We start from the raw sequence: 57,671 nt of genomic DNA, 5'->3' as shown, positions 1-57,671 counted from the left end.
GCCAAACACCACAGCGCCCAGCATCTGATCTTCGCTCAGCAGATCAGCTTCGGATTCCACCATCAGAACCGCACCTTCCGTACCTGCAACCACTAGATCCAGACGGCTTTCTTTGAGCTCATCCATCGTTGGGTTCAGAACATACTGGTCGTTCAGATAACCAACGCGCGCAGCGCCGATAGGGCCGCTGAATGGAATACCAGACAGGCTCAACGCCGCAGAAGCACCAATCATGGCAACGATATCAGGGCTAACCTGTGGGTTAACAGAAACGACGGTCGCAATCACCTGAACTTCATTCAGGAAACCTTCTGGGAACAGAGGGCGGATTGGGCGGTCAATCAAGCGAGAAATCAGCGTTTCGCCTTCGCTTGGACGACCTTCACGACGGAAAAAACCACCAGGGAAACGCCCAGCAGCGTAAGTACGCTCCTGATAGTTAACCGTTAATGGGAAGAAACTTTGACCAGGTTTGGCACTTTTAGCGCCTACAACGGTAACGAATACCGCGGTGTCATCCATGCTTACCATCACAGCGGCGGTAGCCTGGCGTGCCATCATACCGGTCTCTAACGTGACGGTATGCTGACCATATTGGAACTTACGGACGATCGGATTCAGCAAAATAATATCCTTAGCTGGGGCGCGCTACACGTATTCAAGATAAACGCGCCAGTGAACTCCCGACCTTTACACTACATCCTCACGACTAATGACAACCCTTATCTTGCTTATGCAGATAAAGCCTCTCATTAGCCGCGCGAACCTCTGTAATGAAAGATCATATTAACAACAATACACTACTCTGTTTTGCTAACGCTTCCTAGAAGAAAGGGGCCAAAAGAGGCCCCTTCCCACTGAAACTCAGAAGACTTAGCGACGCAGACCCAGACGCTCGATCAGGCTGGTGTAACGTGCTACATCTTTACGCTTCAGGTAGTCCAGCAGCTTACGACGCTGAGAAACCATGCGCAGCAGACCACGACGGCTGTGGTGATCTTTTTTGTGCTCAGAAAAGTGGCCTTGCAGATGGTTGATCTGCGCAGTCAGCAAAGCAACCTGAACTTCAGTAGAACCACTATCGTTTGTGCCACGACCGAAGTCTGCTACGATTTTAGCTTTAGCTTCAACACTTAGAGACATTGTAATACTCCAAACATTATAGATAAAAAAACAGGCGCCGATCTCTAATTCAGCCACCCAACAGTCAAGCCGCGCTATTCTACCCTCAGCGTTCCGCGATAGCAAGGCAGCAACAGGCGGGTTTACACCGGAAACTCAACAACCAGACGACGTGGCGCAACGCGGCCATCACTATCGATTTCGCCCATTCCGATAAATTTGTGTTCGTCACCTTCGGTGATTCTCACCATGCCGTTCGAGGGCGCATTCGCTGCCTGAACCGCTTGCCCCAGCTTCAAATAACCCGCAACGACCGGCGTCAAATTCACCTCAGGAAAATCAATGACTGGGCTTTCCATCGGCATAAGCAGCGGATCGAGACTCTGCGAAAGTGGAATCGCTTGTGTTTGGGCCTGCTCGGACAAAACCGCTAGCTGCTCCAGCGTCACCATTCTTTCGGTAGGATAGGTGGCAACCTGTAAACGACGCAGATAAATCACATGCGCGCCACAGCCCAACTTTTCGCCCAGATCGTCAATAATGGTACGGATGTACGTGCCTTTCGAACAGTGAATCTCCAGCTCTAGCTCATCACCTTCCCAGCGAATGAACTGCAGTTCGTACACGGTGATTTCACGCGCTTCACGTGGAACCGTCAGCCCCTGACGCGCATACTCATACAGCTTACGCCCCTGATACTTCAGCGCCGAATACATGGACGGCACTTGCTGCGTGGTACCACGAAAGCCTTCCAGCGCCTGCTCCAGATCGGTAGCAGAAAAACCAATCGCACGCTCTTCAATCACGTTGCCATCGGCATCGGAGGTGTCAGTCCGTTGCCCAAGTCGAGCAATGACACGGTAGCGTTTATCAGAATCCAACAAGTATTGGGAAAACTTCGTCGCTTCCCCAAGGCAAATCGGCAGCATACCGGTGGCTAATGGATCCAACGCCCCCGTATGGCCCGCTCTATTGGCGTTAAAAATCCGTTTTACCTTCTGCAAAACATCATTAGACGACACGCCCTGCGGCTTATCTAATAGCAATACGCCGTGTATATCACGGCCACGGCGACGAGGACGACTCATTAATCCTCCTGATCTTCGCCCGTAACAGAACGACGTTCCGTATCGTTTCTGACTACATTGGTCACCAGATTGGACATTCTCATCCCTTCAACCAATGAGTTGTCATAGGAGAATGTTAATTCTGGAACAACACGCAGACGCATTGCCTTACCGATCATCATACGGATAAAACCGGACGCATCTTGCAGTGCTTTCACCGCTATTTTAACTTGCTCTGGCTCGTTATCATTCAGGAAGGTCACAAAAACCTTGGCATACGCCAGATCGCGAGACACTTCCACACCGGATACGGTCGCCATGCCGATACGCGGATCTTTCACTTCACGCTGAATGATAATGGCGATTTCTTTTTGCATTTCCTGCGCAACGCGCTGGGTGCGGCTGAATTCTTTTGCCATGATAAATTCTCCAGTAAAAATCGGGGGGCACTAGGCCCCCCTTACGAATCACTTACATCGTCGCTGAAAACGGATTACGCGATCGTACGTTTGATCTCAATCGTTTCAAAGACTTCGATCATATCGCCAGGACGAACGTCGTTGTAGTTCTTCACGGCGATACCACATTCCATACCGTTACGGACTTCGCCAACGTCATCTTTGAAGCGGCGCAGAGATTCCAGCTCGCCTTCATAGATCACCACGTTGTCACGCAGTACACGAATCTTGTTGTGGCGCTTAACGATACCTTCGGTCACCATACAACCCGCAACAGCACCAAATTTCGGTGATTTAAAGACGTCACGTACTTCAGCAAGACCGATGATCTCTTGCTTATATTCCGGCGCCAGCATACCGCTCATCGCCTGTTTCACTTCGTCGATCAGATCATAGATCACGGAGTAATAACGCAGATCCAGACTTTCCGCTTCAACGACGCGGCGCGCTGATGCATCTGCACGAACGTTAAAGCCAAGGATAATCGCATTCGATGCTGCTGCCAGCGTAGCGTCCGTTTCTGTGATACCGCCCACACCGGAACCGACGATCTTCACTTTCACTTCATCAGTAGACAGTTTCTGCAGTGAATCGGAAATCGCTTCACAAGAACCCTGAACGTCAGATTTTAGAACAATGTTCAGCTCAGAAACTTCACCTTCTGTCATGTTGGCAAACATGTTTTCCAGTTTAGATTTCTGCTGACGAGCCAGTTTAACTTCACGGAATTTACCCTGACGATACAAGGCTACTTCACGTGCTTTCTTCTCGTCACGAACCACCGTCGCTTCGTCACCTGCGGCAGGTACACCGGAAAGACCGAGAATTTCTACTGGAATAGAAGGACCCGCAGACGTGATTTCACGACCTAATTCATCACGCATCGCACGAACACGGCCATATTCGAAGCCGCACAGAACGATATCGCCTTTATTCAGCGTACCTTCACGTACCAGTACGGTTGCAACCGGGCCACGGCCTTTATCTAGGAAGGATTCGATCACGACACCGTTCGCCATACCGCTACGGACCGCTTTCAGTTCCAGAACTTCGGCCTGCAACAGAATCGCATCCAGCAGTTCGTCGATACCGGTACCGGCTTTAGCGGATACATGGACAAACTGAGATTCACCGCCCCATTCTTCCGGCATAATGCCGTACTGAGACAGTTCCGTTTTCACACGATCGGGATCGGCATCAGGTTTATCGATTTTGTTGACTGCGACAACAACCGGAACCTGAGCCGCTTTCGCGTGCTGGATCGCTTCGATGGTCTGAGGCATCACACCATCATCCGCCGCCACAACCAGTACCACGATATCCGTAGCCTGAGCACCACGAGCACGCATTGCAGTAAACGCAGCGTGTCCCGGTGTATCTAGGAACGTAATCATACCGTTGTCAGTTTCAACGTGGTAAGCACCGATGTGCTGAGTAATACCACCCGCTTCACCTGCTGCAACCTTGGTTGAACGGATATAGTCGAGCAGAGAGGTTTTACCGTGGTCAACGTGGCCCATAATTGTCACGACTGGCGCGCGGGATTCTGCCGCAACCCCCATATCACGGTCACTCATTACCGCTTCTTCCAGCTCGTTTTCACGACGCAGGATGACTTTATGGCCCATCTCTTCCGCGACGAGTTGCGCGGTTTCCTGGTCGATGACCTGGTTGATGGTTGCCATTGCGCCCAGTTTCATCATCGTTTTGATGACCTGAGAGCCTTTAACCGCCATTTTGTTAGCCAGTTCAGCAACGGTAACCGTTTCGCCGATGACAACATCGCGGTTCACTGCCTGAGCGGGCTTATTGAAGCTCTGCTGCAGTGTACTTGGCTTACGTTTACCTTTACCACCACGGGTAACAGCACGCGCTTCTTCACGGTCAGCCTTGGACTCAGACTGGCGATTACCTTTCTTCTGCTTGGTGACTTTGGCTGCGCGAGTACGGGTACGGCGCTCACCTTCAACCTGACGGTCGTTTTCATCTTCCGCTTCGCGGGCATGATGAGACGTCGTCACATGATAATCGGCAGATTCTTCAGGCTTAGCGCTTTCCGCTTCCCAGCGCCCTGCATTTTCTTCAGCCATACGGCGAGCTTCTTCAGCAATACGACGTGCTTCTTCTTCAACTTTAAGACGTGCAGTTTCTTCTGCTTTGCGCTTAAGTTCGGCAGCTTCCGCTTCGCGTTTCGCTTTCTCAGACTGAGCCGGCTTGGTCATATTTTCGTTTTGTTGGTTCGTCACTTTTTCTTTTTCCGCTACATCACGCTTAGCTTTTTCAGCGGCCTCACGTTTGGCTTGCTCGTCGGCAGCACGCTTCGCTTTCTCAGCAGCTTCGCGCAGATCGGCCTCGCGTTTAGCCTGCTCTTCAGCGGCACGTTGTGCCTGTTCTTCCGCTTCACGCCGTGCCTGCTCTTCCTCTTCTGCCTGTTTGGCATCAATCGGATCGCGTTTTACATAAGTGCGTGTCTTGCGGACTTCGATCTGCACCGACTTACTTTTTCCGCCGGTGCTAGGGACATTTAACGTGCTGCGCGTTTTGCGTTGCAACGTCAATTTACTTGGCGCATTACCGCGATCGCGGTTCAGATGCGCCAATAATGTTTCTTTTTCATGCTGGGTCACAGAGTCCGATGCAGATTTGGTCATTCCCGCATCAGCAAACTGCTGTATCAGGCGGTCAACCGGAGTTTGAATCTCTGCGGCCAGCGATTTTACGGTTACATCTGTCATGCTGTTCCTTTCCTGCTACAGTTCGTTATTCGTTGTCGTCGCCAAACCAACAGATATTACGTGCGGCCATAATCAATTCGCCCGCTTGCTCATCATTGAGCTCTTCAATATCTGTCAGGTCGTCAACACCCTGTTCAGCAAGATCTTCCAGCGTACAAACACCGATCGCAGCAAGCTTGAATGCCAACTCACGCGACAGCCCAGGCAAGCCAAGCAAGTCTTCAGCAGGTTGACCGTCACCTAGGCTTTCTTCATGCGCCAGTGCCAGCGTTGTTAATGCGGCTTTCGCACGCTCACGCAATGCTTCAACGGTTTCTTCATCAAGGCCTTCGATGGCCAACAGTTCCTTGATTGGCACGTAAGCCAGTTCTTCAAGTGAGGAGAAACCTTCTTCAACCAGCACGGTGGCAAACTCTTCATCAATATCAAGGTGCTTGGTAAAGACGTCGATTGCAGCATGTGCTTCAGCCTGATGCTTGGCTTGAAGATCTTCCACGGTCATCACGTTCAGTTCCCAACGATCGTCTGAACGATGCTGTTTCAACAGTTGGGAAGCCAAACGTACGTTCTGCCCGTTTCGACCAATCGCCTGAGCCAGATTGCTCGACTCAACAGCGATATCCATCGTGCAGGTATCTTCATCAACCACGATCGATACCACATCGGCAGGTGCCATGGCATTGATGACAAACTGCGCAGGATTATCATCCCACAGAATGATATCAATACGCTCGCCGCCCAGCTCGCTGGAAACAGCCTGCACACGTGCACCGCGCATACCGACACAAGCACCGACGGGATCGATACGTTTGTCATTCGTCTTCACTGCAATTTTTGCACGTGAACCCGGATCGCGGGCCGCTGCCTTAATCTCGATAACTTCTTCACCGATTTCTGGCACTTCAATGCGGAAGAGTTCAACCAGCATTTCCGGACGGGAACGGCTAACGAACAGTTGAGCACCGCGAGCTTCAGGACGAACAGAGTACAGCACGCCACGAATACGGTCGCCAGGGCGGAAATTTTCACGAGGCAGCATATCTTCACGGCCAATTACCGCTTCTGCACTGGTGTTAGAGCCATCGATTGGTCTGACTTCAAGCGAAATATTATCACGGTTCACCTTCTTCACGACACCGGTGATAATCTCGCCTTCTTGCTCACGGAACTGATCAACAACCATCGCACGTTCTGCTTCACGAACTTTCTGTACGATAACCTGTTTTGCCGTTTGCGTCGTAATGCGGTCAAACGTTACGGATTCGATTTGATCTTCAACATAGCCGCCAACATCAAGAGCAGGATCTTCAAACTGCGCCGCTTCAAGCGTAATTTCACGGGTTGGTTGAGTGACTTCATTCACCACTAACCAACGACGGAAGGTATCAAAATCGCCCGTTTTGCGATCGATACTGACGCGAACATCAATTTCCTGCTCATATTTTTTCTTGGTCGCTGTCGACAGTGCGGTTTCCAACGCTTCAAAAATCTTCTCGCGCGGAAGGGCTTTCTCATTGGAAACTGCTTCAACAACAGCCAGAATCTCTTTGTTCATCCTAGTTGCCTCATCCAAACTTTAAAAGTGGGGTACAAGATTCGCTTTCTGAATGTTGCTCAGCGCGAATACTTCATCTTTGCCTTCCACTGTTATGGTGATCATTTCGCCGTCAACAGCTTTGATCACACCCAACCATTTACGGCGATTCTGGACTGCCATACGCAGCACCACTGTGACCTCTTCACCAACGAAATGCAGATAATGTGCTGCCGTGAATAAGGGACGCTCAAGCCCTGGAGACGACACCTCCAAGTTATAGGCAACAGTGATGGGATCTTCTACATCCAATACCGCACTGACCTGGTGGCTGACATCAGCACAATCATCAACAGTGATCCCATCTTCACTATCAATATAGATACGCAGCGTCGATTGGCGACTACGGATGAACTCAATCCCAACCAATTCGTAGCCTAAAGCGGCAACGGGTGCTGAAATCATCTCTGTTAATTTTTGCTCTAATGTGGACAAGTCCACCCCCAAGACATAAAAAAAGGGCCTAATAGCCCAGTTGTTTGTTGCCAAATAACAAAAAACCCCGAAAAATCGGGGCTTTATGCAACTGGACCCTAATACCGCTAACCAGCGCGGCATAACTTTCGGTGAAGGATTTTTTCAAAAATCACTGCAAAAAGAGAGAAAAATTGAGTGAAGAACGTATTTGAAAAAACACTTTACTGGAAGTTAAGTGGTTGCGGGGGCCGGATTCGAACCGACGACCTTCGGGTTATGAGCCCGACGAGCTACCAGGCTGCTCCACCCCGCGTCCGAAATCGTGGCAAATACTACGCTGACAACCGCATAAATGCAAGTCATCCATAGGATTGGTTCGAAGGCGATTTTTATACGTGTAATACGCTTTTTTGTCAAGCATCATAAAGGACGTAGAAGCGACCATCGCAATGATGGACATTCCACTGTAGGAAGCAAATCTTGTGTCGTCACGTTAGCTGCAAAGCGGGCCAACCGTTGCAAAAAGGCACGGACGCTAGAAATAGCGGAAAGAGGCGACGCCGTGGGGGATTCCCTGATGCTTAAAAATCAAACAATAACTGAATAATATAATAGGATAGAACTTATCTTCGTTCTTCTTCTAATAGTACGATCGCAGCCTGTGTTCTGTTACGCACATTAAGCCGCCTGAAAATCGACTCCAGATGTGACTTCACGGTGCCTGCACTGATGTTTAATGTTCGACTGATTTGTTTATTAGAAGCCCCTGACGCAATCAGTTGCAGAACTTCGTGCTGCCTTTCACTGAGTTTGCCTTTTACACTGTTATCAACACTCCACCCCTCATAGATCACCCCATCATCTGGCAAACAGACCATGCCCATCGACACCGTTTTTAATGCCTGAGCAATAGAATCAACCGGCGATGTTTTAAGAATGACGCCCATCACATGGTGTTTCAGATAGTTGTTCAAAATATGTCTTTCAATCGTATCAACCATAATAATCACACTGACGTTAATATATTTCTCATGCAGTGCTTCCAGGAAAGAATTGTACTCGCCACTTTCTTTATTACAATTGAGTAAAATAAAAGCGTTGTTCATCTCCTCAAGGAAAGGCCATACATCGTCAATGTCCTTTACGCCAACAATATTGGCATTGTGCATAAAATCATTCAGCCCAACAGATAACCCCTGAATAAAAATAGGGGACTTGTCAATAATAACAACATTCACTGTGCAATCTCCATTTACCTTAAAAATGCCCTCTAAGAAGTTTTAGCCTATATTGAAAATTATGATGTCACGCCATTTGGCATATGCCGTTTACCTTATAGACATGTCTATATTTATTCGAACATACTGACATGATAATTTCAGTCAAAAAACCTCAAAGAGAAATATCATTAGCAATGAAAGATTAACTCAAAACAACATCTAATAGCGTAATGATTTCATAAACACACAAAATATTTATTACCAATTTAAAACAGGAAAGATAAAAGAGAGGGAAATGGGCTATGTCATATTACATTATATCTCTAACATAATGACTGATACGCCCCCCCTTATTAGCTGTTAACGTTTTCTCAAATCATCATTTATTTAAAACCAAGTTATTTATGTCTATTGCCTGAAAAATCAGATAAGGAAAATGTATGTCGTTTAAGAACTGGATAACGGGGGGAAATAAAAAAACAGACCAGGGTGATAATGCCCAAGGGAAAAATCCCCATGTCACACAGAACGATAGTATGACGTCATCAAAGACAATGACGCTAGCAGACATGGCTCGCGGTATGCAGCATGCTGCCACCGCCGCCAATCAATTTATCGCTCATCAATATCAACAGACTCTCGAACCTTTTTTTGAACGTGACGCTGATGGCGTGTTAACCCCAAAGACGGTTGCGATTCAACTCGATCCCCGACACCACGTCGAACTGCCACTGGTTGCGCTTTCTACGCCAAGGGGGTTGATGCTGGAAAAAATGAAAGTGCAAATGACAGTGAGAACCGATGCGGTCAGCCAGGACAAAATCACCTCATCTTTAGACGATCATAACATCACTAATTTTCACGTCAGCTTGTCGCCTTCAGGAAAAAACAAAAAAGGCAGAAATAGCCAGCACGTCGATATAGAAATGCAATTCACTGCGCTGGATCCTCCAGAAAGCATTATGCGGTTAATTGATGAATACACCAATCTCGTTCTCCCACGAATAACGCAAGAGGAAAAAAACAATGGCTAATATTCCAGACACGATCAATGAAGCGGGTCTCTCGCTGATTAAAAGCTTTGAAGGTCTGAAATTAACAAAATATCGTGACACAGCGGGTAAATGGACGATTGGATATGGACATTTAATACTGCCGAATGAAAACTTTGATAATGGAATTACCCCCCAAGAAGCAGATTTATTGTTACGGCAGGACTTAAAAACGGCAGAAACGGGTGTTCAGCATTATGTGAACGTTGATCTCAACGGAAATCAATTTGGTGCATTAACATCATTTACCTACAATCTGGGAGTCAATAGCCTGAAGACGTCGACATTATTACGCCTGCTTAACCAAGGTGACTATGCGGGTGCAGCCGATCAATTTCCACGCTGGGACAAAGATGGTGAGCACGTCGTGGAAGGACTGCTTCGCCGTAGAGAAGCAGAGAAAGCACTTTTCCTACAGTCTGTCGTACTAAACTAATATTCAGCAACGTATAAGCCCCCCTTTTTTATAGAAAACATGCTTACGGACATATTATGGACCTTTCAACATCACCGATTATCTACGAAATTCTGATCAGCGATATTATCGCTTCCATTGCAGGATTATTCGGTGGCCTCAGTATCTCTTTTTTTTGGCGACCGCAGAAACTGAATAACTATGACAAATTTGTCGCTATATTAATTATCATCACCATCAGTATTTCAGCGGCTTTCTCATTGGTCGGTATTATTGCCGAATTACTGCACATAAACATCAATAAAGTGGAGAACGCAATAGGATTAGGCTATCTGGTTGGCGCTATTAGCGTAGGGCTGGTTACGCTGCTGGCAAATTTCTTCAGCTATCGAGAGAATAACGATATTCTGGATGTCGCAGCGGAAATAAAACAGGCCAGGAAAGGCGTTCATTTGATTAATGAGGCCCAGAAAAAAACGCCCGATGACAAAACCCCACCAGCCCCTTAAGAGATTGTTATTAAAGATCAATACTCTTGAGAGCAAACGTTCTTGAGAGTGAGCATTCTTGAAGGCAAACGTTCTTAAGAATAAGGGCTGTCAACCGCACATCGCCCGTATGGCAGAAAGGCACCTCGTTGCCTTTCTGCTACTGCCTTCCCTTTCCTGACATGTTCATCCCCCCAGTCAATGCCCAGCCAATAAAGCCAATCCCTATATGCGGGGTTCCTCAACGAAGGTGTCTCAATTCGGGACACCCTCGTTAGCGTTATCTACAGATTACTACACAAGAGAGCCGTATTTGGCTGTACGATATCCAGCAGAATTTGATGGTACTGATGGGACAGCGCAGCAATCTCTGCCGCGTTAAAAGCCGCCTGCTGATAATTAAAACACAGCGCCAGAGCCTCATCGTCATAAACAGAGAGCGTTAAATCCAGCCGAGCCTGATGATTAGCAATATCCGTAATCTGATAGGCAGTTTCATTGATCTGTACGGCTGGCGGCATGGCCGTCAGATAGTTAAAACTCACAGGAAAACGCAGCTTATCAGACCATCCTTTAGCCCGAACATCGGCCATTAACACATCATAAGGCAGCGTCTGATTGTCCAAAATCGCATGGATCTTATTCTGGCTGCGGGCCAAAAGCGTGCTGAAAGATTCCTGAGCCGGCGCATCATCGTAGTAAGCCACCATGTTAACGAAACAGCCTATTGTGGTGGCATTTTCAGTCAACATACGGTTCGACACCGGAATACCGATGGGAACATGGCGATAGTTTGTCGTTTTGAGCAGTTGGGTAAAAGCGGTCAGCATGCAAACAAACGGCGTCGTGCGATGCTGTTGGGCATAGTGCTTTATCGCCTGCGTCAGCGTATCTGACAAAATGCACCAATAATTTTCTCCGTCCAGGCTGTCACTGAACGGGAATGCCATCGCATCGGCTCCTGCTGCCAGGTAATCCTCCATCTTATCCAGCCAGAACTGGCGCTCTCTCAGATAGCATTGATCTTTGGTGCGCCGTTGTTGCTGCCGATAGCGCAGATAGCGTTCTTCACTGCCTATTCGATAGCTGCGATCGCCGGCGCTGTAAGCTCGGACGTAATCAACAAACTGATGGAAGAACAACCCAATAGCATCATGATCGAATACCGTATGGTGTACACGTCCCAGCAGAATATGCCGTTGCGTTGTCAGCGAAATCAGATGAAAACAGATGAGCGGCGAGTGCTCTACATCCATTTCCGGCGTACTGATCAGCTCCAGCAGCCGTCGGTCGCTCAGCGTATTCTTTTCCCCATCGGGAGAGAATGCCGTCAGCCGTTCAATCGGGATTGCCTCGATCGGATAATCCCCTTCAAGGCACTGTAGCCGATCCAGATCGAAGCGGGTTCGCAGCACCGGATTACCTTCCAGAATACGCCGAATACCCCACTCCACGGCAGACTCATCCAGTGGACCCTTTATCGTCAGACGGAAAGCCAATTGATAGGCCGACGGCTCCGGACTGAGCTGGTCCAGCGTCAGAAAATAGCGCTGCTGCGATGAGGGGGCGAGTGCCTCGATATCCGCGTTGTTCTCGTTAAACGCAGGCTCGTCATCGTTCACATAGTAAGGGACGATGAAAGCCAGCAGATGGGGCGTCGCGTTATTGAAAAATAACGGGTAATCAATTTCACTAAACAGCCTTTTTCTAATCAGTAGCCGGGCTTTCATCGCCTGAAGCGAGTCGCCCCCTAAATCGAAAAAGTTATCGTTGGCGCCGAGTTCACGGAAGCCAAGCACTTCTTGCCAGATATCGATCAGCTCCTGTTCCAGCTCATTACCTGCGGTTTTAACCGGATATCCCAACTCAGGGCGCTGCGGACAAGGCTCAGGGAGCCGGTTCACATCCAATTTCCCGTTAGGCAATTTGGGCAGGGTTTCCAGCATAATAAAGTGGGACGGATGCATCGCTCGCGGCAGTTTATCCTGCAAGAAGCGGCGCAGATCGTTCGTGGCAAGCGACGGGTTACGGCTCACCAGATAGGCGACCAGACGCTGACGCCCGTTTTCCTGAATCGGCCGCACCAGCGCCTTGTCGATATCACCATGCTGACGTAACACAATTTCGACGTCTTCAGGCTCGATACGAATGCCATTAATCTTAATCTGGCGATCGATACGTCCCAGATACAAGATCTCCCCTTCTGGCGTCATTTTCCCTAGATCGCCGGTACGGTGCCCCCAGGAGCGTTTATCGGCTCGAACATGGGTGAAGAAACGCTGCTGCGTTAATTCATCGCGGTTAATATAGCCACGGGCGACACCTTCACCGAATGCGCAAATTTCCCCTTCTTCCCCTTCAGCCACGGGACGTAGACTCTCATCCACGATCATAATTTCGCTGCCACGCAGTGCCTTACCAAGCGTCACATTTTTCCCCGGCCTTAATTCAGCAAATGAGCAGTTGGCCGTCGTTTCCGTCGGGCCATACAGATTAAAGAGCCTGACATCAGGAATCTGCTGGAACGTACGCTCTTTTAAATCAAAAGAGACAGGCTCGCCGGAGAGAAAAACCGTTTTAGGTAATGCCCACGCGTGCGAAGAAGATGCCTGATAGCGCAGTAGCTCATCCCAAACGGTCGGCACGCAATAAATGGCACCATCGGGATGTTGCTGATGCCAGCGTAATAAAACCTCCGGCTCATTCAAGCTGTCGGCAGGCAAAATAAACAGGGTGTCCCCGCGTAATAAAGGCGCATAAAGCTGTGTCACGGCAGCGGCAAAGCTGAGTGTCGATGTCAGAGGGAGCGTCGCACGGGTCTCTGGCCACACATCCTCATTAAACCAGTTCAGGTAATAACTCAGGTTCCGATGCTCAATAGCCACCCCTTTTGGTTTCCCTGTAGAACCGGAGGTATAGAGAATATAAGCAAGATCGTTTTCGCAAATGGGTGGCAGCGTCGTCACTGGCGACGCAGGATAATGGATATCCTCTACTACCAGCGTAGAGGGAAAAACCTTATCGATAGCCGTTTTATTTAACATCGCTCGCGTGGAAATAAGTAAAAATGTCGAAGAATCATCAAGGATCTGCATAATTCTTTCTGACGGATGAAAATGCGAGAGCGGAATATAGGTATGTCCTGCTTTCAAAATAGCCAGCAAGACCACGGGCATCATCACACCAGGTTCCAGATAAACGGCGATTCTATCCCGTTTATTATCTGGATAATGTGATAACAAATAATCTGCCAAACGGCACGACTGAGATTCTAGTTGTTGATAATTCAGCCTGTCGCCATTAAATTCCACCGCCGTTTTATCGGGACTTTTCAGTGACCATTCAGAGATAATTTCAAAGACCGTTTTTCTATTCTTCATCATTTTCCTTCCATATTGTAAAAGGATGCTTTTTTCTGGAATGGTTATAACGCGACTTCCGGTATCTCACGCGGTGAAAAATTAATGCTGTAAAAATAAGAACACGTAATGATGGGGTCGTCATGCTAATACCAGGAAAGACACATGAAATAACGCGCATGCCTGAGTATGGATTTAACAAATAAAAGACCGTATTGCCTATATCCCAAAAGGACTATGCCAGAATGCGAAAGTCCCCCCGTACCCTGACGGGTATTATTTTTCATTCCCTTTGCTATTTTTATTGACAGTTCATCACACCCTATCCGCAGATAATTGGAGGCTCCGATGGATTCACAATTTATCGGTTCTGTTATTAATGCGCTACCGCTGGAAAATATGATTAGCGGGCCATTACAAGCAATGATTAACGCACAGGTCCAAGCCAGCAAAGCCTATACGGATTTTTTATTATCCGTATGCATTCAGAATAATAAAGCGGTCGCCATCCAATTCGACTACGACGAAACGCTTATTGATGAAAGCGGAGTCGCAAAAGGTGCCGTGACAAAAACGATGCGCATACCGCTCATTGCCGCGATTACCCATCCGATTATTTCTATTGAAGAAGGGACGATCGATTTCGAGCTTGAAGTCACACAGAGTGAATCTTCATCCGATGATACCGGAGAAGACGGCAATCTGGCGGCGTCACTGGGATGGGGGCCATTCAACGTCAAAATGGCCGGTCGGGTATCACACAAGTCAGCGCAGACCCGAGCGACGGACACGCGTGCCAAGTACAGCATTCACACGCAGGTAAAACGTCAGCCCGCGCCCGAAGCGCTTATGCGCGTCATCGATTTTCTGACCGACGCCGCAATCAGGCCCAGTGTTCCCGAAGGGAAAAGCGCACCGCAGATAGCGGAAAACGCCGCGCCACCCGCACCTGCGGAGCAACAAGAAGCGTCATCATAATCAAAGCACATTGTTCAGCCGCAATATTACTCAGCGGCAATTACTCAGCGGCATAGTGCATGTGTGCCGTACCTGCATAACGCGTAAAAGGATGCCCGGCGTGACCCCTGGCATCACCAGAGGATCAGACCATGGCATCGGCAAGAGTGCTCCACACCTTATTTGAACAGCAGCGGCATCAAACGCCGGACGCCATCGCCCTGAGAAGCGATACAGAAACGTTGACCTACCGGCAATTGGATCAGCGGGCAAACGCAATGGCGAGCGATCTATTGCAGCGGGGCGTAAAGCCGAAGGATGTTGTCGGTATTTATTTGAATAAAAGCCCGAACCTGATCGTCAGCCTGCTCGGCGTATTGAAAATCGGTGCCTGCTATTTACCGCTTGATCCTTACTATCCGCACGAGCGCCTGGATTACATGGTCAATCATGCCGATGCGCGTCTGGTCATTACCGACAATGCCCACGCGCTTACGCTGGCACCAAGCCATCGTGAGATCGTTGACATCAATCAGATCAATCTGAGCGTTCAGGCTACTCACACGCTTCCCGCAGTCAGTGAAGAACAGCTTTGTTATGTGATGTACACCTCCGGCTCAACCGGAACGCCAAAGGGCGTCATGGTCAGCCACAGGACGGTGGTCAATTATCTGGCGTGGATGCAAAGCGCCTTCGTGCTACAGCACGACGATGTGGTCCTGAACCAGTCCACGTTCAGCTTTGATGTCTCAGTGTGGGAAATTTTCTGGCCGCTGATCGCCGGCGCAAGCTGTGCGGTTATTACCGAGGATGCCAAGTACGATCCGCAGCTGCTGGCTGAATTTATGCACCGTCATCAGGTCACGGTCGCGCAGTTCGTACCGACAGCACTGCGCGTCATTGTGGATGCGGAGGTGCTATCCCGCTGCACCTCTCTATGTCATATTTTTTCTGGCGGCGAAGCGCTCGATCAAACGCTGGTCAACGATCTTTCCCTGCAATATCCGGGAAAGATCCACAACCTCTACGGCCCGACCGAGGCAACAATATTTGCCTGTCATTGGCTCTGCCGGCCGGGAGCAGAAGAAAAAATTGCCCCGATTGGCAAACCCATCCCTCATGCCGCCGCCTATGTATTAGATGAGACGCAACAGCCTGTCGATGTGGGGGAAAGCGGTGAGCTTTATCTGGCAGGGGATATTCTGGCAAAAGGCTATCTGCATGCGGAAAAGCTGACGCAGGAGCGATTTGTTGATGACCCGTTTAGCCATCAGACCGGGCAGAAAATGTATAAAACCGGCGACTGGGTTAAGCAGCGCGTCGATGGCGTGCTGGAGTTCATTGGCCGAATAGACAGCCAGGTTAAATTGCGCGGACACCGTATTGAGCTGGCGGAAATAGAAACGCACATACAGGCGCTACCGCAAATTAACCATGCTGCCGTGATTCTCGAAAAGCGCTCGGAAAACGCGGCGCCATCACTCTCAGCCTTTTATGTATTACGGCATCAAAAGCACATCGATATTCAGGAGATAAAAGCGCACCTTGCCAAGACGCTGCCTTTTTTCATGGTGCCCTCTCATTTCGTTGCGTTGGAAAAAATGCCAACGCACCCCAATGGAAAAATTGATAAATCCAAGCTGTGTTCCTGCGTAAATAACTAATGGTGAAAAAATGTCAAACGACAAAGCAATATTACCTTCCGAGATAGAAAAAAATATTATTTCTATCTGGCGGACCGTACTCAACAATCCGAAAGTCTCTATCCAAGAGAACTTCTTTGATGCAGGCGGAAATTCCCTGCTGATGTCCAAGGTTTATCGCGAAATAAAAAACAAAATGGAGTCACCTATCTCTATTGTTGATTTATTCCAATACCCAACGGTACAGATGCTAAGCAAGCGTATTAGCGAAATACACGCTGGGAAATCAAGCAGCAAGAAGTAATTACGCCAAAAAGCGTATTTATCCTCCAGGGGAATAACCGCCCTGTAATGGGCAATGTGTTTCATCATCCTTATTTCACTGATAATAGGTGGTAATACCATGTCTGCAACTCAATTGAACGCTGCCTCGGCAGTCAAAGCAAAAGTGGATTCGGCAATTAAATTTGTTCTGAGTCACCCAAATTCATCCAAGCCCGCTCACTACTATGCGATTGGCCAGAAAATTCTTCCTAACACCAAGAAGTACTGGCGTGCGAAGTCTATTCCAGCCATTCCTGTTTCAATCAAAGCAGCATTGCAACACCCGTCGGCCTCTAACCTGCAAAGCCTTATCAGCCGGGTTACTGCTGGCTTTGCAGGTAGCAAAAAGTAATTAACTTTTAATGTAGCTGTCCCTTCTATATTCACGGCGTAGGACGTCGACCTTTCTTCCTCTGGATAATATTCGGAGAAAGAAGGTTAGCGGCCTGCGCCGTGAAAAGGAGGCGAATATATTCACGGTGAGGTAATGAAATGAAACAGCAAGAACAGTTCCGCGATAAGGATATTGCCATTGTAGGAATGTCGGCTCGCTTTCCCGGTGCAGAAGATACCGCAATATTTTGGCAAAACCTGTTGGACGGCGTGGAGACGATCAGCACATTCAGTGAAGAAGAACTGAGGGAGTCAGGCATTGAAGAAGAGATGATCGCCTCACCCAACTATATTCGCCGCCGGGGGATTCTGGGTAACGCACAGCACTTTGACGCTAATTTTTTCGATATTACGCCCCGCGATGCCGAAATTATGGATCCACAGCATCGTGTCTTTTTGGAATGCTGCTGGCACGCGTTTGAAGATGCCGGCTACGTCCCTGCCACCTACCCTGGAAAAGTGGGCATATTCGGCGGAACGGGAACCGCCTGGCATTTGAGTAAAGTGAATGCCCATCCTGAAGTGCAGAAGTACGCCAGCGGTGCATCGGTCGTCACCAACAATGATAAAGACTACGTAACGACCCGAGTGTCTTACAAGCTCAACCTAAAAGGGCCGAGCGTTAACGTACAGACCGCCTGTTCAACCGCGATGGTCGCCGTCGTGATGGGTATGAGCAGCCTGCTGAACGGGGAAAGCGATCTGATCGTCGCGGGCGGCGTTTCCGTGGACACGCCAGAACGCCGGGGTTACCCCTACATGCAAGGCGGCATGGAATCCGCGGATGGTCGCTGCTATGCTTTCGACTCGCGAGCCAACGGCACGGTGTTCAGCCGCGGTGCTGGCGTCGTATTACTGAAACGACTGAATGACGCCGTACGCGACGGCGACCATATTTATGCCGTACTGAAAGGCGGCGCAGTGAATAACGACGGTAACCTGAAAGCTGGCTTTACTGCGCCGAGCATCGACGGGCAAATCGCCGTTGCCAAACAGGCGATCGCCAATGCGCAGCTCGATCCCGCCACGATCAACTTTGTTGAAGCTCACGGCACCGCGACGGCGCTGGGCGATCCCATCGAATTCACCTCGCTCACACAGACGTTTCAGGAATACACGGACAAAACCCAATATTGCCGTCTGGGATCGGTGAAAACCAACATCGGCCATACGGACGCGGCGTCAGGCATGGCCAGCCTCATCAAAGCCTCACTGGCGCTGGAAACCGGCAAACTGCCAGCCTCGCTCCATTTCGAATCGCCAAACCCTAACATTGAGTTTGAAACCAGCCCGTTCATCATGAACACCGAACTCAGTGAGCTGGAACCGTCAGAAACACCGCATCGCGCGCTGGTGAACTCTTTTGGCGTCGGCGGCACCAATGCCTGCGTCATTCTGGAAGCCGCACCGCCGCTAAAAGCGGGCGATATCCATGACAACAGCCTGCTGGTTTTGCCTTTCTCCGCGAAAAGCCGCACGGCGCTGGAAGACATGAAACACCGTCTGCGCGATTACCTCAGTGCGCATGACGATGCCAATCTGGCAGATATCGCCTACACCTTGCAGGTTGGGAGACAAAAGTTCTCTCACAGCACGGCTATTATCGGGAAGGATCGCGATTCACTGCTGGCAAAGCTGGATCAGCCTTCACTGGTGGTGACGCAGCAGGGAAAAAACCAAAAATCCGTCGTGTTTATGTTCCCGGGACAGGGCAATCAGTACATCAATATGGCGCGTGAGCTGTACGACACCTACGATGTTTTCCGCGCGAGCCTGGATCAATGCTGTGACTATCTGGAACCAATTCTGGACGTCAATCTGACGTCGATTATCTTTCAGGACAGCGACGACATCGCCGAGTCCCGCATTAATGAAACCCAGTTTACCCAGCCGTCCCTGTTCGTGATCGAGTACAGTCTGGCAAAATTGTGGATGTCATGGGGCATTCAGCCGGATGTCATGATCGGTCACAGCGTGGGGGAATACGTAGCAGCCTGCCTGTCCGGCGTGTTCTCACTGGAAGATGCACTGAAAGCCGTCGCGATGCGGGGCAAGATGGTACAGGCATTACCCGCGGGAGATATGCTTGCCGTCCTGCTCGATGAAGAAACCCTGAAGGCCAAACTTCACGGCAGCAAGCTGGAAATTGCGGCGGTTAACTACCCTGGATTATGCGTCATCGCCGGTGCTTCAAACGATGTCGCACGTTTCCAACAGCAGTTGGAAGACAGCAATATCTTCTGCAAACATCTGGATACCTCGCATGCTTTCCACTCACACATGATGGAACCCATGCTGCCCGCTTTCAAAAAGGTCATTGATAGCATCACGCTGCACGCGCCACAGATCCCATTTGTGTCTACCGTTAACGGCGAATGGGTGACTGAAGAACTGGCGAAAAACAGCGACTACTGGGTGCGTCACGTACGCAATCCGGTGCTGTTCTCTCACGCCTTCAAAACGCTGATGGCTGATGAGCATCACGATTTCGTGTTCCTTGAAGTCGGACCGGGACGCTCGCTGGAATCGTCTGCCAAGCAGCATTTCAGCGCAGAAGACGGCGCATTGATTTATGCCTCCCTGCCAACGGCGAAAGACGTAGCCTTATCCGGCGAACACCTCCTGTCGACGCTCGGTGCGCTTTGGGCAAGCGGCGTAAACGTTCCCTGGCATCAGCATCATCCAGAACAGCACCGTCGCCGTGTCCCGCTGCCGGGCTACCCTTTTGAGCGTAAACGCTTCGCCCTGCCAGCCCTGTCGTCAGCCAGTAATGACATGCAGAGTGAGCAATCCGTTAAGGCTAAAAAGCGGAAACAGGCGGATATCGGCGATTGGTTCTATATGCCAACCTGGAAGAAAACCATTCCGGCGAAATACATGGCGGGCAAACGCGTTGAAGCAGAGAACACCTGCTGGCTGCTCCTGACGGATACGCAGGGGATCGCCGAACGTGCGAAGCAACTGCTGGAAAAGGACGGGCATAAGGTCTTTTTCGTCAGCCCGGGAACGCAGTATCAGGAAGCGCTTTCCGAAGGCCGATACACCCTCAATGTATCCTCGCGTGCCGATTATGTCCGGCTACTGAAAAGCCTGACAGAACAAGGGTTACGTCCATCACGCATCCTGTATTTATGGAACCTGACGGTGGCGGAACAGGTCCAGCCGCTTGAGCACACCTATCTCTCTTCACCGCTGAACACGTTCTACCCTGCTCTCTATCTCCAGCAGGCGCTGGTGAACGAGAATTTGCTGGACGATCTGCATGTGACCTTCGCCACCAGCAACACATTCAGCGTGATGGGTGAGCGCATCGCTTCACCGGAGAATGCGTTACTGGTCGGGCCGTCGCGCGTGTTCTATCACGAGTATCCTGAAGTGCAGTGCCACCTGGTGGATATCGATCTTAAACAAAACGCCGAACAGCTTGATGAGTTTGCCCACAGTCTGATTGCAGAAAGCCATATCGCCACACACGGCAATCTGGTGGCTTACCGCGGAAACCAGCGCTGGGAAGAAAGTTATCAGGCCGTGCATCTGAAGCAGGACACCCTCGGTTTACCTGCGGAATTGAAAGACGACGGCGTCTACCTCATCACCGGCGGCCTGGGTGGATTGGGGATACTGCTCGCCAACTACCTGTCTGAAAACAGTAATGCGGCGATCATCCTGACTTACCGTACGGCGTTACCACCGCGTGAAGAGTGGCAAGCCTGGATCCAACAGCATCCGGTTGACGATCCTATCAGTGAAAAACTGGCGAGCGTTTTACGTCTGGAAGCCCGTGGCAACACGATACATCTGGCGCAGGTCGACGTGAATGACTATCACGGTATGCGCGAGATGTTATCCGCGTTCCCGCAGGTCGATGGCGTGTTCCATACGGCAGGCGTGGCTGGCGGCGGTATCATTGCGCTGAAGAATGACGCCGATTGCGCCAACGTGCTCGATCCCAAAGTGGCAGGATCGCTCATTCTGGATGAGCTGCTGCAGGACAAACAGCCTGATTTCTTTATTTTATTCTCTTCTATTACCTCCATCGTCGGTGACGAAGCCCGCATCGATTACTGCTCGGGTAACGCGTTTATGGATGCCTTTGCGCATTATCGCAACCAGCATCGCCGTGGGCGCACCGTCTCGCTGAACTGGGGAAAATGGGGCGATGTGGGAATGGCCGTCCGTTGGGGCAAACAGCTGCAGGAGAAGAAAAACAGCAAGCTGGCTGCCGTTGAGGAAACTAAAGGCGACCTGCTGACGCACCTGGAACGTGAAGGCACGCAGGAAAGCTATCAGGTCAATCTCACCACGCAGGACTGGGTTATCGATGAGCACCGCCTTGCGAAACAACCTTCACTGGTGGGGGCGACAATCTTATCGCTGCTGCATGAGTTCATGACAGGCTTTAAGTCTCAGGAAAGCCTTCAGGTCAAGAACCTGATGCTGACCAAGCCGGTGATCTATACCGATGCCTGGCCGCGTCAGATGAGGCTATTCATGACGCCAGAGGGGAAAGGCTATAAATTCAGCCTCAAGACGCGGGGCGTGCTTGAGCTGGCATGGCAAGAACACGCGTTCGGAAGCATAGGCCACGGCGCTCCAACGGCTGACCTCGCGCCACAATCGATTGACGCCATCAAACAGCGCTGCACCACGCAGGTTCCCTACGCGCCGTTTATCACCGAGCTGGGTAATGCCAACACGGGCGAGAATTTCCTGTCGTTTAGCCAGCGCTGGAACAACCACCGCGAGATTGTTCAGGGCGATAACGAATGGCTGATCCACAAAGTGCTGGGAAGCGAGTATACGCACGATCTTACCCGCTACCCGTACCACCCCGCAGTGATTGATGCTACGGCCATCTCCTGCCTGTCGTTGATTACACAGGAGAATTTCCTGCCTATCAGCTATGGCAAGATGACCTTCTTATCGCCACTGGGGAAAGAGTGCTACGCCCACGCCAGGCTCAAGCAGGCCTATCAGCCGCAGGATAACGCCATCGTCATGGATATCACGTTCCTGTCACCAGAGGGCATTCCGCTGCTGGTTCTGGAAAATTACACGCTGATGAAGATGACGATGGGCAATCAGCTCGCGACGTCAGAAAACGCCTCAACGGCAGCCACAGCAGCAGTAAAAGTGAATCTGGCAGATAAAGACATTCTGTTGCCAGAAGGGCTGGATGCAATAAAACGCCAGCTCGCGCATCTGGAATTTGAACAGTTAGTCGTCGTCACCAGCGATCTGGAACAGCTCATTTATGAGTCGATTCCTGAACAGGAAACGCCTGAATTCATTTTGCAGAATAGCGAAGCAACGGAAGGATATGCCCGACCGGCCCTCTCTGTGGATTATGTCGCGCCAGAAAATGACATCGAGAAGGAGATCGTCAAAGTCTGGCAGTCGATTCTGGGGATCTCGGGAATTGGGGTTAACGACAGCTTTACTGAACTGGGCGGTAACTCGCTGCTGGCAGTACAGGTCGTGTCTACCGTTTCCGGCCTATTTGAAATCGATATTCGCGTTGATCTGTTTTACCAGAACCAGACCGTGAAAGGGTTAGCAACGCTGATCCTTACCGAGCTGGAAGCCTTATTGCAGGAATAAGGGAACGGCCGCCTTCAGTATGCATCTCGAAGGCGGCCGCTAATGTAAAACCGAATGTCACAAAATGAGACTCGATAATGACGCAGCTTCCCACCGCAAAACTGACCTCGCTTAGCCTGGATGAACTCAAAAAGCTGGCAAGAGAAAAGAAGAAAACGGGCAACACAGCCTCAGGCAAGGCCATTGTTCCGCACGCGACACCCGGCAGAGTACACTTCCCCATGACCAGCGCGCAGAAGCGCATCTGGATGCTCTCCCAATACCTTGACGATAGTCAGGTCTACAATAATCCCTATGTGCTTGCCTGCCGGATCGAGCACGACATGGAGCCGCAGCGAGTACAGCAAACGCTCGACTATCTGATGCAACAACATGACATTCTGCGTACGACATTCCGGCTGGTCGATAACGACGTGTGCCAGTGCGTTGCTGACGATATGTCTTTCACGTTCAGCTTTGAAGATATCTCCGCATTCAGTGAAGAGGACATTGAAAAATATGTCTCGGAGACGGCCAAGGCGAAAGGGAATATTGTTTTTGATCTGGAGAATGGCCCCTTGGTTTATCTCCATATGGTCAAAACCCATCAGTACGACTATGTGCTGTTCCTGACCTTTCATCACATTATTTCCGACGGGTGGACGGTCAATGTGTTCTTCAAGATGCTCATGGAAAACTACTTTCATCTGCTGCTGGGCGGGACATTACCTATCGAAAAAACGCTCCAGTTCGCCGATTATGCACTGGCGGAAGATCGGTGGCATACCGAGGGCGAATACCAGACCGGGCTGGCCTACTGGGCGAAGAAGCTGGATGGCATCACAGGGCAGTTAGATCTGGCAACAGATTACCCGCGTCCGGCCAAAATGAGCACCACTGGGGGAATCGCCAGCCAGTTCTTTGATGCATCTTTCTGCCAGCGCTTGCAAACCTGTGCGACACAGCATCAGGCGACACAATTCCACGTTATCCTCACGGCATACCAACTCCTGCTGCATAAATACAGCGGGCAGCAGGAAATCATCATCGGCGCACCGTTTGCCAACCGAAATTTACCTGCCACGCAAAACATGATGGGGCTATTCATGAATACCCTGCCATTACGTTTTGATATCGATCCTAATGCCAGTGTCGCCTCCCTGATCGAGGGCGCGCGCGCCGAGTGTGAAGAAACCTTGAGATACCAGGATGTGCCGTTCAATTATATTCTGGACGAGATTACCTATGTGCGTAATCCCCAGATCAATCCCATCTTTCAGGCAATCTTGACGTATCAGGTCTTCCCCCATTTTCACAGCAGCTATGGCGGGTTCAAATATAAGCCGTTAAAAGTGGATTACGGCACCGCAAAACTGGATCTGAACTTATGGGTAGAAGAAGACAAGGATAGCGACGGCCTGCTGTTCACCATGAACTACAGTAGCGCATTATTTTCCATCAACACCATCCAGCGCATGCTGAACGACCTGCGGACGGTTCTTGAAACCTTAATCACCCAGCCGCAGTTAACCGTTCGGGATATCTCACTGTTAAGCGACGAAGAACGCCGCGCGACAATCGCACAATGCCGCCCAACCGCTAACGCGTTACCGCCTGCGGTTCATCGGCAGTTTGAACAACAGGCACAGCAACATCCCGATGCCATCGCGGTTCGTTGTGAAGGCCGTACGTTCAGCTATGCCCAGCTCAATGAACGGGCAAACCAGCTGGCTCATCAGCTCCAGAAAGACGGCATTGCTCATGGCGAGTGTGTCGCGCTGTTCATGCCGAAAAGCGAGTATTACGTCGTCGCGATTCTGGCCGTGTTAAAAGCAGGTGGATGCTATGTCCCAGTCGATATCGATCTCCCTGCTCAGCAGGTTGAGTTCATCCTGCAAAATTCCGCCGCCCGCTGTGTCATCATCGACGAACAGGCACCCGGTGACGGGCTCCCCTGCCTCTACGTAAGACAAAATCGCAGCATGATGCCGGTAAGCAACCCATCGCAGCCACAGGCTACGGATGGTCCGGCTTACATCATTTATACCTCAGGCAGTACCGGCAAACCGAAAGGCGTTCGTGTCAAACACTCGCAGCTTAGCCACTACTGTCAGGCCATTCGGCCCGTTCTCAACCTGCCGCCCGATGCTCGCTACGGCATGTTTTCATCCTTCAGCACCGATTTGGCACACACGGTACTGTTCCCCGCGCTGATCCATCAGGGTCAGTTAGACGTGATCAGCACGGAATTACTTCGCTCCCCACAGGAGCTGTTCGCTTATCTGGCGCAATACCCAGTCGATTGCATAAAGATTACGCCGTCGCATTTAGCGACGTTATTGACGTCACCGCAGGCTGAAGCGCTGTTGCCTCGCAAGTTATTGGTTATCGGCGGAGAACGTGTTCCTCTGTCACTCATCAAGCGTATACGCGAGTTCCAAGCGTCTTGCCGCCTCCTCAATCATTATGGGCCAACCGAATGCACCGTCGGCGTCACCACGTATCCGGTGCCGGACGATCTCAGCCTCCTTTCAGGCGACTATTTGCCTATCGGTAAACCTCTGTCTGATAGCCATGTTCTGCTGCTCGATCCTTATCACCAGCTCGTTCCGGCTGGATTACCAGGGGAAATTTATCTGGGCGGTTCGCATGTCGCAGAAGGGTACATCGGCCTGCCAGATCAAAATAACGCGCGCTTTATTCCTCACCCTTACCTTGAGGGCGAGCGACTTTATCGCAGCGGTGACAAAGGTCGTTTCCTGCCTGATGGCAATCTTGAATTTATGGGGCGTTTGGATCGTCAGGTTAAAGTGCGCGGCTACCGTGTTGAGCTGACGGAGATCGAACAGGCATTACAACAGGTTGCTAATGCGACCCACGTTGCTATTAAACAAAACACGCTGCCCCACGGGGAAACTGTCTTAACCGCGTACCTGTGCGGCATTGATGAACCCAGTCAGGCCACAGTAAAAACGGCGCTGCAAAAAAAGCTGCCAGACTATATGCAGCCAGAACGCTGGGTATGGCTAGACACGATGCCATTAACCGCCAGCGGTAAGATAAATTACGCCGCGTTACCCCAGCCTTCAGCAGAAAAGCGCGTAGCATTCCATGCCCCGGAAAATCAGCGTGAACACGACCTGCATGAAATTTATCGCGACATTTTACAAAGCGAGACGATTGATACGCAGGAGAGCTTCTTTACCCTTGGAGGGAATTCTCTCAGCGCATTAAAGCTCATCCTGAGCGTTAATCAGCACTTTGGGACATCCCTGTCTCTGGGGCAGTTGTTCGAAAACAGCAGCATTGCCCAGTTGGCCCGCGTGATTGAAGACAAGGGATCGCAGACTCAAGCCGCAAGGGTGACGATCAATCGTGGGCAGCCTGAATATAAACCTACGTTGCTTCTGATCCATCCCGCTGGCGGTAACGTGCTGTGTTATTCCGGGCTGGCGCGTGAACTGGGCGAGCGCTATCCGATCTATGGCATTCAGGTGCCCGATTTCAGTGTTAACCAGCCTTATAACGCCGATGTCAAAGCGCTTGCCGCTTTCTATCTCTCAGAAGCAGGCGACATCGTTCATCGCTCCCGTCTGGTACTCGGAGGATGGTCTCTCGGTGCAACTATCGCTTTTGAAATGGCGCAGCAGCTCGCGAAAAAAGGCATAACACCGACGGTGTTAGTGTTGGACCAACCTGCTCCAGAGATCAACATTGATGGCTCAGCAGACATGAACGAGGCGGAACGTCTGGCGTATTTTGCGCATAAAGTGGCTTTGTTTACCGGTACATCTTTCGATCTTTCAGAGCAGTCGCTTGCAGACATGAGCAATGCGCAACGAACGTCGCGCTTTCTGGCCGAATTTAAACGTGTGCGGCTGGTGCCTGAGTCGATTGGGCCTGGAGAATTTCAGGACTTTATCAATATCCTGCAAACCCATATCTATGCGACGGATGCTTACCGTGGCGAGCGCTACTCAGGTGATGTGCTGGTCGTCGAGGCAGAAGATATTTTACCCGGTCGTATCCGCCTGCCAGAGTCAGGACTGGGGTGGCGTCGCCTCACTTCAGGTTGCCTGACGGTACTGCCAACATCCGGCGATCATATCTCAATGATGAACGCACCGCACATTTCCCGCATAGCCGAACAGCTCAAAAAAGTATGGCAATAAGACATTCGCCGTCTGCGGTTTCAAACGCAGAACGGCGATTTTATGACGTAAGTGAGGAGAAAACATGGGCCATCCCCCGTCGTTAACCGTTTGGCGATATCTGGTATCGCGCGATGCGCTTCTGACCATCATCATACCGGTCGTTATGTATAACATCGCATTTTTACAATGGGGGGCTGGCGTCGCGCTGTTAATAACCGCGATTTATTCCGGTGTACTGCAACTCATCAGCCGTTGGCAAGGTTATCTGCCAATCATTGCTCTCATTCTGGTATCAGGGCTTAGCCACTACCTTTATCTGGAAGGCGTCATCCTGTTTGATATCCATCAAGAGAGCGTCTTTTTGTCGGTCAGCGGCGCAATTTCAACCGTGATTATTTTTACCATTTACAGCATCAAGGGGCGTCCGGTCATACAAACATTGGCGGAACAAGCCACGCCAGCGCTGAAGACACTCCCCGTTTATGGCACACCGCAGTACGTCCGCGTCTGGAACGAGGTATCACTGGTCTGGATTCTGGTTTACCTGGTGAAAGCCATCATTATCTACCTCCTTTCCCGCCAGTCTGATTTGCCGATGGATACGCTTGTCCTCATCAGCGGATGGCCTCTTACGCTACTGCTGGTGATCTTCAGTTTCCGATGGCCAAAGCATCGCTGGTCCTCACTCGCACACGATAACACTGCCTGATCAGCGCTGCAGGTAGTGCATAACATCATGAATGCTAAATATAGGGAATATTATGAACCCGTTAGAAAACAAGCTGATTGTACTGAATCGTCATCCTGATGGCCCCGCACAGTTAGAGGATTTCAGGCTCGAAGAACGCCATATCAATGCACTACAGCCCGGCGAATATTTGGTTGAAAACAAATGGCTATCCATTGACCTTTATACACGCCCACGGCTTAACAAGAACACAGCCTATGTGAGCCCAATCAAACAGGGAGAAGTGATTCAAGGTGAAACGGTAGGCTACGTCGTGGCAACGAAGAACCCACACTTTAAGGTTGGAGATTGTGTATTCACCTTTTCAGGCTGGCAGAAATACTATGTCGGCACGCCTCAGGATTTTATTACGCATCGCCTGCCGCCAACGGCTCTGTCACCCTCTATTTTTCTCGGCGCGGTAGGCACACCGGGACGTTCCGCTTATTTTGGCATGAACAAAATTGCCAAACCCAAAGCGGGAGAGACGCTGGTGGTATCCGCCGCATCAGGGGGCGTAGGTTCCGTCGTCGGTCAGTTAGGTAAACAGGCTGGATGCCGGGTTGTCGGTCTGGCTGGAAGCGAAGAGAAATGTCGCTATGTCGTTGAGACATTAGGCTTTGATGCCTGTGTTAACTATAAAGAAGATGACTTAAATCACGCCTTGCGGGCTGCCTGCCCTGACGGAATTGATATCTATTTTGAAAACGTTGGCGGCAGGGTTTCACTTTTTGTGGCCAAACTGCTTAACGAAGGCGCAAGAGTCCCCGTCTGTGGCAGTGCGGCACAATACAATCAGGATCCTGACGTTGACGCATCCAGCACGGTAGCATTTTTCTCTTCTCTACCCGACGCCCCGCTAAGCCGCTTTTTTCTTGTGACGGAATGGTTCAAAGACTATGCGGAAGCAAATATCTGGCTATTAGATGCCGTGGAGAAAGGGCAGTTAAAATATCGAGAGAACATTATTGAGGGAATAGAGAATGCGCCTCAAGCCTTTATCGACTTATTAGACAGCAAACACTTTGGCAAGCAGCTGGTGCGCCTGTAAGGCACTGGGACAGTAAATTAAAGACAAAAAAATAGACGTCAACTGACGTCTATTTTTTATGTTGGTACCGAGGACGGGACTTGAACCCGTAAGCCCAATCGGGCACTACCACCTCAAGGTAGCGTGTCTACCAATTCCACCACCACGGCATCACAATTACTGCTTTAAAACGCTTACTTCGGAATGTCACTCGCCGGCGTTGAAGGCGCAGCAGGCGTTGTCGTCTGCTCGGCTTTTTCTGGCTGGCTCAGGTTATCCCATGCACCGCCTCTTTTCTGCAGCGAACTTAAGTTGCCCAGAATTAGACTGATAATGAAGAACAGGGTCGCCAGTATCGCCGTCATGCGGGTCATGAAATTACCAGAGCCGCTCGAACCGAACAAAGTGGCAGAAGCACCTGCTCCGAACGACGCTCCCATATCAGCACCTTTACCCTGCTGCAGCATGATCAAGGCAACCAGCCCGATCGATACTAACAGGAAAATTACTAATAGAGCTTCGTACATAGTCGTACCCGTTAACCGTTTTCCCCATGATTCATGGAGATGCTATATTCTGGCGGTAAACCGCGTGTCATTCCGCGAAGCAGGATGGAGAACATCCCTTATCAAGCGGGTCTGAATACTAACCAAAGGATGTAGCGTACGCAAGGGTAATTTGGTCACCGCAGGTTGATTGCAGAAAAAAACAGCGGCTTTCGACGCAAGATCCCTATCGAAAGCCTTATCTCCCTGATTGGCGAATCAAAAACGCCCTCAGCCGGCAGCTTTTACCGCATCGGCAATACGATTCGCCAACGCGATGACCGTCTCTTCGTGCTCACCCTCAACCATAACGCGAATGAGTGGCTCAGTACCGGATTTACGCAACAATACCCGCCCGCGTCCGGCCAATTCTTTTTCCACATCCTGCGTAATCTGCTGCACGTTTTTGTCTTCCAGCGGATCGTGTTCCCCTGTAAACCGCACATTGACCAGAATCTGTGGAAACAGCTTCATACCGCTGCATAAATCATGCAGGCTCATATGGTTTTTCACTATCGCAGTAAGGACTTGTAAACCGGCAATCACACCGTCACCCGTCGTGGTTTTGTCCAGCAGGATCACATGGCCGGAGTTTTCTGCCCCGATGCGCCACCCTTTTGCCTGCATCATTTCTAATACATAGCGGTCACCCACTTTGGCACGAGCAAACGGGATACCCAGTTGCTTTAACGCCACCTCAAGCCCCATGTTACTCATCAGTGTGCCCACCGCGCCACCGCGCAGTTGCCCCTGGCGTAGACCTTCGCGGGCGATGATATACAGGATCTGATCGCCATCAACCTTGTTGCCTAAATGGTCGACCATGATGAGCCGATCGCCATCGCCGTCAAACGCCAGCCCAACGTCCGCTTTTTCAGCCAGTACGCGCGCCTGTAGCTGTCTGACGTCCGTCGCCCCGCATTCTTCATTGATGTTCATCCCATCAGGCTCACAGCCAATGGCGATGACTTTAGCGCCAAGCTCGCGCAATACGCTAGGGGCGATGTGATAGGTAGCGCCATTGGCACAATCGACGACGATCTTTAAACCGTTAAGGCTCAGTTCGCTCGGGAACGTTCCCTTACAAAATTCGATGTAGCGTCCAGCAGCGTCAACAATGCGGCTGGCTTTGCCTAATTCAGCAGACTCAACACACGTCAGCGGTTTTTCCAGCTCAGCCTCGATCGCTTCTTCTACGTCATCCGGCAGTTTAGTGCCGTCAATGGAGAAGAATTTAATACCGTTGTCGTAATACGGGTTGTGAGAAGCAGAAATCACGATACCCGCTTCAGCACGGAACGTACGGGTCAGATAAGCAACCGCAGGCGTCGGCATTGGACCGGTAAAAGAAGCCGACAAACCTGCAGCTGCCAGCCCGGCTTCCAGCGCAGACTCCAGCATATAGCCAGAAATACGGGTATCTTTGCCGATGATAATCTTACGAGAACCATGCCGCGCGAGCACTTTCCCAGCGGCCCAACCCAGTTTAAGCACAAAATCAGGGGTAATCGGCGTATCGCCAACCTTGCCACGTACGCCATCGGTACCAAAATATTTGCGGTTACTCATCTCGTTTTTATTCCTTCGCAGAAAGGGTGGCCTCAACAATGCGCATGGCATCAGCCGTTTCTTTAACATCGTGCACGCGAATAATCTGTGCTCCCTGCATCGCCGCAATCACTGCGCAGGCAATGCTGCCGTGAACCCGCTGCGCGGGCGGCACATTGAGGATCTGTCCAATCATGGATTTCCTCGACATGCCAACCAGAAGAGGCAGTTCAAAACGATGTAATTCGCTCAAACGAGCCAAAAGCGCATAGTTATGGGCAAGATTCTTACCGAATCCGAACCCAGGATCCAGCAATAGCTTACTTTTCGGAATATTGGCGCTCACACAGCGATCAATCTGCTGCTGCAAGAAATCGCCAATGTCCTGCATCAGGTCATCATAATGCGGTTTGTGCTGCATAGTTCTCGGCATACCCTGCATATGCATCAGGCATACTGGCAAACCGGTTGCCGCCGCCGCCTCCAGAGCTCCGGGCTCTTGCAAAGCGCGGATATCATTAATCAGATGTGCTCCCGCCTGCGCCGATGCTGTCATCACTTCCGGCTTTGAGGTATCGACCGAGATCCATACGTCAAAGCGTTTAGCAATGGCTTCAACCACGGGTACTACACGGTTTAGCTCCTCTTCCGTGCTCACTTCAGCCGCACCGGGACGCGTCGATTCACCGCCAATATCAATCAGGGTCGCACCAGCGTTAACCATCTCCTGAACGTGCAGTAATGCTGCATCGAGCTTGTTGTGTTTACCACCATCGGAAAAAGAGTCCGGTGTGACGTTAAGAATACCCATGATATGTGGGCAGGAAAGATCTAGCGTTGAGTCTCTGGCGACCAGTTGCATGATTTACCTCCGCAGTCTGGTGTAGTTAGCATGAAATGTGGTTCGAAGAACACTCACAGTAAAAAACCCCAGCCTGAGCTGGGGTTTCATGAGTCACAGATGTGAATCGCAGGCGGATTATTTGTCGTCCACTTGCTCAGACATCGTATTACCAGGATTAGGCGTCTGCGGCTCATCCACTGGCGTAGGGGCTTTAGGTGTACCGCCACTGTTACCAGAATCGTTGTCAGAACGAGACGATTCCCAACCTGCTGGCGGACGTACTTCTTTCTTACGTCCCATCAGGTCATCAATCTGCGGCGCATCAATGGTTTCATACTTCATCAACGCATCTTTCATTGAGTGAAGAATATCCATGTTTGCCATCAACAGTTCACGAGCACGCACATAGTTACGTTCAATCAGAGATTTTACTTCCTGATCAATAATACGCGCGGTTTCATCTGACATGTGCTTGGCTTTTGCCACAGAACGACCGAGGAATACCTCACCCTCTTCTTCCGCATAGAGCAACGGACCGAGTTTTTCAGAGAAGCCCCACTGCGTCACCATGTTACGAGCAATCGAGGTTGCTACTTTGATGTCGTTGGACGCGCCCGTAGAAACATGTTCCACGCCATAAATAATTTCTTCGGCCAGTCGACCACCGTACAGCGTAGAGATCTGGCTTTCCAGTTTCTGACGGCTGGCGCTGATCGCATCACCTTCAGGCAGGAAGAACGTCACACCCAGCGCACGACCACGCGGAATGATCGTCACTTTATGAACCGGATCGTGTTCTGGCACCAGACGACCAATGATGGCGTGCCCAGCTTCATGATATGCCGTCGATTCTTTCTGCTTCTCAGTCATTACCATGGAACGGCGCTCTGCACCCATCATGATTTTGTCTTTCGCTTTCTCGAACTCGACCATCGAAACAACGCGTTTGTTGCCACGAGCGGAGAACAATGCGGCTTCGTTAACCAGGTTAGCCAAATCTGCACCAGAGAAGCCTGGCGTACCACGTGCAATCACTGACGCATCAATATCTGGAGACAACGGTACGCGACGCATGTGAACTTTCAGAATCTGCTCACGGCCGCGAACATCTGGCAGGCCAACCACAACCTGACGGTCAAAACGACCTGGACGCAGCAACGCGGGGTCAAGAACATCAGGGCGGTTAGTTGCCGCGATGACAATAATGCCCTCGTTGCCTTCAAAGCCGTCCATCTCAACCAGCATTTGGTTCAGCGTTTGTTCACGTTCATCGTGACCACCGCCCAGACCTGCGCCACGCTGACGGCCAACGGCGTCGATTTCATCGATAAAAATGATACAAGGCGCGGCTTTCTTCGCCTGTTCAAACATGTCACGAACACGAGAAGCACCGACACCGACAAACATTTCAACGAAGTCAGAACCGGAAATCGTAAAGAAAGGCACTTTCGCTTCACCGGCAATCGCTTTTGCCAGCAACGTTTTACCGGTTCCCGGCGGGCCGACCATCAGAATGCCTTTCGGAATTTTACCGCCCAGTTTCTGGAAACGGCTAGGTTCGCGCAGGTACTCGACCAGTTCGCTAACCTCTTCCTTCGCTTCGTCACAACCCGCTACATCAGCAAACGTCGTCTTGATCTGATCTTCAGTCAGCATGCGCGCTTTGCTCTTGCCGAAGGACATAGCGCCTTTACCGCCGCCGCCTTGCATTTGACGCATGAAGAAGATCCAGACACCAATCAGTAACAGCATCGGGAACCAAGAAATAAAGATAGAAGCCAGCAAGCTCGGTTCTTCCGGCGGCTCACCAACGACTTTCACGTTCTTCGTTAGCAGGTTATCCAGTAGCTTGGGGTCATTGACAGGAATGTAAGTCGTGTATCTGTTGCTGTCTTTTTTGATAACACTGATCTCACGCCCGTTAATACGTGCTTCACGGACCTGATCCTGATTCACTTCAGTCAAGAAGGTTGAATAATCCACCCTACGGCCATTCGACTCGCTGGGCCCAAAGCTCTGGAAAACAGACATCAGCACCACTGCGATGACTAACCAGAGAATTAGGTTTTTCGCCATGTCACTCAAGGGATTAACCTCATATTACAACTGTGTTAAAAAACAGCGTTAGGGTACTACAGTTTCCGCCCTGTCGCTACAATATACACTTCACGAGACCGAGCTCGTGAGGCGTCTGGTTTACGAATTTTCACTTTCGTAAACAGGGAGCGAATTTCCCGCAGGTATTCATCAAAGCCTTCTCCCTGAAACACTTTCACCAGGAAACTTCCGCCTGGCGCTAATACATCCCGACACATACCAAGTGCTAATTCAACCAGATACATCGACTTCGGAATATCAACGGCTGGTGTACCACTCATGTTAGGGGCCATGTCAGACATCACCACCTGAACTTTGCTATCGCCAACCCTTTCGAGCAAGGCTTTGAGGACCAGTTCATCACGAAAGTCCCCTTGTAGGAAATCGACGCCAACAATCGGATCCATCGGCAAAATATCACACGCGATAATTCGACCATTTCCACCAATTTGCGTGACCACATACTGTGACCAGCCGCCCGGTGCAGCGCCTAAATCCACAACTGTCATACCGGGTTTAAATAGTTTGTCGCCCTGCTGTATTTCGTCAAGTTTAAACCAAGCACGCGAGCGCAGCCCTTTTTTCTGGGCCTGCTGCACATATTTATCGCTAAAGTGTTCCTGCAACCAGCGACTGGAACTTGCAGAACGCTTTTTATTCGCCATCGATTTTCCAACTATTCTCAGTAACACGCTCGTGGTGGGGAGAAACTTCTCACATATTACCAATCAGAACAGTCAAATTGGTTATAATCATGAGATGGCGGTAGAATGAACCGTTTTCAATCCCAACCTAAGTAAAAAAGACAATGAACCTAAGTAATAAACAAAAACAACACCTGAAAGGCTTGGCACATCCGCTAAAACCGGTTGTCATGCTGGGCAATAACGGTCTCACCGAAGGTGTTTTGGCTGAGATCGAACAAGCATTAGCGCATCACGAGCTGATCAAGATAAAAGTAGCGACAGAAGACCGCGAAACCAAAGCCTTGATTGTTGAAGCGATTGTTCGTGAAACGGGTGCCGCTAACGTTCAGGTCATCGGCCATACGTTGGTGCTCTACCGTCCTGCGAAAGAACGTAAAATTGTGTTACCACGATAACACTTTTTATTTCTGGATACTCGGTTTTAACGGAAAGGTGCCACGCCTCTCGGTTAGAGAAAAGGCCGCAAGCGGCCTTTTTCTTTTCTTTACAATTTTTGCTGTTTTAATCAACAATACGGAAAAGTTTACAGATATTCGACCTTCAGGATCTCATATTCCACGTCGCCGCCCGGCGTACGGATAACCACAACGTCATCTTGCTCTTTGCCGATCAGACCACGCGCGATGGGCGAATTTACCGAGATCAGATTCTGTTTAAAATCTGCTTCGTCATCACCAACAATCCGATAAGTTTGCTCTTCATCGTTATCCAGATTCATTACCGTCACGGTGGAACCAAAAATAACACGCCCGTTCGCCGTCATCTTCGTAACATCGATAACCTGTGCGTTAGATAATTTAGCTTCAATGTCTTGAATACGTCCTTCACAGAAGCCCTGCTGCTCGCGTGCAGCATGATATTCTGCATTCTCTTTCAGATCGCCGTGCTCACGCGCTTCGGCAATCGCCGCAATAATTTCAGGTCGACGCACAGATTTCAGGTGGTCAAGCTCTTCACGCAATTTTTCAGCGCCACGCAACGTCATCGGAAATTGTTTCATATTGTCTATACCTCTAAAAAAGTCCGTAAGACTCAAATAATCGTCATCCTGACGCGATAAAAATCAAAGGCGACGGAGTCTCTGCAACGTCCCAGTCCTCACTGGACATAAAACAAAAGCAACCAGCCCCGGAACAAAATTTCCAGGCTAGTAGCGATTTTGCATTTTGATACGTATTTTACCCCAGAGTTCAATGAGGGTCATCGTTTACTTTAGACCTTGTTGCGCCGTAGTATGACCACACGTTACCCCGTTATTAGCTGAGATTATGCGTTTTTCATCGATTGTTACCGGACTTGCCTGCGCTTTTGCTCTGCACGCCAATGCAGCTTCTGTTGAGGATCATCGCCAATATTTACCAGACGGTGCCAATTTGGCGCTATTGGTACAAAAAGTTGGCGCAACAACACCCAGTATGGCCTTCAATAGCCAGCAAATGGCACTTCCAGCCAGTACGCAAAAGGTGATAACCGCATTAGCTGCATTACTGCAATTAGGTCCAGATTATCGGTTTATCACCACGATGGAAAGCCACGGGCCTGTTACCAGCGGTATTCTGAACGGTAATCTCATCATACGGTTTAGCGGCGATCCTACACTAAAGCGCCAGCAAATACGGAATATGGTGCAGGAATTAAGAAAGCGCGGAATACAGGAAATCGCGGGGGATGTGCTGATCGACACCTCCGTGTTCGCCAGTCACGATAAAGCGCCGGGCTGGCCCTGGAACGATATGACACAGTGCTTTAGCGCACCGCCGGGTGCCGCGATTGTCGATCGCAACTGCTTCTCCGTCTCACTCTACAGTGCGCCTAAAGCGGGTGATAATGCGTTTATCCGCGTTGCATCCTATTATCCGGTGCAAATGTTCAGCGAAGTCCGCACGCTGGCTAAAGGTTCAGCCGATGCACAATACTGCGAATTGGATGTAGTCCCTGGGGAATTAAATCGCTTTACGCTTACTGGCTGTCTGGTTCAGCGCACAGAACCGCTTCCGCTGGCATTCGCGATTCAGGACGGGGCCAGTTATGCTGGCGCTATCGTTAAAGATGAGCTACAGCAGGCGGATATCCGTATAAAAGGCAGCCTTCGTCGCCAAACGCAGCCTGGTCCGGCAGGAAGCATACTGGCTCAGACACAGTCAGCGCCACTGCACGACCTGCTCACTATCATGTTGAAAAAATCAGACAACATGATTGCCGATACGGTCTTTCGTACTATTGGGCATGAGCGTTTTAGCGTGCCGGGTACGTGGCGCGCTGGTGCAGATGCCGTGCGACAAATTCTGCGTCAGAAGGCGGGTGTAGATTTAGGAAACAGTATTGTTGTCGATGGTTCAGGCCTGTCGCGCCATAACCTGATTTCACCGGAAACGATGATGCAGGTTTTGCAGTACATCGCACAGCACGATAATGAACTGAATTACATCACGATGCTTCCGCTTTCCGGCTATGACGGCACGCTGCGTTATCGTGGTGGCCTGCATGAAGCTGGCGTGGATGGCAAGGTTTCGGCTAAAACTGGGGCATTGCAGGGCGTATACAATCTGGCAGGCTTCATTACTACCGCGAGCGGCCAGCGTATGGCATTCGTCCAGTTCCTGTCTGGCTATGCCGTACCGCCAGAAGACCAGCGCGCACGTCGCGTCCCTCTGGTGAGATTTGAAAGCCGTCTCTACAAAGACATTTATCAGAGCAATTAAAAGAACAACGCGGGCTTACCCTGATGGGATAAGCCCGCGTATGTAAGACCTGACTAACAGAAGAACGAATTACTTTTGATAGATGATCTCAACACCTTCATCATCTTCATCGTCCCAGTCATCATCCCACTCTTCCTCGGCTTCTTTTTCTATTTCAGCCAACTGTTCGCGGTGATAATCATCCCACATGAACTCCACTTTTTCCGGTGCGCTTTCGGCAATCGCCGTTACTTTCGGATTGGCTTTCAGGAAGTTCATCACATCCCAGCAAAGTGGGTTGACGCCTTCACGGTTCGCTGCAGAAATCAGATAGTATTTATCATCCCAGCCAAGCGCAGCCGCAATCTCTTTGGCACGTTTTTCCGCTTCAGCCTTGTCGATCAAATCAACTTTGTTGAAAACCAGCCAACGCGGTTTTTCTGCCAAACCCGCGCCATACTGCTCTAACTCGTTGATAATGATTTTGGCATTTTCAATTGGGTCTGACTCATCAATCGGTGCTAAATCAACCAGATGCAACAGGACACGGCAGCGTTCAAGGTGTTTCAGGAAGCGAATCCCTAACCCAGCTCCTTCAGATGCGCCCTCAATCAAACCAGGGATATCCGCCACAACAAAGCTCTGTTCGCTATCCATACGGACAACACCAAGGCTCGGCACCAGCGTGGTAAACGGATAATCTGCCACTTTCGGCTTTGCTGCTGATACTGCGCGGATAAAGGTCGATTTACCGGCATTAGGCAGGCCAAGCATACCCACGTCAGCCAGCAACAGCAGTTCCAGCGTCAGCTCACGCTCTTCGCCTTTCGTACCGCTGGTTTTCTGGCGAGGAGCACGGTTGACGGACGATTTAAAACGCGTGTTACCTAAACCATGCCAGCCGCCTTTCGCCACCATCAGGCTCTGCTGATGACGCGTCATATCGCCCAGCACTTCGCCGGTTCCCTGATCCAGAACACGAGTACCAACAGGGACTTTAATCGTAATATCTTTGCCACGTTTACCCGTACAGTCACGGCTTTGCCCGTTTTGTCCGCGCTCAGCACGGAAAGATTTTTCAAAACGATAGTCGATCAGCGTGTTCAGGTTTTCGTCTGCCAGCAGATAAACGTCACCGCCATCACCGCCGTCACCACCGTCCGGACCGCCGTTGGGAATATATTTTTCACGGCGAAAGCTAACACAACCGTTACCGCCATCGCCTGCCACAACGAGAATTGTGGCTTCATCTACAAACTTCATTGATTCTCTCCGCAAAAAACCAATAGAGAATATCTACGTGTTTTAGGCTTGTTATTGGTTCTTCTTGGCGTAACTTTTTGATTTTACGGCATGTAGCGTATTTCTACTCACCATTAAAAAACTGACGCACCAGAACGCATTCCAGCAAAGGAGCGGATTGTACCTGCCTGCTCCAATAATTTCATCTGTATTAAAAATAAACAACCCATGCAGAATGTCAAAAGGCGGCCGTGACCACTGCAATAGGCTTTTTTTTCGGCTACTTCTGCACCATCAATGGCGGCACGGGCTCTTTCTTACCGGGTAAGAGGCGATGCCCGATAGCGGAAAACATAGCGCCAGCAACAACGACAAAAGCGCCCACATAGCCGACCCAATTCAGTACTGGCGCAGCAAAGAGAGTCGGCCATCCTAATACCAGTAGATCGGAAAACAGCAGCGTAAACAACGGCGTCAACGTAATGACCGCACTAACCTGTGATGCCTGCCAGCGAGCCATTGCCTCCGCCAGCGCACCATAGCCAATCAACGTATTCGCACCGCAAAATAGCAGGCAAATAAGCTGCCAGTTGCTCAGTTGAAAAATAACCTCAAGCTTGGCAAAAGGCGTGATAAAGACGACGCACAGCACATATAACAGAAACAGAATCTGCTGCGATGTCAGGCGTCGCAATAGAACTTTCTGCGCTACGCCATAGGATACCCATACTGCCGAGGCGCAAACACCCAGCAACACGCCCAGCGTGTAGTCAGTCAGCCGGGTAAAAATCTCAATCAGGCTGGTATTAAAGAACAGGATCAGTCCGCAAATCAGCATGATCGCACCAATGACCTGCGTGCCGCGCATCTTTTCCTTTAAGATAAGTACGCTGGCGAACATCATGCCTACAGGGGAAAGTTGCCCGATAACCTGAGACGCTGTCGGGCTCAGATATTGCAGAGACGAGCTAAAGAAAACAAAGTTACCCAGTAGTCCAGCCGTCGCAATCAGTAGCAGAACCCACCAACGCCGATGCCGAAAAACCCGCATTGGCGGCAGCATCTTACGGGATGACAGAATAATGCCGAGTCCAATCGACGCGATAAAAAAGCGATACCAAACAATAGTATAAGGTTCCATCACTACCAGAACCTGTTTCATGGCTATCGGTAACGCCCCCCAGCAAACAGCCGTAGTCAGCGCCAGACACAGACCGATACCCGTCTGTTGTTTAGTATTCATACTTATCCAGATGGTTTACTCAGAATCAGAATGTAAAAAGCCCCGCAAAGAATTGCGGGGCTCAAATCCGTAAGACCTAACGCGAAAAATTATTCAGCAACGATGCTGACAAATTTACGGTTTTTCGGGCCTTTAACTTCAAACTGAACTTTACCATCAGTCAAAGCAAACAGAGTATGGTCTTTCCCGCAGCCAACGTTAGTTCCTGCGTGGAATTTAGTACCACGTTGACGAACGATGATGTTGCCAGCCAGAACACTTTCGCCGCCAAAACGTTTTACGCCAAGACGTTGTGCGTTAGAGTCACGACCGTTACGGGTTGAACCGCCAGCTTTCTTGTGTGCCATTTAATCCGCTCTCCTAATCTTAAGCGCTGATGCCGGTAATTTTCACGTCAGTGAACCACTGACGGTGGCCTGCTTGCTTACGGTAGTGTTTACGGCGACGGAACTTAACGATCTTCACCTTTTCGCCACGACCATGAGCAACAACTTCAGCTTTGATTTTACCGCCATCGACGAAAGGAACGCCGATTTTGATTTCTTCACCGTTGGCAACCATCAGAACTTGGTCAAACTCAACGGCTTCACCAGTTGCGATGTCCAGCTTTTCCAAGCGAACGGTTTGACCTTCGCTTACTCGGTGTTGTTTACCACCACTTTGGAAAACTGCGTACATATAAAACTCCGCTTTCCGCGCACCCGTTAATAGGTTTCAGAGCGCGCTATAAATATTCATAATAGGGCGCGAATTCTACGCAAAAATACTGAGGATGACAAGTGCATAATCAACGGATGTGAAGAAAAAGAATACAACGTATCAACTGCCGTTTATCTCTCTCATTTTTCAAGTACAATCGGCGCAATAAGTTCCGTCTTGCCGATATGCAACAGCAATCTTACGGCAGTGTTGAAGACATACGTTGGCACAAACCATGAATCTAGAACAAATTACAGCATTGACTGCACAGGATATGGCAGCTGTTAATAACGTCATTCTTGAACAGCTGAATTCCGACGTCGTTTTGATAAACCAGCTTGGACACTACATCATTAGCGGTGGTGGGAAACGTATACGCCCGATGATTGCTGTACTTGCAGCCAGAGCCCTCGACTATAACGGTGATAAGCATGTCACTGTCGCAGCACTGATCGAATTTATCCACACCGCAACGCTGCTACATGATGATGTGGTAGACGAGTCCGACATGCGCCGGGGTAAAGCAACAGCAAATGCCGCCTTTGGCAACGCAGCGAGCGTGTTGGTTGGGGATTTCATCTATACACGCGCCTTCCAGATGATGACCAGCCTCGAATCGTTACGTGTGCTAGCGCTGATGTCAGAAGCGGTGAACGTGATTGCTGAAGGCGAAGTCTTGCAGCTAATGAATTGCAACGACCCTGATATCACGGAAGAAAGCTACATGCGCGTCATTTACAGTAAAACGGCGCGTTTATTTGAAGCCGCAGCACAATCTTCATCCATCCTTGCTGGTGCGACGCCAGAGCAAGAAAAAGCGCTTCAGGACTATGGCCGCTATTTGGGCACCGCATTCCAGTTAATTGACGATCTGCTCGACTACAGCGCAGACGGCAAAACGCTGGGTAAAAACACGGGTGATGACCTCAATGAAGGCAAGCCAACGCTGCCGTTACTGCATGCGATGCGTCATGGAAATGCAGAACAGAGTTCGCTGATTCGCAAGGCCATTGAAGAAGGAAACGGGCGTCATTTGCTGGAACCGGTTCTTTCCGCCATGCAGCAATGCGGTTCACTTGATTATACGCGGCAGCGTGCCGAAGAAGAGGCAGATAAGGCAATTAGCGCACTACAGCAACTGCCGGAAACACCATACCGTATGGCGCTCGAGGGCCTTGCCCATTTAGCCGTACAACGCGATTTCTAACGTGGTGTAAGGTTCTTATCTGATAAGATCGTTAATTCATAAGTAGCGCTGTCTTGCAGCGCTACTCGTTCGCCAGACTTAGGCAGTCTGGTCGATTGTGACATCATCCAGCCTAGACAACATCGCTATTGTCCCTTCACGCAAGATGAAATTAATCAGCCGGGTTCGTTCATCAACGGAAAGCTGATGGAAAATATGCACCCACGATGACAACAGGGTCGGCTCATTATCGATACGATAATATTCGGTTGGCGGATTCTCTTTTACGAGCAGAGAGTTCCTGACCTCATTCGGCAAACTACGAATAGAATATTCAACACCGCGCCCTTGAACCCCTTTCCGCCTGCGCTTTTCCCAACCGTCGTCTCGTGCCCGCTTATTCAACCCCTGCGGCGACTTAGGCAATCCACCTACGCCGACCAGCTCACTTGTTGCAAACCATTCTTTGTCCATACTCATCACTCCCTTGTTTGTTTTGAACAGGCATTACGTCAACTCGCCCAAAAGTTTCCATATAATAGACTATAATTACTTAAACCGCTAACTTTTACGCGTTACCGACACACCTAAGTAATAAAGAAATGATTAAATCCAGCGCGATGCTGAAACATCGCGGCCAGAAGCACTACGGTAAAGCGACAGAAAATACAGGTTCCTTTTTAGCACCAACGTCAGCACTCTACGAGTTCGCCCTCGGTAGCTCAGTCAATTTCCATTGATGAGATTGGCTCCTCATCCGATGGCGTAATACCCAACTGGCTCAGCGTGGAAGACACCCCGACCCGCAGAATATAAGCGATTAAATCATCTCTTTCTTTTTCAGATAGTTGCTGGTAAATCTGCATCCATACGGCCAGTGCCGCAGGCTGTTTCGCCGAATAGGCGGAAGGCTCGATTTCGAGTAATAGGGATTTCTTTACCGTATCCGGTAAGCTGTGAATTGAGTACTCCACTCCTCTTCCCTGGACGCCTTTACGGCGACGCTTCTCCCATCCATCCTCTCGGGCGCGCTTATTTAATCCTTGTCTTGATTTCGGAAGGCCGCCGACTCCAACCAATTCGCTGGTAGCAAACCACTCTTTTTTCATTGCCTTTCATCCTGATAGTGCCATCCCTAACAAAAACGCGCTAATTTGGAAATTAATTAAGAATTTTAAAGAAAATTAATGCTATATTATTTCCAAATAATAATGTCATGTTAGTTCGGCATATAACTAACATCCGTTACTTATACCACTAATCGACAGTCGTCTTATAGCAAATAAGGGAAGGATTATGATTTTAAGGAAACAAGACTGGCATCCCGCTGATATCATTGCTGCACTGCGCAAGAAAAACACGACGCTAGCGGCGGTATCGCGAGCGGCCGGATTAAGCTCATCGACGTTAGCTAATGCGCTCTCACGCCCTTGGCCCAAGGGGGAATGGCTGATTGCCGATGCGCTGGGTATTCACCCCTCAGAGATTTGGCCCAGCCGGTACTACAATCCAGAAACCAATGAGCTTATCGACAGAAAAAGACTCATCCGTCCCGATTAAAAAAGAAAAGCCGGAGATAGCGATCTCCGGCTTTTTATTCAACGCTACGTATTACAAGAATCTCAATGATTAATTCTTGATGAACGTCTCGCCTAGCTCGATATCCTGCTTCAGCGTATCCAGCATGCTGTTAAGCGCATTTTGCTCAAAAGCGCTTAATGTGCCGATGTCTTTACGCTCAGCGACGCCGTCTTTGCCTAACAGAATCGGTTGAGCGAAGAAGCGGGCATATTTGCCATCACTTTCAACGTATGCACATTCCACCACACCGCTTTCGCCTTGCAGCGCGCGAACCAGAGACAGACCAAAACGTGCCGCAGCCTGACCCATCGACAACGTAGCCGATCCGCCACCTGCTTTGGCTTCAACAACCTCGGTGCCCGCATTCTGGATACGCTTGGTCAGGTCAGCCACTTCCTGCTCGCTGAAGCTGATACCAGGAACCTGAGACAGCAGAGGCAGGATCGTCACACCAGAGTGTCCGCCGATAACAGGCACATTAATATCCTGCGGCTGTTTGCCTTTCAGCTCAGCAACGAACGTGTTGGAACGGATAATATCCAGCGTGGTGACGCCGAACAGTTTGTTTTTGTCGTATACGCCCGCTTTTTTCAGCACTTCGGCTGCAATGGCAACGGTTGTATTCACCGGGTTGGTGATGATACCGATACAGGCTTTCGGACAAGTAACCGCAATTTGCTCAACCAGATTACGCACAATGCCTGCATTGACGTTGAACAGATCGGAACGATCCATACCAGGTTTACGTGCCACACCTGCGGAAATCAGCACGATATCGGCACCAACAAGCGCGGGTTTAGCATCTTCACCGCTATAGCCTTTGATCTTCACTGCTGTAGGAATGTGGCTCAGATCGACGGCAACACCCGGCGTTACTGGGGCGATATCGTAAAGGGATAGTTCTGAACCTGAAGGAAGCTGGGTTTTGAGGAGGAGTGCGAGTGCCTGACCGATACCACCTGCTGCTCCGAGAACTGCAACTTTCATCCTAAACTCCTTATTATCATAAAATAAAAAAGTGCCGTGAATTCATCTAGTTATAAACAGAATATAAAAATGGGGATACGAGCAACCTACTTATCTTTCTACAAATGACATGAGAGACAAAAAATACGCTATGTCTCTAATAATAAATCAAAAACAACCATTCGTTTGAAAGGTAAGTAAAGTTAATAAGCTATTGAGCTATAACGCGGTGTTCATTCACGTGCGATTAACCTGTGCGCTACATTACACCGATCGATGGCGTCCAAACAACATCATTTTGATAACATTTGATTTACTTTTATGTGACGCAGGACGCATTTTTCGGACTACCCGAGAGTCGATTTTTTTGAAAACAGCGACTAACGCATATCTGGTGAAAGAGACTGGAATTATACGCAATTTAATTGCATAAAAATTCACACAACTGCATAATAGGAAGATTAACCATAACAATTAATCCGGTGCAGAATGCGAAATTCGACAAAACAAGAAGACCTCGTTAAAGCGTTCAAAGCGCTGTTAAAGGAAGAGAAGTTCAGTTCTCAAAGTGAAATTGTTCAGGCATTGCAAGACGACGGATTTGAAAACATCAACCAATCCAAGGTGTCACGGATGCTAACGAAATTTGGTGCCGTGCGCACACGCAATGCCAAAATGGAGATGGTGTATTGTCTCCCTGCTGAACTTGGCGTTCCGACGACGTCCAGCCCACTGAAGAACCTTGTGCTGGACGTAGATTACAATGATGCCGTTGTGGTGATTCATACCAGCCCTGGAGCCGCGCAGCTCATTGCCCGCCTGCTGGACTCACTTGGGAAGTCAGAAGGTATTCTCGGCACCATCGCGGGTGATGACACTATTTTTACCACCCCGGCAAGAGGCTTCAGCGTCAAACAACTCTACGAAGCTATTCTGGTGCTATTCGAACAAGAGCTGTAACTCGCTCGTCCGCTGCCGCTTTTTGTCATTCGTTCTTTGCTACGTATTTTTTACTACGTTTTCCGCTACGTGCAGACCCGCTACACGTAGCGACTATTGCGTTTAACGCCTCACACCGCAGGCAATTCAGCCAATGGCCAACGTGGCCGAACGGATACGCCCAGCGTCTGGCTCGCGCCATGAACCAGACGTACACTGCCCGCATAAGCAATCATCGCGCCGTTATCTGTGCAGAATTCGGGGCGGGCATAAAATACTTCACCACCGCGTTTCGCCATCACTTCACCTAAGCGCTGGCGCAGCGTCCGGTTTGCACTCACGCCCCCCGCCATGACCAGTCGTTTAAAGCCCGTCTCATCCAGCGCACGGCGACATTTTATCGCCAGCGTATCTACCACGGCATCTTCAAAGGCACGTGCAATATCGGCACGCGTTTGATCGTCATCACCGTTGCTACGAATCGTATTAGCCGCAAACGTTTTTAGCCCAGAGAAGCTGAAATCCAGCCCCGGACGATCGGTCATCGGGCGCGGAAACGTGAAGCGCTGGGAATCTCCCGCCTGCGCCATTTTCGACAGCATTGGGCCACCGGGATAATCTAATCCCAGTAATTTCGCCGTTTTATCAAACGCCTCACCCGCCGCGTCATCAATCGACTCGCCCAGCAGGCGATATTCACCAATGCCCGTCACGCTGATGAGCTGCGTATGGCCACCAGAAACCAACAGCGCCACGAAGGGAAACGCTGGCGGATTATCTTCCAACATCGGTGCCAGCAAATGCCCTTCCATATGATGCACAGGCATCGCCGGCACACCCCAAGCGAATGCCAATGACCTACCAATCGTCGCGCCCACCAATAGCGCACCGACCAAACCTGGGCCAGCGGTGTAAGCCACGCCATCGATATCATCAGCCTGTAGCCCAGCTTCGCGCAGCGCCGCCTGAATTAACGGAACCGTTTTACGCACGTGATCGCGTGAGGCGAGCTCAGGCACTACGCCACCGTAATCAGCATGTAATGTAACCTGACTGTATAACTGATTAGCGAGCAAACCGGTCTCTGTGTCATAAATGGCCACGCCGGTTTCATCACAGGATGTTTCGATACCCAATACGCGCATTGCTGTTCCTACTTTGATGGCGATACAAGCGCCCGTTGAATGCCGCTTGCTTCAAACTGTGGATAGTCTACCATAAGCGGCCTGATTTCTGCTCTGGCCGCGGTTGGGTGTTTTATGATCACCGCAATGCTTTACAAAGGCGTCACGTTTGCAGTAGAATTCCGCACCATTTTGAAAAGGCTGGCACAAGGCCAGCGGCAAACCGAATTTATTGAGGTGAGAGGCACATGCCGGTAATTAAAGTACGTGAAAACGAGCCGTTCGACGTAGCTCTGCGTCGCTTCAAACGTTCCTGTGAAAAAGCAGGCGTTCTGGCTGAAGTTCGTCGTCGTGAGTTTTATGAAAAACCAACGACCGAACGTAAGCGCGCTAAAGCTTCTGCAGTGAAACGTCACGCGAAGAAATTGGCTCGAGAAAACGCACGCCGCACTCGTCTGTATTAATTTTCAGGAGGGTTTCCCTCCAACGCGTGATTAATCCGCAGACTTAGCAGTTGCATACGTAAGGCCGTGCTTTCCGAAAGGAAGCGCGGCTTGTTGTCGTTTATAAGCTATATCCAATGTAACCACCTTACAGAAGGATATACACCAGGGGCTTATGGCTGGACGAATCCCACGCGTATTTATTAATGACCTGCTGGCTCGCACCGACATCGTCGATCTCATTGACGCGCGCGTCAAACTGAAAAAGCAGGGCAAAAACTATCATGCGTGCTGCCCGTTCCATCACGAGAAAACCCCCTCATTCACCGTAAACGGTGACAAACAGTTCTATCACTGTTTTGGCTGTGGTGCACACGGCAACGCCATAGACTTTTTGATGAATTACGATCGTCTCGAATTCGTTGAAACCATTGAAGAACTTGCCACTCAATACGGCCTCGAAGTGCCTTATGAAACCGGCACTGGCCCAACCAAGCAAGAAATTCATCAACGGCATAATCAGTACGAATTGATGGGGCAAATCAGTTCGTTTTATCAACAAGCGCTGCACCATTCCGTCGGTGTTCCTGCCTTGCAGTATTTGCAACAACGTGGTTTAAGTGCAGAAATTATTAGTCATTTTGCAATAGGCTTCGCCCCATCAGGCTGGGACAACGTTCTCAAACGGTTTGGTGAAGGTCACGATCGCACAGTATTGAACGATGCCGGTATGCTGGTGACTAACGATCAGGGCAGAACATACGACCGTTTCCGCGAACGCGTGATGTTCCCCATTCGCGATAAGCGGGGGCGAGTGATTGCCTTCGGCGGACGCGTGTTAGGTAACGATACACCGAAGTATCTGAACTCGCCGGAAACAGGCATTTTCCATAAAGGTCGTCAGTTGTACGGCCTGTATGAAGCACAGCAAAACCATAAAGATCTCAAACGGCTCTTGGTTGTTGAAGGTTATATGGATGTGGTGGCGTTGGCGCAATTTGGTATTGATTATGCGGTGGCATCCTTGGGGACTTCCACCACTGCCGAACACATTCAGTTACTATTCCGTGCCACAGACCAGGTGGTGTGTTGTTACGACGGAGACCGTGCTGGACGGGAAGCGGCATGGCGCGCCTTGGAAACTGCACTACCCTATTTGAACGATGGCCGTCAGCTACGCTTTATGTTCTTGCCGGACGGTGAAGATCCCGACACGCTGGTACGTAAAGAAGGCAAAGCTGTTTTTGAGCAGCGCATGGAACACGCTCTGCCGCTGTCACAGTTTCTGTTTGAAACGCTGCAACAGCAAGTAGATATGAGTTCTCCTGATGGTCGAACCAAACTTGGTATTCTCGCTATGCCATTGATTGGTCAAGTGCCGGGAGAAACACAACGGCTCTACTTACGCCAGCAGCTCGGCAACAAACTGGGTATTTTGGATGATAGCCAGTTGGATCGGCTGTTACCCAAAGCCACAGAACAGGATCAGCCTTATCAGACGCCGCAACTAAAAGTCACAACTATGCGTATACTTATAGGACTGTTAGTGCAAAACCCGAGGCTGGCAACTGAGGTTCCAGACCTCGCGTTAGAAGGTATTGAACAAGATAAAGTCCCCGGTCTACCGTTGTTTCAGGATTTGGTGAAAACCTGTAACGCCAGCCCGGGGATGAGCATGGCACTACTATTAGAGCAATATCGCGACAGCAAATACTATAAACAGCTTGAAACCATCGCGGTATGGAACCATATGATCGTAGAGGAAGAGCTCGAAGAGAAGTTCAGAATCAGTCTGGCAGAGCTCTACGATCAGTTATTGAACCAGCGATTAGAAATTTTGATTGCCCGTGACAGGACAAATCCGAATGGGCTCAGCGCCAAAGAAAAAAAAGAGTTTTGGTCGCTACAACTGGCATTGACCAGAAAACACTGATACAGAGGCTTAATTGCCGATAAATAGCAGGGTCGAGCCCTGCAAAGAGCCGCTACAGGGGCGCGGCGATAAGAAAAATACCCCTAATGCTATTGTTAGCGAACTACGCTGACCGACACCAACCCAAATACTCTGAAGTGTGGATACCGTCTTATGGAGCAAAACCCGCAGTCACAGCTGAAGCTGCTTGTCACCCGTGGTAAGGAGCAAGGCTACCTGACCTATGCTGAGGTCAATGACCATCTGCCGGAAGATATCATCGACTCGGATCAGATCGAAGATATCATCCAGATGATTAACGACATGGGCATCCAGGTGATGGAAGAAGCACCGGATGCAGACGATCTGTTGCTGGCCGAAAACACCAATGATGCCGATGAAGATGCGGCAGAGGCTGCTGCGCAGGTTCTATCCAGTGTTGAATCGGAAATTGGTCGCACCACCGACCCGGTTCGCATGTACATGCGTGAAATGGGTACCGTTGAACTGCTGACGCGCGAAGGCGAGATCGATATCGCCAAGCGTATTGAAGACGGTATCAACCAGGTTCAGTGCTCTGTTGCGGAGTATCCTGAAGCCATTACTTACCTGCTGGAACAGTATGATCGCGTCGAAGCGGGCGAAAGCCGCCTGTCCGACCTGATTACTGGCTTCGTTGATCCTAATGCGGAAGAGGACATTGCGCCTACCGCGACTCACGTTGGTTCTGAGCTTTCGAGCGAAGAAATTGACGATGATGACGAGGAAGAAGACGACGAGGAAGAAGAAGACGACAACAGCATCGATCCTGAGCTGGCGCGTGAGAAGTTCACCGAGCTGCGTGAACAATATGAAACGACCCGTCAGGCTATCAAAGCCCACGGTCGTAGCCATGCGCTGGCAGCACAGGAAATCCTGAACCTATCCGAAGTCTTCAAACAGTTCCGTCTGGTGCCAAAACAGTTTGATTTCCTGGTTAACAGCATGCGTTCCATGATGGATCGCGTTCGTACTCAGGAACGTTTGATCATTAAGTTGTGTGTTGAACAGTGCAAAATGCCGAAGAAAAACTTCGTCACGATGTTTACTGGCAATGAAACCAACAACACTTGGTTTGCCGCAGCAGTCGCTATGGGCAAACCATGGTCTGAAAAGCTGAATGATGTTGAAGAAGACGTCACCCGCAGCCTGCAAAAACTGCAACAGATCGAAGAAGAAACTGGCCTGACGATCGAACAGGTGAAAGACATCAACCGCCGTATGTCGATTGGTGAAGCGAAAGCGCGTCGTGCCAAGAAAGAAATGGTGGAAGCTAACCTGCGTCTGGTTATTTCTATCGCGAAGAAATACACCAACCGTGGTTTGCAGTTCCTCGACCTGATTCAGGAAGGCAACATCGGTCTGATGAAAGCGGTAGATAAGTTTGAATATCGCCGTGGTTACAAATTCTCGACCTATGCGACCTGGTGGATCCGTCAGGCGATCACCCGTTCTATCGCCGATCAGGCACGTACCATCCGTATTCCGGTACACATGATTGAGACGATCAACAAACTGAACCGTATCTCTCGTCAGATGTTGCAGGAAATGGGTCGTGAGCCGACGCCGGAAGAGCTGGCTGAGCGTATGCTGATGCCGGAAGACAAAATCCGTAAAGTGCTGAAAATCGCGAAAGAGCCGATTTCAATGGAAACCCCGATTGGTGATGATGAAGATTCACATTTGGGCGATTTCATCGAAGATACGACGCTGGAGCTGCCGCTGGATTCCGCCACGTCGGAAAGCCTGCGTTCTGCGACACACGACGTACTGGCTGGTCTGACCGCGCGTGAAGCGAAAGTCCTGCGCATGCGTTTCGGTATCGATATGAACACCGACCATACGCTGGAAGAAGTGGGCAAACAGTTTGACGTTACGCGTGAACGTATTCGTCAGATCGAAGCGAAAGCACTGCGTAAACTGCGCCACCCAAGCCGTTCCGAAGTGCTGCGTAGCTTCCTGGATGATTAATTCATTCCTCAGCTAACACACTTCAGATAACTGCATGATAAATAGCCTCGGTCCGCCGGGGTTATTTTTTGCCCGTCAAAACGCTCAGATTGGTTTCACGCCTTATTCTGCAACGCCTGATGCAGTTCCTGATACGACGCCACCAGCGACTCCAGCGTCGCACGGTTCAGCCCACTAGGGTTCGGCAGTACCCAAACCTGCGTCTCGCCAATACGCTGCTCCTGACGCCCCCACGAAACCTTCTTGATACCAAACGCCTGACTGAACGCCTGCTTCCCTAACACCGCCAGCGCACGCGGCTGATAGTGCGTCATCTTCTCGACAATCGCATTGCCACCTTGCAGCAGCTCGTCTCGCCCCAGTTCGGTGGCTTCAACCGTTGGGCGCTCCACCAGCATGGTAATGCCGCATCCGGTATCCAGCAGATGCTGTTCTTCCGTGGGTGTCAGCAAACGTTCGGTAAAGCCAGCCTGATAAATCACTTTCCAGAAGCGATTACTGGGGTTAGCGAAGTGGTAACCGTGATGGGCCGTCGACAGCCCGGGGTTGATGCCGCAGAAAACAACCTGAAGATTCATGGCCAAAATATCGGTAATCATGTCTTTCCCTACTTCCGTTGACTACAGCCATCGTAAATTCTGATAAGAATAACAACAAGCTATCTTGAGTATAAAACCACCACCCGGCAGATAGGCTATAGACCTGCCCCCGCACATTACCGTATAATCATCGCCCATTCGGCCCCTTAGCTCAGTGGTTAGAGCAGGCGACTCATAATCGCTTGGTCGCTGGTTCAAGTCCAGCAGGGGCCACCAAATTCAAGGAGTTGCGTTAATAGCGCAGCTCCTTTATTTTTGGGCGTCGGTTTATGTTTATCAGGAAGAAGCGGGATGGAATGGAAAACCAAAACGGCTGGTTGCGTTGCGGCAGCGGTCATCGCCTTAGCGGGCTACGATTATTACCTCAGACATAGTGGCCCGTCCTGCCTGGAGGTGACGTATGAGCAAGCCATCGACTATGTGAAGCACGATTTCCTGACACTCCGCATTCCACGCTGGGTTAAGTTCCAACCCGAACACCTCGGCACCGCAACACCTGTGATTGCTTTTGATAAAGCTGCCTCACCCACGTTATCCGATCCCGAGGTTTACCTCCTGGCATTCACCGTCTCCGGCCCACAGAAAACACACTCGTTGTTTGCCATGTACGAATGTAAAACAGGTTCAGTTGAGTATGCTTCGAAAAACTAACGGATGAATTAGCCCACACATTCACGTCTTAATTATCTGCGAACATACGTCGATAAACGCGCGCAATTTGGGTTGATTCCTCGCAGCTCTTGAGAAATAAAGAAAGAGGCAGTCGTTTCCCGGCGAGAGATCGAGTAACGCAGCTTCCAGCGTGCCGTTTGCCAGCTCGCGTGAAGTATGGAAAGTGGATGAGTAAATAAGCCCAACGCTCCTGACCGCGAGGCTACGCATGAGCTCGCCATCGTTCACGGTAATGGTACCGGCTGGCTCAACTCTTATAGTTTCTTTATTTTCGACAAACTCCCATCGATAAATATCCCCCTTTTCAGGGCGACGAAAGCGAATACATTCGTGATGCACCAGATCGCGCGTCGCTTTAGGCTTACCATTCGCTTTGAAATAGTCCGGCGAACCAAATACCGCCCACTTGAATGGCGGGGAAAGCCGCACTGCGATCATATCCTGTTCGATATATGAACCAATCATGATGCCAGCATCATAGCCTCCAGAGACGAAATTATCGTGACGATTACTCACCGTGATATCGATATTCAAATTCGGCCACGCCTGACGAAATGCAGGGATGAGCGGCTCGATAACATGGGGCAATGCTAAGCGTTCTACGATCAGCTTCAACGTCCCCGATGGTTTTTTTGCCGATTGAGCCACATCTTCAAAACCTGTTGCGATAACGTGTGCCGCAGGCCCGATTCTCAGCAGCAGCTCTTCCCCCGCTTCCGTCAATGCCATCTTGCGCGTCGTGCGGTGGAAAAGTAGCACGCCGAGGCGATGCTCCAGTTTCTGGAGCGATAGGCTCACCGCTCCCGGCGTCTTACCCAGATCGAGCGCGGCTTTACGAATGCTCAAACGTTTCGCTATAGCCAGAAATTCTGCCAGTCCATCAAAACTATCGGATTGCCCCATCAGGGTTCCTCATCGTCATGCAACACAGGGATCATCAAACGCATTTTACGATAATTTATCACGACAATATAAAGTGATTACATCGATTTTTTAAACAATACGTTCCGTTTTTACCGTCTGTTTTCAGCCAATTATCACGGATATAGTGGCGACCATCACCACCTGCTGAAAGGAGTTTTTTATGTCAATCATCAAGCGCTGTGCTGGTCTTATCGCCGCGATGGCTGTGTTTGCCGCAGCCTCCCCTGTTTTCGCCCAGGCCAATTTGAAAGAAGAGAAAGTATTAATCGTCGTCTCCAGTCTGGATAAAAAAACCCCCGATCTCGTTGGCGGTTTCTGGTTCCCAGAACTCACTCATCCGGTCGAGGTTTTTGACAAAGCTGGGCTGGATTACGATATTGCGAGCCCCAAAGGCGGGATGCCTCCGTTTGACGGATTCGATCTCAAAGATCGGGCAAGTCTGGATTTCTGGACTAACCCGGAACACCGCAACAAACTGGCTAATTCAATCCCGCTGGCAAAGGTTGATCCCGCGAAATATAGCGCGATCCTGCTGGTTGGAGGACATGGACCAATGTGGGATTTCGTCAACAATCCTGAGTTGATCAACATCGTGCGTACCATGTACGAGAAAAATGACATCATCAGTGCCGTTTGCCACGGTCCGGCAGGCTTGCTGAATGTGAAGCTCAGCAATGGTGAACTGTTGATTAAAGGCCGTCGCCTTACCGGTTTTACCGCGGAAGAAGAAGTGTCCCGTCATTACGACAAGATCGTTCCGTTTGAACTTGAAGCGGCACTGAAAAAGGATGGCGCAACATTTGAAGAAGCCCCAATATTTGAAAATAAAGTCGTCGTTGATGGGCGACTGATCACCGGCCAAAACCCGGCATCCGCTCAAGCACTGGGCGAAGCCGTCGTCAAGGCACTGAAAGCGAAAGCGTAATTACCGTATCAGCAGGCGTTAGGGGAAAACACCTAACGCCTGTCAGCGCGAATCATGCCAGCAGAGATGCCGTGACTCGCGTCACATAACCAGACGGGGGCATTGCCGCAGAGATTCAGGATTGTATAGTGTTCTAACAAGACGTTACCGCCAATGGCGGGCGAGACTTGGGCAGAGGTGAGTAGTGATACTCTCTTCTGCCCAAGTTTTTTTTTGCCTGTCATCCGGCGGTTCCCAGCGCGGAGCCACAGCCCGACGCAGCGTAATGATGTAGAAAACGATAAGGAGAAATACCATGAAAGCATTCCCCGACGGATTTTTATGGGGCGGTTCAGTCGCAGCAAACCAGGTTGAAGGCGCATGGAATGAAGACGGTAAAGGCGTGTCGACCTCCGATCTTCAGCTAAAAGGCGTGCATGGTCCGGTGACGGAACGCGATGAGAGCATTAGCTGCATCAAAGATCGGGCCATCGATTTTTATCATCAATACCCGCAGGATATTCAGCTGTTTGCCGAAATGGGTTTTAAGGTGTTACGCACCTCGATTGCCTGGACGCGCATTTACCCCGAAGGCGATGAAGCCGAGCCCTGTGAAGCCGGTCTGGCCTTCTACGATCGCCTGTTCGATGAAATGGCAAAACGCCAGATTCAGCCGCTGATTACGCTGTCGCACTATGAAATGCCTTACGGGCTGGTGAAAAAGCTGGGGGGCTGGGGCAACCGTGCCGTCATCGACCATTTTGAGAAGTATGCCCGTACCGTTTTCAGCCGCTATAAAGACAAAGTGAAGCACTGGCTGACCTTCAATGAAATCAATATGGCGCTGCATTCACCCTTTACGGGCATCGGGCTGGGCGGCGAACCCTCGAAGCAAGAGATTTATCAGGCTATTCACCACCAGTTGGTTGCCAGCGCACGCGCGGTAAAAGCCTGCCACGACATTATCCCGGATGCCAAAATCGGCAACATGCTATTGGGCGCGGTGCGCTACCCCATGACCTGCCATCCGAAAGATGTGCTGGAAGCACAGAGCAAGAACCGTGAATGGCTGTTCTTCGGCGATGTGCAGGTACGCGGCACCTATCCGGCCTGGATCCAGCGCTATTTCCGGGAAAATGGTGTCGAACTCACCATTACCGCGCAGGATAAAGACGATCTGAGCCACACCGTAGACTTTGTCTCCTTCAGCTATTACATGAGCGGCTGCGCAACCTTCGAGCCGGAGAAATATCAGTCCTCACGCGGCAATATCATCCGTCTGATTCCTAACCCGCACCTTGAAGCCTCCGAATGGGGCTGGCAGATCGACCCCGAAGGCCTGCGCTTCCTGCTGAACGAGCTGTATGACCGCTATCAGAAGCCGCTGTTCATCGTGGAAAACGGTCTGGGTGCACGCGACGTGGTGGAAGAGGACGGCAGCATTCACGACAGTTACCGCATTGATTACCTGCGTCGCCATCTGATTCAGGTGCGTGAAGCCATCGACGATGGTGTCGAACTGCTGGGCTACACCAGTTGGGGACCGATCGATCTGGTCAGCGCGGGGACGGCGCAGATGTCAAAACGCTACGGCTTTATTCATGTGGATCGCGATGATGATGGCAAAGGTACGCTGGAGCGTCGGCGCAAAGACAGCTTCTACTGGTATCAGGATGTGATTAACAGCAACGGCAAATCGCTGTAACGCTATAGAACATAAGATGATAGAGAAAATCAGACGGCGTATTCACACAGCGCCGTCTGATTTATTGCGTTACGCCAGCGCAATAACCGTGTCTCCTACCCTCAACTGACGTGCTGTACCCGGGCTGAATACGTGATATTCCTCTGCATTCGTAATAACCATCGGCGTCACCGTGTCGTAGCCCGCCTTCTGGATCGCGTCCAGATCGAACTCCAGCAGCAGTTGGCCTTTTGTCACTTTATCGCCTTCTGCAACGTGCATCTGATAATACTGACCTTCCAACTGTACCGTGTTGATGCCGACATGAATCAGAATCTCCACCCCCTTTTGCGAGAGAATGCCGACGGCATGGCCGCTGGCGAACGTGCTGGCAATCATGCCGTCCACCGGCGAATAGATACGACCTTCTTGCGGCAGAATGGCGACCCCCTGTCCGACGACGCCGGAAGAGAACACTTTGTCATTTACCGCTTCCAGCGAAATCAGTTCACCTTTTGCTGGCGACCCCAGCTGTTCAGCCGTTTCAGGTGCGTCTTTCAGCGCCAGAGGCACAGCATTCGCGTTCTGACGTGATACAGGCGCAGCAGGTGTCGCTGTTGAAGAGTGCGTTGGCACTGGCGCTTTTTCAGCAGGCGGTACGGGATCGTCAAACCCAACAATGATGGTCAGCACAAAACTCACCGCGAAGGCGATAGCGCAACCAATAAGGAACCCAACAAAACCTTCGCCGTAGAAAATCGGCAGCGTCAGCAAGCCGGGCATCCCCATAGAGACCGCAGAGCTTTTCGCATAGCCGACGATAGCGCCCCCGATTGCAGCGGCGATCACCGCGCAGATAAACGGTTTTTTCAGCTTCAGCGTCACGCCGTAAACTCCGGGTTCCGTGATGCCAAACAGCGAGGCGATAAACGTACTACCCGCCAGCGCTTTAAGCTTTTTATCTTTGGTACGCACCATGACGCCCAGCAGTGCGCCGGACTGGGCAAAGACCGACGGGCTGGAGGCGGCTTTAAGGTAGCTGTGTCCCATGACCGACAGGTCATTAATAAACACGGTCACGAAACCCCAGTGCACACCGAAGATCACTAAAATCTGCCACGCCGCCGCAATCAGCGCCCCAGCAATAATCGGGTTGAAGCTATAGATGCTGACAAACACCGATGCAATCAGCTTACTAGCCGAGATACCAATCGGCCCGATGGTCATCAGCGTGAGCGGCACCATCAGCGTTAATAGGAAGAACGGCGTTAAAATGTTACGCACGCTTTCGTGAATATGACGATTCAGGAAACGCTCGATATACGACATCAGCCATACGCTGAAGATAATCGGGATCACCGAGGAGGTATATTTCATCATGACGATGGGCAGACCGAAGAACGTCACGGGCTGACCGGCATCAAACAATCCTTGAATCGTCGGGTAAACCAGCGAGCCGGCAATCGACACCGCCACAAAAATGTTGGTTTCAAATTTACGGGCGGAGGTAATCGCCAGCAGCATCGGCAGGAAGTAAAAGAGGCTGTCAGACGCAGCATGCAGGATGACATAGGTACTTTCTTTGGTATTCAGCCACCCGAGCGCAATCACAATAGACAATGCGCCTTTCAGCACCCCTGCCGCCGCCATCGCCCCCAGCAAGGGGGTAAAGATTCCGGCAACCAGATCAATCAGCCGCCCCATCGCAGACGTTGATGCTTCGCTTTCTGCCGTCTGGCGTTTCCCGTCGCCATCCTCCAGCAGCCTGGAGATCGAACCAAAAGCGCGGTACACCTCCGGCACCCGATTCCCGATCACCACCTGCAATTGCCCTGAAGCATTGATGACCGTAATGACGCCATCCAGCGCCTCAAGCGCAGCCACATCCACTTTACCGTGATCCACAATCTTAAAGCGCAAGCGTGTTGCACAATGCACCAGAGTCGAAACGTTCGTCTCTCCTCCGACCAACCTCAGAATATTTTCAGCGAGCACTTTGCTATTCATAATGACTTCCCGTTTCGTCAATGGCTGCAACTGCCTGATACACGTCATCCCACTTGTTGTCCGCTGGCCAGCTGGAAAATAAGCAAAAAAAAACCTGGATAAAGCAGCGTGCTATACGCTGCTTTATCCAGGTCTCGCCCAGAAAATTCTGGTGACGTCCTTTCCTGTTTTCTAACAAGTTCACGCTGAGAAAGCTATCTCTACGTTTTATTCTGTGAAAACAGTCACTAAATTTTTACCAATCAGGCAAAGCCGCCCACTACCCAGCCTGATAAAAACAAAATGACGCCTCTCAGAAGAAGCGCCATCGGAAAATGGACTATTTGCCCTGCTTCTTCAGCCAGGCTTCCATTTGGTCGATCTCTGGCTGCTGGGCTTT

The 57,671-nt window shown here is 50.3% G+C and carries 49 protein-coding genes and 3 tRNA genes (2 of these 52 cut by a window edge); 23 read left to right on the top strand and 29 right to left on the bottom strand.

The window, feature by feature from the left end:
* The 9 genes from pnp to H0248_RS03190 form a co-directional block, all read right to left on the bottom strand.
* Positions 1-624, bottom strand: the start of a protein-coding gene (gene pnp / locus H0248_RS03230; RefSeq protein WP_180784772.1) for a polyribonucleotide nucleotidyltransferase. Its footprint begins 1,497 nt before the window's first position; 624 of the gene's 2,121 nt are visible here — the first part of the coding sequence; the start codon lies at positions 622-624; the stop codon falls past the left edge of the window.
* 249 nt (positions 625-873) lie between these two features.
* Positions 874-1,143: a 30S ribosomal protein S15 gene (gene rpsO, locus H0248_RS03225; protein ID WP_010279698.1), complete on the bottom strand. Its 270-nt coding sequence runs from the start codon at positions 1,141-1,143 to the stop codon at positions 874-876.
* Between the two features lie 122 nt (positions 1,144-1,265).
* Positions 1,266-2,210 carry a tRNA pseudouridine(55) synthase TruB gene (truB, locus tag H0248_RS03220; protein WP_180784771.1) on the bottom strand — a complete coding sequence of 315 codons (945 nt, stop codon included), beginning with the start codon at positions 2,208-2,210 and terminating at the stop codon, positions 1,266-1,268.
* Positions 2,210-2,608, bottom strand: a complete 399-nt coding sequence (gene rbfA, locus H0248_RS03215; RefSeq protein ID WP_005971529.1) for a 30S ribosome-binding factor RbfA — start codon at positions 2,606-2,608, stop codon at positions 2,210-2,212. Before rbfA ends, truB begins: the two co-directional genes overlap by 1 nt.
* 74 nt (positions 2,609-2,682) lie before the next feature.
* A complete protein-coding gene (infB, locus tag H0248_RS03210) occupies positions 2,683-5,382 on the bottom strand; it encodes a translation initiation factor IF-2 (RefSeq protein ID WP_180784770.1) in 2,700 nt (899 codons plus the stop codon).
* Between the two features lie 25 nt (positions 5,383-5,407).
* Entirely contained in the window at positions 5,408-6,937 is a 1,530-nt protein-coding gene (nusA, locus tag H0248_RS03205) for a transcription termination factor NusA (protein WP_180784769.1), read from the bottom strand.
* A gap of 21 nt (positions 6,938-6,958) precedes the next feature.
* Positions 6,959-7,411, bottom strand: a complete 453-nt coding sequence (gene rimP / locus H0248_RS03200; protein WP_010279686.1) for a ribosome maturation factor RimP — start codon at positions 7,409-7,411, stop codon at positions 6,959-6,961.
* Between the two features lie 218 nt (positions 7,412-7,629).
* Positions 7,630-7,706 (bottom strand) — tRNA-Met (locus tag H0248_RS03195).
* Between the two features lie 310 nt (positions 7,707-8,016).
* On the bottom strand, positions 8,017-8,631 hold the full coding sequence (locus H0248_RS03190; protein WP_180784768.1) for a response regulator transcription factor: 615 nt from the start codon (positions 8,629-8,631) through the stop codon (positions 8,017-8,019).
* A gap of 422 nt (positions 8,632-9,053) precedes the next feature.
* Here H0248_RS03190 and H0248_RS03185 point away from each other — a divergent pair, with 422 nt between their 5' ends.
* From H0248_RS03185 to H0248_RS03175, 3 genes are read left to right on the top strand one after another with little or no spacing between them, the layout of a single operon-like run.
* A complete protein-coding gene (locus tag H0248_RS03185; RefSeq protein WP_180784767.1) occupies positions 9,054-9,647 on the top strand; it encodes a DUF2589 domain-containing protein in 594 nt (197 codons plus the stop codon).
* Positions 9,640-10,101, top strand: a complete 462-nt coding sequence (locus H0248_RS03180) for a lysozyme (RefSeq protein ID WP_180784765.1) — start codon at positions 9,640-9,642, stop codon at positions 10,099-10,101. Before H0248_RS03185 ends, H0248_RS03180 begins: the two co-directional genes overlap by 8 nt.
* Before the next feature lie 56 nt (positions 10,102-10,157).
* Complete coding sequence (locus H0248_RS03175) at positions 10,158-10,589, top strand: hypothetical protein (protein ID WP_180784763.1); 432 nt, start codon at positions 10,158-10,160, stop codon at positions 10,587-10,589.
* Between the two features lie 263 nt (positions 10,590-10,852).
* Here H0248_RS03175 and H0248_RS03170 read toward each other — a convergent pair whose 3' ends face one another.
* The gene (locus tag H0248_RS03170) at positions 10,853-13,951 is read right to left on the bottom strand and encodes an amino acid adenylation domain-containing protein (RefSeq protein ID WP_240345929.1); all 3,099 of its coding nucleotides are present in this window, start codon (positions 13,949-13,951) and stop codon (positions 10,853-10,855) included.
* A gap of 324 nt (positions 13,952-14,275) precedes the next feature.
* Here H0248_RS03170 and H0248_RS03165 point away from each other — a divergent pair, with 324 nt between their 5' ends.
* From H0248_RS03165 to H0248_RS03130, 8 genes are all read left to right on the top strand, one after another.
* Entirely contained in the window at positions 14,276-14,905 is a 630-nt protein-coding gene (locus H0248_RS03165) for a DUF2589 domain-containing protein (RefSeq protein ID WP_180784761.1), read from the top strand.
* 131 nt (positions 14,906-15,036) lie between these two features.
* The gene (locus H0248_RS03160) at positions 15,037-16,548 is read left to right on the top strand and encodes an amino acid adenylation domain-containing protein (RefSeq protein WP_180784759.1); all 1,512 of its coding nucleotides are present in this window, start codon (positions 15,037-15,039) and stop codon (positions 16,546-16,548) included.
* 10 nt (positions 16,549-16,558) lie between these two features.
* Positions 16,559-16,831: a phosphopantetheine-binding protein gene (locus tag H0248_RS03155; RefSeq protein WP_039470710.1), complete on the top strand. Its 273-nt coding sequence runs from the start codon at positions 16,559-16,561 to the stop codon at positions 16,829-16,831.
* A 99-nt stretch (positions 16,832-16,930) separates the two neighbouring features.
* The gene (locus H0248_RS03150; RefSeq protein WP_226888929.1) at positions 16,931-17,203 is read left to right on the top strand and encodes a hypothetical protein; all 273 of its coding nucleotides are present in this window, start codon (positions 16,931-16,933) and stop codon (positions 17,201-17,203) included.
* A 140-nt stretch (positions 17,204-17,343) separates the two neighbouring features.
* On the top strand, positions 17,344-22,845 hold the full coding sequence (locus H0248_RS03145; RefSeq protein ID WP_180784755.1) for a type I polyketide synthase: 5,502 nt from the start codon (positions 17,344-17,346) through the stop codon (positions 22,843-22,845).
* Positions 22,846-22,922: 77 nt separating this feature from the next.
* Positions 22,923-26,996 carry a non-ribosomal peptide synthetase gene (locus H0248_RS03140; protein WP_180784753.1) on the top strand — a complete coding sequence of 1,358 codons (4,074 nt, stop codon included), beginning with the start codon at positions 22,923-22,925 and terminating at the stop codon, positions 26,994-26,996.
* A gap of 64 nt (positions 26,997-27,060) precedes the next feature.
* On the top strand, positions 27,061-27,687 hold the full coding sequence (locus H0248_RS03135; RefSeq protein ID WP_180784751.1) for a hypothetical protein: 627 nt from the start codon (positions 27,061-27,063) through the stop codon (positions 27,685-27,687).
* Positions 27,688-27,739: 52 nt separating this feature from the next.
* Positions 27,740-28,756 carry an NADP-dependent oxidoreductase gene (locus H0248_RS03130; protein ID WP_180784749.1) on the top strand — a complete coding sequence of 339 codons (1,017 nt, stop codon included), beginning with the start codon at positions 27,740-27,742 and terminating at the stop codon, positions 28,754-28,756.
* Positions 28,757-28,818: 62 nt separating this feature from the next.
* Here H0248_RS03130 and H0248_RS03125 read toward each other — a convergent pair.
* From H0248_RS03125 to rlmE, 6 genes are all read right to left on the bottom strand, one after another.
* Positions 28,819-28,905: transfer RNA gene (locus tag H0248_RS03125), tRNA-Leu, on the bottom strand.
* Positions 28,906-28,929: 24 nt separating this feature from the next.
* Entirely contained in the window at positions 28,930-29,262 is a 333-nt protein-coding gene (secG, locus tag H0248_RS03120) for a preprotein translocase subunit SecG (protein WP_014914113.1), read from the bottom strand.
* Between the two features lie 249 nt (positions 29,263-29,511).
* Positions 29,512-30,849, bottom strand: a complete 1,338-nt coding sequence (gene glmM, locus H0248_RS03115; protein WP_010302570.1) for a phosphoglucosamine mutase — start codon at positions 30,847-30,849, stop codon at positions 29,512-29,514.
* 7 nt (positions 30,850-30,856) lie between these two features.
* Positions 30,857-31,690, bottom strand: a complete 834-nt coding sequence (folP, locus tag H0248_RS03110; RefSeq protein WP_039282270.1) for a dihydropteroate synthase — start codon at positions 31,688-31,690, stop codon at positions 30,857-30,859.
* A gap of 117 nt (positions 31,691-31,807) precedes the next feature.
* Positions 31,808-33,748 carry an ATP-dependent zinc metalloprotease FtsH gene (gene ftsH, locus H0248_RS03105; protein ID WP_180784747.1) on the bottom strand — a complete coding sequence of 647 codons (1,941 nt, stop codon included), beginning with the start codon at positions 33,746-33,748 and terminating at the stop codon, positions 31,808-31,810.
* Positions 33,749-33,804: 56 nt separating this feature from the next.
* Complete coding sequence (rlmE, locus tag H0248_RS03100) at positions 33,805-34,434, bottom strand: 23S rRNA (uridine(2552)-2'-O)-methyltransferase RlmE (RefSeq protein WP_005971510.1); 630 nt, start codon at positions 34,432-34,434, stop codon at positions 33,805-33,807.
* A 143-nt stretch (positions 34,435-34,577) separates the two neighbouring features.
* Here rlmE and yhbY point away from each other — a divergent pair, with 143 nt between their 5' ends.
* A complete protein-coding gene (gene yhbY / locus H0248_RS03095) occupies positions 34,578-34,871 on the top strand; it encodes a ribosome assembly RNA-binding protein YhbY (RefSeq protein WP_010283039.1) in 294 nt (97 codons plus the stop codon).
* A 128-nt stretch (positions 34,872-34,999) separates the two neighbouring features.
* Here yhbY and greA read toward each other — a convergent pair whose 3' ends face one another.
* Positions 35,000-35,476, bottom strand: coding sequence for a transcription elongation factor GreA (gene greA, locus H0248_RS03090; RefSeq protein ID WP_010283037.1), 477 nt, complete (start codon positions 35,474-35,476; stop codon positions 35,000-35,002).
* Positions 35,477-35,744: 268 nt separating this feature from the next.
* Here greA and dacB point away from each other — a divergent pair, with 268 nt between their 5' ends.
* Positions 35,745-37,178, top strand: coding sequence for a serine-type D-Ala-D-Ala carboxypeptidase (dacB, locus tag H0248_RS03085; protein ID WP_180784745.1), 1,434 nt, complete (start codon positions 35,745-35,747; stop codon positions 37,176-37,178).
* A 69-nt stretch (positions 37,179-37,247) separates the two neighbouring features.
* Here dacB and cgtA read toward each other — a convergent pair whose 3' ends face one another.
* The 4 genes from cgtA to rplU all read right to left on the bottom strand — a co-directional run bounded on the left by cgtA (position 37,248) and on the right by rplU (position 40,320).
* The gene (cgtA, locus tag H0248_RS03080) at positions 37,248-38,420 is read right to left on the bottom strand and encodes an Obg family GTPase CgtA (RefSeq protein ID WP_039282291.1); all 1,173 of its coding nucleotides are present in this window, start codon (positions 38,418-38,420) and stop codon (positions 37,248-37,250) included.
* Positions 38,421-38,679: 259 nt separating this feature from the next.
* Complete coding sequence (locus H0248_RS03075; RefSeq protein ID WP_180784743.1) at positions 38,680-39,642, bottom strand: DMT family transporter; 963 nt, start codon at positions 39,640-39,642, stop codon at positions 38,680-38,682.
* Positions 39,643-39,731: 89 nt separating this feature from the next.
* On the bottom strand, positions 39,732-39,989 hold the full coding sequence (gene rpmA, locus H0248_RS03070) for a 50S ribosomal protein L27 (RefSeq protein WP_180784741.1): 258 nt from the start codon (positions 39,987-39,989) through the stop codon (positions 39,732-39,734).
* A gap of 19 nt (positions 39,990-40,008) precedes the next feature.
* Positions 40,009-40,320 (bottom strand): 50S ribosomal protein L21, encoded by a 312-nt coding sequence (rplU, locus tag H0248_RS03065; protein WP_010283026.1) that lies wholly within the window; start codon positions 40,318-40,320, stop codon positions 40,009-40,011.
* A gap of 256 nt (positions 40,321-40,576) precedes the next feature.
* On the opposite strand from rplU, the gene ispB reads away from it, so the two are divergent.
* The gene (gene ispB, locus H0248_RS03060) at positions 40,577-41,548 is read left to right on the top strand and encodes an octaprenyl diphosphate synthase (RefSeq protein WP_010283025.1); all 972 of its coding nucleotides are present in this window, start codon (positions 40,577-40,579) and stop codon (positions 41,546-41,548) included.
* 78 nt (positions 41,549-41,626) lie between these two features.
* Here ispB and H0248_RS03055 read toward each other — a convergent pair whose 3' ends face one another.
* Both H0248_RS03055 and H0248_RS03050 read right to left on the bottom strand, forming a co-directional pair.
* Positions 41,627-42,001, bottom strand: coding sequence for a DNA-binding protein (locus H0248_RS03055; protein WP_010283015.1), 375 nt, complete (start codon positions 41,999-42,001; stop codon positions 41,627-41,629).
* Positions 42,002-42,249: 248 nt separating this feature from the next.
* On the bottom strand, positions 42,250-42,636 hold the full coding sequence (locus tag H0248_RS03050; protein ID WP_039282295.1) for a DNA-binding protein: 387 nt from the start codon (positions 42,634-42,636) through the stop codon (positions 42,250-42,252).
* Between the two features lie 187 nt (positions 42,637-42,823).
* Here H0248_RS03050 and H0248_RS03045 point away from each other — a divergent pair, with 187 nt between their 5' ends.
* Complete coding sequence (locus tag H0248_RS03045) at positions 42,824-43,087, top strand: helix-turn-helix domain-containing protein (RefSeq protein ID WP_010283012.1); 264 nt, start codon at positions 42,824-42,826, stop codon at positions 43,085-43,087.
* Between the two features lie 69 nt (positions 43,088-43,156).
* Here H0248_RS03045 and mdh read toward each other — a convergent pair whose 3' ends face one another.
* Positions 43,157-44,095 carry a malate dehydrogenase gene (gene mdh / locus H0248_RS03040; RefSeq protein WP_014914106.1) on the bottom strand — a complete coding sequence of 313 codons (939 nt, stop codon included), beginning with the start codon at positions 44,093-44,095 and terminating at the stop codon, positions 43,157-43,159.
* Positions 44,096-44,563: 468 nt separating this feature from the next.
* On the opposite strand from mdh, the gene argR reads away from it, so the two are divergent.
* Complete coding sequence (gene argR / locus H0248_RS03035) at positions 44,564-45,034, top strand: transcriptional regulator ArgR (RefSeq protein WP_039274176.1); 471 nt, start codon at positions 44,564-44,566, stop codon at positions 45,032-45,034.
* A gap of 110 nt (positions 45,035-45,144) precedes the next feature.
* Here argR and tsaD read toward each other — a convergent pair whose 3' ends face one another.
* A complete protein-coding gene (gene tsaD / locus H0248_RS03030; protein WP_180784739.1) occupies positions 45,145-46,158 on the bottom strand; it encodes a tRNA (adenosine(37)-N6)-threonylcarbamoyltransferase complex transferase subunit TsaD in 1,014 nt (337 codons plus the stop codon).
* A 227-nt stretch (positions 46,159-46,385) separates the two neighbouring features.
* On the opposite strand from tsaD, the gene rpsU reads away from it, so the two are divergent.
* The 3 genes from rpsU (at position 46,386) to rpoD (ending at position 50,502) form a co-directional block, all read left to right on the top strand.
* Positions 46,386-46,601: a 30S ribosomal protein S21 gene (rpsU, locus tag H0248_RS03025; RefSeq protein ID WP_001144069.1), complete on the top strand. Its 216-nt coding sequence runs from the start codon at positions 46,386-46,388 to the stop codon at positions 46,599-46,601.
* A 154-nt stretch (positions 46,602-46,755) separates the two neighbouring features.
* Positions 46,756-48,513 (top strand): DNA primase, encoded by a 1,758-nt coding sequence (gene dnaG, locus H0248_RS03020; RefSeq protein WP_180784737.1) that lies wholly within the window; start codon positions 46,756-46,758, stop codon positions 48,511-48,513.
* Positions 48,514-48,666: 153 nt separating this feature from the next.
* Positions 48,667-50,502, top strand: coding sequence for an RNA polymerase sigma factor RpoD (rpoD, locus tag H0248_RS03015; RefSeq protein ID WP_180784735.1), 1,836 nt, complete (start codon positions 48,667-48,669; stop codon positions 50,500-50,502).
* A 95-nt stretch (positions 50,503-50,597) separates the two neighbouring features.
* Here rpoD and mug read toward each other — a convergent pair whose 3' ends face one another.
* Positions 50,598-51,101, bottom strand: coding sequence for a G/U mismatch-specific DNA glycosylase (mug, locus tag H0248_RS03010; protein WP_180784733.1), 504 nt, complete (start codon positions 51,099-51,101; stop codon positions 50,598-50,600).
* 140 nt (positions 51,102-51,241) lie between these two features.
* Between mug and H0248_RS03005 the strand changes: the two genes are divergently transcribed.
* Both H0248_RS03005 and H0248_RS03000 read left to right on the top strand, forming a co-directional pair.
* Positions 51,242-51,317, top strand: a tRNA-Ile gene (locus H0248_RS03005).
* A 75-nt stretch (positions 51,318-51,392) separates the two neighbouring features.
* On the top strand, positions 51,393-51,752 hold the full coding sequence (locus H0248_RS03000) for a YebF family protein (protein WP_180784731.1): 360 nt from the start codon (positions 51,393-51,395) through the stop codon (positions 51,750-51,752).
* A gap of 21 nt (positions 51,753-51,773) precedes the next feature.
* Here the strand turns inward: H0248_RS03000 and H0248_RS02995 are convergent, their stop codons facing one another.
* On the bottom strand, positions 51,774-52,676 hold the full coding sequence (locus H0248_RS02995; protein WP_180784729.1) for a LysR family transcriptional regulator: 903 nt from the start codon (positions 52,674-52,676) through the stop codon (positions 51,774-51,776).
* 181 nt (positions 52,677-52,857) lie between these two features.
* On the opposite strand from H0248_RS02995, the gene H0248_RS02990 reads away from it, so the two are divergent.
* Complete coding sequence (locus H0248_RS02990; RefSeq protein WP_180784726.1) at positions 52,858-53,622, top strand: type 1 glutamine amidotransferase domain-containing protein; 765 nt, start codon at positions 52,858-52,860, stop codon at positions 53,620-53,622.
* 295 nt (positions 53,623-53,917) lie between these two features.
* Positions 53,918-55,306, top strand: coding sequence for a glycoside hydrolase family 1 protein (locus H0248_RS02985; RefSeq protein WP_180784724.1), 1,389 nt, complete (start codon positions 53,918-53,920; stop codon positions 55,304-55,306).
* Between the two features lie 69 nt (positions 55,307-55,375).
* On the opposite strand, the gene H0248_RS02980 is transcribed toward H0248_RS02985, so the two are convergent.
* Entirely contained in the window at positions 55,376-57,292 is a 1,917-nt protein-coding gene (locus H0248_RS02980; protein ID WP_180784722.1) for a beta-glucoside-specific PTS transporter subunit IIABC, read from the bottom strand.
* 319 nt (positions 57,293-57,611) lie between these two features.
* Positions 57,612-57,671, bottom strand: the 3' end of a protein-coding gene (gene copM, locus H0248_RS02975; protein ID WP_180784720.1) for a CopM family metallochaperone. The gene runs 300 nt beyond the window's last position; only the last 60 of its 360 coding nucleotides appear in the window; its start codon lies off the right edge, out of view; it ends in the stop codon at positions 57,612-57,614.

The organism is Pectobacterium brasiliense, assembly GCF_013449685.1.
Lineage (GTDB): Bacteria > Pseudomonadota > Gammaproteobacteria > Enterobacterales > Enterobacteriaceae > Pectobacterium > Pectobacterium brasiliense_A.
The sequence above is the reverse complement of the archived record's forward strand: the minus strand, read 5'-3'. Positions and strand labels throughout refer to the sequence as shown.

What these genes read in the sequence shown, in the direction of transcription:
- H0248_RS02995 (WP_180784729.1), bottom strand. Translation starts at nt 52,676, where the DNA reads ATGGGGCAATCCGATAGTTTTGATGGACTGGCAGAATTTCTGGCTATA.
- nusA (WP_180784769.1), bottom strand. Translation starts at nt 6,937, where the DNA reads ATGAACAAAGAGATTCTGGCTGTTGTTGAAGCAGTTTCCAATGAGAAA.
- rpoD (WP_180784735.1), top strand. Translation starts at nt 48,667, where the DNA reads ATGGAGCAAAACCCGCAGTCACAGCTGAAGCTGCTTGTCACCCGTGGT.
- H0248_RS03165 (WP_180784761.1), top strand. Translation starts at nt 14,276, where the DNA reads ATGGATTCACAATTTATCGGTTCTGTTATTAATGCGCTACCGCTGGAA.
- rlmE (WP_005971510.1), bottom strand. Translation starts at nt 34,434, where the DNA reads ATGGCGAATAAAAAGCGTTCTGCAAGTTCCAGTCGCTGGTTGCAGGAA.
- rplU (WP_010283026.1), bottom strand. Translation starts at nt 40,320, where the DNA reads ATGTACGCAGTTTTCCAAAGTGGTGGTAAACAACACCGAGTAAGCGAA.
- greA (WP_010283037.1), bottom strand. Translation starts at nt 35,476, where the DNA reads ATGAAACAATTTCCGATGACGTTGCGTGGCGCTGAAAAATTGCGTGAA.
- H0248_RS03170 (WP_240345929.1), bottom strand. Translation starts at nt 13,951, where the DNA reads ATGATGAAGAATAGAAAAACGGTCTTTGAAATTATCTCTGAATGGTCA.
- H0248_RS03150 (WP_226888929.1), top strand. Translation starts at nt 16,931, where the DNA reads ATGTCTGCAACTCAATTGAACGCTGCCTCGGCAGTCAAAGCAAAAGTG.
- rbfA (WP_005971529.1), bottom strand. Translation starts at nt 2,608, where the DNA reads ATGGCAAAAGAATTCAGCCGCACCCAGCGCGTTGCGCAGGAAATGCAA.
- rpsO (WP_010279698.1), bottom strand. Translation starts at nt 1,143, where the DNA reads ATGTCTCTAAGTGTTGAAGCTAAAGCTAAAATCGTAGCAGACTTCGGT.
- infB (WP_180784770.1), bottom strand. Translation starts at nt 5,382, where the DNA reads ATGACAGATGTAACCGTAAAATCGCTGGCCGCAGAGATTCAAACTCCG.
- argR (WP_039274176.1), top strand. Translation starts at nt 44,564, where the DNA reads ATGCGAAATTCGACAAAACAAGAAGACCTCGTTAAAGCGTTCAAAGCG.
- cgtA (WP_039282291.1), bottom strand. Translation starts at nt 38,420, where the DNA reads ATGAAGTTTGTAGATGAAGCCACAATTCTCGTTGTGGCAGGCGATGGC.
- folP (WP_039282270.1), bottom strand. Translation starts at nt 31,690, where the DNA reads ATGCAACTGGTCGCCAGAGACTCAACGCTAGATCTTTCCTGCCCACAT.
- rpsU (WP_001144069.1), top strand. Translation starts at nt 46,386, where the DNA reads ATGCCGGTAATTAAAGTACGTGAAAACGAGCCGTTCGACGTAGCTCTG.
- H0248_RS03135 (WP_180784751.1), top strand. Translation starts at nt 27,061, where the DNA reads ATGGGCCATCCCCCGTCGTTAACCGTTTGGCGATATCTGGTATCGCGC.
- yhbY (WP_010283039.1), top strand. Translation starts at nt 34,578, where the DNA reads ATGAACCTAAGTAATAAACAAAAACAACACCTGAAAGGCTTGGCACAT.
- mug (WP_180784733.1), bottom strand. Translation starts at nt 51,101, where the DNA reads ATGATTACCGATATTTTGGCCATGAATCTTCAGGTTGTTTTCTGCGGC.
- H0248_RS02980 (WP_180784722.1), bottom strand. Translation starts at nt 57,292, where the DNA reads ATGAATAGCAAAGTGCTCGCTGAAAATATTCTGAGGTTGGTCGGAGGA.
- H0248_RS03050 (WP_039282295.1), bottom strand. Translation starts at nt 42,636, where the DNA reads ATGAAAAAAGAGTGGTTTGCTACCAGCGAATTGGTTGGAGTCGGCGGC.
- H0248_RS03045 (WP_010283012.1), top strand. Translation starts at nt 42,824, where the DNA reads ATGATTTTAAGGAAACAAGACTGGCATCCCGCTGATATCATTGCTGCA.
- H0248_RS02990 (WP_180784726.1), top strand. Translation starts at nt 52,858, where the DNA reads ATGTCAATCATCAAGCGCTGTGCTGGTCTTATCGCCGCGATGGCTGTG.
- H0248_RS03140 (WP_180784753.1), top strand. Translation starts at nt 22,923, where the DNA reads ATGACGCAGCTTCCCACCGCAAAACTGACCTCGCTTAGCCTGGATGAA.
- H0248_RS03185 (WP_180784767.1), top strand. Translation starts at nt 9,054, where the DNA reads ATGTCGTTTAAGAACTGGATAACGGGGGGAAATAAAAAAACAGACCAG.
- H0248_RS03155 (WP_039470710.1), top strand. Translation starts at nt 16,559, where the DNA reads ATGTCAAACGACAAAGCAATATTACCTTCCGAGATAGAAAAAAATATT.
- H0248_RS03180 (WP_180784765.1), top strand. Translation starts at nt 9,640, where the DNA reads ATGGCTAATATTCCAGACACGATCAATGAAGCGGGTCTCTCGCTGATT.
- truB (WP_180784771.1), bottom strand. Translation starts at nt 2,210, where the DNA reads ATGAGTCGTCCTCGTCGCCGTGGCCGTGATATACACGGCGTATTGCTA.
- H0248_RS03055 (WP_010283015.1), bottom strand. Translation starts at nt 42,001, where the DNA reads ATGGACAAAGAATGGTTTGCAACAAGTGAGCTGGTCGGCGTAGGTGGA.
- dnaG (WP_180784737.1), top strand. Translation starts at nt 46,756, where the DNA reads ATGGCTGGACGAATCCCACGCGTATTTATTAATGACCTGCTGGCTCGC.
- H0248_RS03175 (WP_180784763.1), top strand. Translation starts at nt 10,158, where the DNA reads ATGGACCTTTCAACATCACCGATTATCTACGAAATTCTGATCAGCGAT.
- H0248_RS03130 (WP_180784749.1), top strand. Translation starts at nt 27,740, where the DNA reads ATGAACCCGTTAGAAAACAAGCTGATTGTACTGAATCGTCATCCTGAT.
- ispB (WP_010283025.1), top strand. Translation starts at nt 40,577, where the DNA reads ATGAATCTAGAACAAATTACAGCATTGACTGCACAGGATATGGCAGCT.
- mdh (WP_014914106.1), bottom strand. Translation starts at nt 44,095, where the DNA reads ATGAAAGTTGCAGTTCTCGGAGCAGCAGGTGGTATCGGTCAGGCACTC.
- secG (WP_014914113.1), bottom strand. Translation starts at nt 29,262, where the DNA reads ATGTACGAAGCTCTATTAGTAATTTTCCTGTTAGTATCGATCGGGCTG.
- rpmA (WP_180784741.1), bottom strand. Translation starts at nt 39,989, where the DNA reads ATGGCACACAAGAAAGCTGGCGGTTCAACCCGTAACGGTCGTGACTCT.
- H0248_RS03145 (WP_180784755.1), top strand. Translation starts at nt 17,344, where the DNA reads ATGAAACAGCAAGAACAGTTCCGCGATAAGGATATTGCCATTGTAGGA.
- H0248_RS03160 (WP_180784759.1), top strand. Translation starts at nt 15,037, where the DNA reads ATGGCATCGGCAAGAGTGCTCCACACCTTATTTGAACAGCAGCGGCAT.
- H0248_RS02985 (WP_180784724.1), top strand. Translation starts at nt 53,918, where the DNA reads ATGAAAGCATTCCCCGACGGATTTTTATGGGGCGGTTCAGTCGCAGCA.
- dacB (WP_180784745.1), top strand. Translation starts at nt 35,745, where the DNA reads ATGCGTTTTTCATCGATTGTTACCGGACTTGCCTGCGCTTTTGCTCTG.
- tsaD (WP_180784739.1), bottom strand. Translation starts at nt 46,158, where the DNA reads ATGCGCGTATTGGGTATCGAAACATCCTGTGATGAAACCGGCGTGGCC.
- ftsH (WP_180784747.1), bottom strand. Translation starts at nt 33,748, where the DNA reads ATGGCGAAAAACCTAATTCTCTGGTTAGTCATCGCAGTGGTGCTGATG.
- H0248_RS03075 (WP_180784743.1), bottom strand. Translation starts at nt 39,642, where the DNA reads ATGAATACTAAACAACAGACGGGTATCGGTCTGTGTCTGGCGCTGACT.
- H0248_RS03000 (WP_180784731.1), top strand. Translation starts at nt 51,393, where the DNA reads ATGGAATGGAAAACCAAAACGGCTGGTTGCGTTGCGGCAGCGGTCATC.
- glmM (WP_010302570.1), bottom strand. Translation starts at nt 30,849, where the DNA reads ATGAGTAACCGCAAATATTTTGGTACCGATGGCGTACGTGGCAAGGTT.